This is a genomic window from Streptomyces turgidiscabies Car8 (assembly GCF_000331005.1).
GTDB lineage: Bacteria > Actinomycetota > Actinomycetes > Streptomycetales > Streptomycetaceae > Streptomyces > Streptomyces turgidiscabies.
On the sequence record NZ_AEJB01000313.1, the window covers coordinates 1 to 49,438 of the forward strand.

Sequence of the window (49,438 nt, forward strand, 5' to 3'; positions counted from 1 at the left end):
CCCTGGGCGTTTGTTCCGTCCCCCGTGGGGCCGTCGCGGCCGTCATACTTTTGTGCCTTGTGTGGCTCGTGTGACATGTCTATGGTGATCCCGCGCGCAAAGCGGACCCGACCCGTTCGCCATCGCGCACATCAGACTGCGCACGGGGGGAACCGCCGCCAGGTCTGCCTCTTCGGACGGGCAGGACAGGTGACCCCTGCCTGCATGTGTTCACGAGGGGGATGTTCTCTTTGTTGTTGCGAAGATCGACAACACGCTTCGCGCGTGTGGTTCCGGTTGTTCTCTCCATAGCCGTCCTGGGCGCGGTCGTCGCCAGGCCCGAGCTCGCCGCCCAGTACGCCGACGACGCCGCGCCCGTGGCCGCTGCCACCGACAGCTACGACGGTTTCGACAGCGCCGCCGCGCAGCAACTGCGCCAGGACCAGTGCCTGATGGCCGACGCGCTGCGGCTCGGCGGCCCGGGCATGTTCACCACAGCGCAGGACGCGCTCAACCAGACGCCGGAAAAGCTGCGCACGGCGGCGAACCGGGAGTACTGGAACACCACTCCGCTGTCGACGGCGTTCGAGCAGGACAGGGCCGCCGCGGACAAGGAGGGCACCGCGCTCCACGCCCGCCTCGACGTGTGGCAGAAGCCGGTGTCGGATCTGTCGTACCCGGGCGGGTTCAAGAGCGTCGCGGACTTCCGGGACCCGCCGGGGCTGCCCGGCAGCACGGAGAAGGACTTCTTCCAGCAGACCGGAATCTCCCAGTGGATCTGGGAGCAGTTCTGGAAGTCCGAGGACGATCTGTACGACGATCCGACCCCGCCGGCCGACGCGGCCACGGTGACGGCCGTCAAGGCCCTCGGTACCCCGCTCTACGGCGCGAGCCCGTCCGGCTCGGATCCGAACTGGAACCAGGCCTACGAGGAGCACCAGGCGTGGGACGGCCTGGTCAACTGGAGCATGGAGCCGACGGGTTCGGACAACGCCCGTCTCTTCCTGGCGTCGGGCGGCTTCCCGCGTACGGCGGCCGAACCGGGCACCGTCGAGTACCGGCTGGCCGTCGAGGACCTGAAGACCCGGTTCGCGGCGTGCGGTTGGCGCGGGCCGGTCGACCCGAACAAGGTGCTCGGCAAGCAGGTCGCCGCGGCGTCGGCGGAGTGGCAGCAGGAGATCGCCGCACAGGCCGCGCCGCGCAACCAGATCCTGACCGCCAACCGTGACGCCGTGAAGGCGCTCGCGAGCGGTTCGAAGGCGCTCGGCGAGATGCTGGGCCAGTCCTGGATCGCCGATCACCTGACCCGCTGGCAGAGTTACTGGTCCGCCGGTGGTCCCGGCTGGATCGGTACCAGCCCGATGGTCATCCACGCGAACGGCGCCGCCGACAAGTGCCTCGAAGTCGCGGGCGCGGGCAAGACCAACGGCTCGATCGTGCAGATCTACACCTGCAACGGCGGAGCCGGGCAGAAGTGGCAGATCAGCGGCGACACGCTCGTCAACGTCAACTCCGGCAAGTGCCTGGAGGTGAAGGGTGCCGGTACGGCCAACGGGACCGCCGTCCAGATCGGGACGTGCAGCGACAAGAACGCCGCGCAGAAGTGGGCGTACGACAGCCACGCCACCACGCGGCTGTTCAACCCGGGTACCGGCAACTGCCTCGACCTCGCGTCGTACGCCAACAGCCGTGACGGCCGGATGTGGGACTGCCTGGGCACCGTCCCGCAGAAGTTCGACATCACACCGTCCGGTCACCAGGGCACCGACGACCTGGACTACCCGGAGACGGCCGACTTCACCAAGGTGAAGGCGCGCATCACCGCCGCCCGCGCCGAGTCGACGAAGCAGCTCGCGGTGATCAAGGCGCAGGCTGCCGCCGCGAAGAAGTCGGCCACGGCGACGGACACCGCTCAGCAGTCGGCGTACGTGATCGCCGACCAGGCCGGTGCCCCCAGGGGCCGTGGTCTGCTGGTGGGTCTGCAGAAGGCGCAGGTCACGAAGGCGTCCTCGGCCGCGCTGGACGCGCTGGTGAAGGCCGGTGAGACCGCTGACGCGGCCACCCGGGCCGCCGCCGGGGACAGTGCGACGATCGCCGCGCGTGCGGTGACGCAGACCGCCGCGTCGAAGGCGGCGTTCCGTACGGCTGCCGCGCAGCAGGCCAGGGAGCAGGCGAAGGCAGCGGCCGACGCCGCCGCCGTACAGGCGCAGGCCGCGAAGGCGGCCCGGGATCTGGCCAAGGCGAAGCTCGTCGAGACGCAGGCGGCGGAGGCGGACGCGAAGGCTGCGGCCGCCGAGGCGCACGCGCAGCGGCTGAACGCGGAGAAGGAGGAGCTGACGGCGAAGGCGGAGAAGGAGACCGCCGCGCAGAAGCAGGCCGAGGCCGCGCAGCACCGGCAGAACGCCGAGGGGTACGCGACCGAGGCGAACAACGCGAAGGGCCGTGCCGAGGCCTCCGAGACGACGGCGCGTGAGCGTCGTCAGGACGCGGAGGCGGCGCGGGACAACGCGAAGGGCAAGCGGGACGACGCGTGGGACGCCGAGAGCCGGGCCAACACGGCGCGGGCGAAGGCGGACGCGAAGGAGGCGTACGCCCAGGCGCACGACGCCGACGACCAGGCGACGGCGTCGCGGTCGGCGGCCGACGCGGCTGATGCTGCCGCGACGGACGCGGAGTCGGCGGCGGCGTCGGCTCGTGGCGAGGCGAACGCGGCGACACAGGCGGCGGCTGACGCCGACGCGGCGGCGACGCGCGCCGAGGCCGCTGCCAAGCGGGCCCGTGCGGCCTCGGACGCGGCGAACGCGGCCAAGCTGAAGGCTGACGCGGCGGTCCGTACGGCGACGGCCTCGGCGGCCGACGCCATCAAGGCCTCGCAGGTGGCGGCCCAGGCGGCCAGTGCCGCGGTCAAGCTGGCCGACGAGGCCGAGAAGCACGCGCTGGAGGCGAAGGCGCACGCCGACGTGGCCAGGGCCGAGGCCGTCAAGGCGGTCGCGGGTGCGGCGGAGGCCGTCGGTCACGCGTACGCCACCGCGCAGGCGGCGGAGGACGCCCGTAACTCGGCGCAGCAGGTGGCGGCGCCGGCGAACGACGCGATCCAGCTCGGTTCGCCGTACGTCACGACGGACTCGGCGGCGGGACTGGCGGTCCTGACCGGTCAGTCGACGAAGACGATCGCCGAGCAGCAGGTGGCGGTCGCCGAGGCGCACGCGGCGAACGCGGCGCAGGTCGCGACGCAGGCGCAGAGCACCGCGAACGCGGCGACGGGTGACGCGAAGGCGGCCCTGGTACTGGCCGGCGAGGCCGCCGGGTTCGCGGCGCATGCCCGCAAGTCGGCCAAGGAGGCGCTCGGTTACTCGGCCGAGGCCTCGACGTACGCCGCCGAGGCCCAGAAGTCACTGGCCCGCAGCATCTGGTACGACCAGCAGGCCATGTTGACGCGGCAGCCGCCGACAAGGCGGCGGGTCGGGCCGAGGGCTACGCCAAGGACGCCCGCGCCTCTGCCGACCAGGCGGCCCTGGACGCGGCAGCGGCCCGCCAGGCGGCCTCGGAAGCCGAGCAGGCGGCGACGGACGCCCGCGCGGCGGCCACCCGGGCGGACGCCGAGGCGACCCTCGCGGAGGAGGCGGCGAAGGACGCGCAGAAGTACGCGGACTCGGCGCAGGAGGCGGCCGACCAGTCGGAGCGCAATGACGCGAACAAGACCGTGGCCGAGGGTTCCGGAACCGGTGTGGGCGGTGTCTTCTACGTCGTCGACAAGATGACGGAGTCGGGCCCGTCGAAGCCGCTCAACAAGTGCGACTATGTGCCGTTCCAGGGCTGCACGGTGACATGGGAACTGCATGTCGACATCACGGTCAGTTTCTACCTCTGCGTCAACCCCGAGGTTCCCGCGACGGAGACCGGGTGCCCGAAGGCGGACACGACGTACCTCGACACGAAGGTGCTCAAGGACCAGACCAGGAAGTGGACCCACTACTTCAGCTTCGGGGACATCACCCGGATCGGCTGGCAGAACCTCTTCGGGGAGACAGCCGGAGCGGTTCTGTACGAGATCGTGCTGGGCGACGTCGCTCGCTGCTACCACGGCGACAAGTCGAGCTGCGCCTGGTTCGCGTCCAACTTCATCCCGGGCAAGGTGTTCGGGAAGATCGGTGAGGCGATCTTCGCGCTCGACGCCGCTCTGAAGACCGGAATCGGAGTCGCCGACGCGTTCAAGGCGCTGCGGAAGCTGGACCTCGACCCGGCGGCGCTGGCCAAGATCGAGGCCAGTGTCAACGCGTACGAGGACGTCATCACGACGTGCAAGCTCAACAGCTTCCCCGGGGACACCCTGGTGCTGATGGCCGACGGTACGCGCAGGCCGATCAGTGCGGTGCGTGAGGGCGACCGGGTCCTGGCCGCCGACCCCGGCAACGGGCGACTGCGCGCGGAGCGGGTCACCGACACGTTCCGGCACGACACCGAACGGCTGGTCACCATCGACCTGGCCGGCGGCAGCAGCCTGGACACCACGGCCGGACACAAGATCCGCACGGGTGAAGGCGTCTGGGTTCTCGCGGCCGACCTGCGCCCGGGTGACCGGCTGCTCGGCCCGGACGGCACACCGCGCACGGTGACCGGAGTACACGACCGGTCGGGTCTCGCCCCGCGCGAGGTGTACGACCTCACGGTAGGCGGTCTGCACACGTTCTATGTGCGGACCGAGGGGGCCGGGGCGGCGGATGTTCTGGTGCACAACTGCCTGAACCTGGCGGACGAGGACCTTGCCGATCTCGCCGACTACGCAGACGAGATGCACACGCTGAAGGACCACGTCAACCGGTCGCCGGCGCAGGCACGGGCTCTCGCCACGGAGAAGGGCGAACCCAAGTCGATCTGGACCAGCCAGCAGATCGCCCAGGAGGCCGTGGAAGCGGTGGTGCTCCAGAATTTCAACAAGCTGGACGCGAGCGGCAACCGGGTCTTCGACAAGGCGAAGTGGGAGGCGTTCGTACAGTCGGGTGCGAAGCTCAGGGACGGAGGGCAGTACCGGACGCTCACGGGCACGTTGCACACCTATCCGTCCCTGGGCAAGGTGTACTTCCCGAACAGCACGAGGGTCGACGACGCGGGCAACAACGTCGTGCTGATCTTCATGAAGGTCAAGAAGCACAAGGGCAACGGGCGTTACGGGCTCGTGGTCAAGACCGCCTACCCGAAGTAGGACACGATCCCAGCAGGACACGACCCCGGTAGGACCTGATCCATGCCACAGAAACGTCCCACGTACGTCGAACTGGGTTACTCCGGTGACTTCGGGCTCACCGGTCTGACGGAGCTCCTGCGTCAACTGTGCTCCCCGGACGGTCCCGCCGTCGACCTTCCGGCCGCGCTCGCGGTCGCCGCCGGGTCGGCGGACGGGTCCGACGGTGAGGAGGCCGTGGAACTGGAGGAGGACGCCCGTCGGCTGCTGGACGTCGACGGTGCCGGGGACGGTCCGTTGTCGGAGGAGGTTCTCCGCACGGTGTGGCTGGCCGCTGCCGGCCGGGTTTTCGACCCGGCCGGCAGCGGTACGGACACCCGTGGCTGGTTGCGGGCGGTCGCGGATCTGGCCACGGAACGCCTCCGGCAGAACGACCGCTCCTACGTCCCGCCGCCGGTGTCACCGGTACGGGACGAGGAGCTGTGCGGGGCGGTCCTGGCGGAAATCCGCGTGCTGGCCGGGGAGTTGACCCGCGCGAGTGAGCTTCCGGAGCTGGCACGGAGCCTTGGGCAGGTCGTTGCCCGTGCCGATGCCGATCTCGGCTTCCGGCTTTTCCTGCGGGCCTTGAAGGTGTACGCCGTACAGGTTCCGAAGGAGCAGTACGACAGGTTCCTCGGTCTCGGCGAGCGGCTCGGGTACCCCGCCTGGATCGTCCGGGACGGACTCGACGTCGACTGGCCGCCGATCGACACCGCGCGCCGCGACACGGCGTGGAACTTCGGGCTCTCCCGACTCGCGGGAAACGCCCACCAGGACTGGCACCCCGACACAGCCCGCAGAGAGATCCACAGGGTGGCCGACGCGGACGACCCCGCACAGTCCCCGGGCACGGCGGCGGCCCTCCTGCTGGAGGACGCGCTCCGCCTGTCGCGCTCACCCCTGTCCGACGGGACGGTCACCACACTCTGGGTTGCCGTCTCGGACGCGTCCCTGCGTATGGACGGGCGCGACTGGCTGCGGCTGGTCGCGGACGTCTGCGGGGAGCGGCTGCGGGAGGTCGCCCCCGCGTACACCCCGGTGGTGCCGCCCGCCGGCACGGAGTCGGTGGACACCGTGTTGCGGGAGATCAGGGAGACGGGCCTCGCGGTGACGGACCAGGCGATCAGCCCCCGCTGGCGGCCACTCCCGGCCCCGGATGCCATGGCCGCGCTGGAACAGGTCGTCACTCTGGTCGATCCCGACCTCGGGTTCCGCCTGTTCCTCCAGATGCTGCGGGTGCTGTCCGTGCCGCTCACCCGGGACCAGTACGAACGGTACGTGTCGATCGGGGCGGGGTTCGGGTACGGGGAGTGTCTCGTCGACGAGGTGGAGCATCTCGTCCGAACAGGGGGCGGGCACTGAGCGAGGGCACGCTCGACAGTCGCCTGAGGTCGGTGGTTCGGACAGGGGACGCCGAGGCGGTGCGGGTCCTGTTGGGGGAGGGCGCCGACCCGGACACGGTCGACGCGGATGGGGGCGAGGGTTCGGATACGGATGGGCTGCCCGTCCTGTGCGTGGCTGTCGCGGCGTACGACCACGCAGTCGCCGAGGTGTTGGTGGAGGGCGGGGCGGATCCGGACCGGGTGCTGCCGGACGGGACCACGCCTCTGTGGCGTGCCGTCGACGGAGGCTCCCCGGCGGTCTTCACGGCGGTGCTCGGCAAGGAGCCCCGGCTACGGATGCCGGAGGAGGCCCGGGAACGGCTGCTCGATCTGGCTCGGGGCTGGTACGAGACGGGTGCGGTCGAGGAACTGCGGCGGAGGGCGGGCACGGGGAGCCCCGTAGACGCGGTGGACTCGGTCCGGGTGCAGGACGAAGAGTACGAGTGGGTCGAGCAGATATCGCTCGGCGGCCTCGTCGTACGGGCCGGCCACGGAGCCGTCCTCACCTCGCTGGAGTGGGCCTTCCGCGTCCTGACCCCAGTCGATGAGCTGATCGGCCGCGCTGTCGATCCGCCCGACGAGGACCATGTGAACTGGTCGACGGGCTGCTGGATTCTCGCTCAGCGCCCCAGCTTCGAGACATGGTCGGCCGTGGTCGCCCACCGCCACGACTCCGACCTGGTGCACCGTCGGTTCGTGGTGGGCTACCTGAGGTTGCGGTCGATCGCGTATACCAGTAGCCCCTCCGGAGAGAAGCGCGAAGCTGATTTCTTGGCCGCCTGGGCGGCAGAGGAAACCGACAGCGGGTTGCTCGCCGAGGTACTGGAGGTCTTCGCTTGGTACACGCACCAGGACCAGGAGACCATCGGGCTCCGCTACGCCGACCACCCCGACCTCCGCGTACGCCGCGAAGTGCCCTACACCCTCTCGACGCACGGCGTTCCGTTGACGACTGAGGCCAGGGCCGCGTTGCTCACCCTCACCCGCGACCCGGACACCCGGGTACGTCTCGCAGCGTGCGAGGTGGGCATGCGGGACGACGACCGCCTCCCGGATATCACCCGGACGCTGCTGGTCCTGGCCGAGGATCCGGACCCGGAAACGCGGAGAGCGGCGGCTGCGACCCTCGCCAACTCCCGAATCCGCAGGCCCGCTGTGTCGGATGCGCTGGTGGCACTGCTCGCCCACGACGACCAACTCGTGCGACTGGAGGGCGCCTACGGCCTTGCCGTGCGCGACGACCCGCGCACGGAGGAGGCGATCGACCGGGTGGGCCCCCTCGGCCCCGGGTTCGAGGACGACCACCGGGCCAGTGAGTTCTGGCGGTGGCGGTGGCGGCGGGAGAATCTGACTGAGGCGTGAGCGCGCCTACGACGCCCTGGGGGTGTCTTGGGTGGGCGACTTGAGGACACCGAGGAAGGGGGCGAAGGTGGAGGCTGGGAAGGTGAGAGTGCGGGCCTCTGCCGTCGCACCCTCCGTCTGATCCTGACCATGCACGGGCTGATCGGCCTCGTCGACACCGCCGAACTCCTTGCCACCGAGCTCGTTTCGAACGCCGTACGCCACACCAAGGGTTCCGCCGCCCTGCGTGTTCGCTGGTCGGCTGGTGTTCTGCGGATCGGGGCCTGGGATGCGGATCCTCGACCGCCGGAGCCGCCACGGGAGTTGGGGGAACTCGTCGACTCGGAGGACGGGCGCGGCCTGGGGATGGTGCGGGCGTGTGCCGACCTCTGGGGGTGGCAGCCGCTGAGCCGGTTCGGGAATCGCGGCAAATTCGTGTGGTGCGAGCTGACCTCTGCGGCGTGAACGTTTTTGCGTAACTCGAAAGAGCGAACGCATTCCGAATGCCTCGAAACACCTCCCTCCGCTGAAGCAAGGTTGCACACATGGTCACATCAGCTCACGAGGGCTTGCACCGCATCTTTCAGGAGCGGCCCGAGATCCTGGCTCCCGTGTTCGGGGTGCTGGGGGTCCCGTTTTCCGCGAAGGCGACCGTGGACGCCGTTACCACTGACGTGACGGAATCCCGGCCGCTGGAGCGCCGCGTGGACACCGTGCTGCGCATCGGTCCGTCCGACGGCGAGGACTTCCTGCTCGCCATCGAGTCTCAGTCGGCCAAGGTCGCGGGCAAGGCGCGGAGCTGGGCGTATTACGTCAGCTACCTGCAAGCGAAGTACGAACTGCCTGTGCTGCTACTCGTGGTCTGCCAGGACGCGGCCACCGCCAAGTGGGCCGTCGGCCCCTTCGAGTGCGGCACGAGCGGCTGGACGGCACTGCGGGTGTATCCGCTGGTCGCCGGGCCGGACAATCTGCCGGTGATCACGGATGCCAGGACCGTGGCCAAGAACCTCCCACTGGCCGTACTTTCTGCCCTGGCACACGCCCGCAGCCGCGACGGCGACGTCATACTGGAGGCAATCAGCACCGTTCTGCAGGAGCTGCGGCCAACCGATCCCGACACCGCCGAGTACTTCTTCGACTTCCTGGAAGTCACCCTGGGTAACACGCCAGCCGGAAAGAAATGGAAGGACATCATGTCGTTCGTCAGTTACTTCCCCGGCCGGGGGACGGTTCGGGAGACGGCCTACCTCGAAGGCCAGGCCAAGGGCGAGGCCAAAGGAAAGGCCGAGGGTAAGGCCGAGGGTAAGGCCGAGGCGATTCTGTTCGTACTGGACATGCGTGACATCCCCGTGCCCGACGAGGTGCGCGAACGCATCACGGCCTGCACCGATCTCGACCGGATCCACACCTGGCTGGAGCGATCCCGGACGGTGGCGCGGGCGGAAGACCTGTTCGTCGGGGATCCTGAATCCGTGCCCGGCGATTCGGAACAGGCCTGACGGCCGGACGATGCCGTGACGGCAGCGGTCCGCTGAGTCGTCGGAGCTGTCCGGATGATCGTCTCGCCGTAGGCTGCTCGGCATGAGCATCATCGGAGTCGGGATCGATGTCGCCGAGATCGAGCGGTTTCGGGCCTCGCTTGAGCGGACGCCCGCACTCGCCCAACGGCTGTTCCTGGAGAGCGAGTTGCGGCTGCCGAGCGGTGAGCGGCGTGGGGTCGCCTCGCTCGCGGCCCGGTTCGCGGCGAAGGAGGCGGTCGCCAAGGCGCTGGGTGCTCCGGCCGGGCTGCTCTGGACGGACGCCGAGGTGTGCGTCGAGGACAGTGGGCGGCCCTGGCTGCGGGTGACGGGGACCGTGGCCGCGCGCGCGGCGGAACTCGGGGTGCGGTCATGGCATGTGTCGCTCAGCCATGACGCGGGGGTGGCTTCGGCCGTGGTGATCGCCGAGGCGTAGGGCACCTGACGGGGCAGGGTGCGCCCGTTGCGCGGGCCGGTCGGGCGGGTGTGCGGGAGACTCGGAGTATGCGAACTGCGTACGGCGTGGAGACGGTACGGGCGGCCGAGCGGGAGCTGATGGCGCGGTTGCCCGAGGGTGCGCTCATGCAGCGTGCGGCGGCCGGACTGGCTGTCGCCTGCGGTCAGTTGATGGGGCGGGTCTACGGCAGCCGGGTCGTCCTGCTCGTCGGCAGCGGCGACAACGGGGGCGACGCCCTGTACGCCGGTGCCAGGCTCGCCCGGCGCGGAGCCGGCGTCACGGCGGTGCTGCTCGCCCCGGAGCGCACCCACGCCGGGGGGCTCGCGGCGCTGCGGGCGGCGGGTGGGACGGCGATCACCGGGGCCGGTGACGTAGCAGGGGTGATCCGTCGGGCCCACCTCGTCGTCGACGGCATCGTCGGGATCGGTGGGCGGGGTGGCCTGCGGGGCGATGCCGTGGGGTTGGCGGAGGTGGTCCGGGAGGTGGGGGTCGCCGTTGTCGCCGTCGATCTGCCCAGCGGGGTCGACGCCGACAGCGGTGAGGTGCCCGGGGCGGCGATCCGGGCCGATCTGACCGTGACCTTCGGGACCCACAAGCCGGGGCTGCTCATCGATCCGGCGCGTGAGTACGCCGGGACCGTGCGGCTCGTCGACATCGGGCTCGGGGAGGTCCTTCCCGGGCGGGCCGAACTGGAGGCGTTGCAACACGCCGACGTCGCGCGGCTGTTGCCGGTGCCCGGCGCCGAGAGCGACAAGTACCGGCGGGGCGTCGTCGGTATCGCGGCGGGCTCGGCGCGGTATCCGGGCGCTGCCGTGCTGGCTGTCGCGGGCGCGCTTCGGGGCGGCGCCGGAGCCGTGCGGTACGTCGGGCCGGCCGCCGACGCGGTGATCGCCCGCTTTCCCGAGGCGCTCGTGTCCGACCAGGGGCCGCACAAGGCCGGGCGCGTCCAGGCGTGGGTCGTGGGGCCCGGGGCCGGGGAGGACGCCGCCACGGTCGCCGAGGTGCTGGAGGCAGACGTACCCGTGCTGATCGACGCGGACGGGCTGCGGCTGGCGGACCGGGACGCGGTGCGGGGGCGTACCGCGCCGACGCTGATGACCCCGCACGCCGGGGAGGCAGCCGCGCTGCTCGGCGTGGGGCGCGGGGAGGTGGAGGGGGGCCGGTTGTCGGCCGTACGGGAGCTTGCCGCGCGGTACGGGGCGACCGTGCTCCTCAAGGGCTCCACCACGCTGATCGCCGACCCGGCGGGGGGCGGTGTTGTGCGGGTGAACGCGACCGGTACCGGGTGGCTCGCCACCGCCGGCAGCGGAGACGTGCTGTCGGGGCTGGGCGGGTCGTTGCTGGCGGCGGGGCTCTCTGCGCTGGACGCGGGGAGTGTGGGGGCGTATCTGCACGGGCTGGCGGGGCGGTTGGCGGCGGAGGGGGCGCCGGTGGGGGCGCAGGATGTGGCGGAGGGGGTGCGCAGGGCCTGGCAGGACGTCCGGGACGGTGGGGGCGTTCGGGAGGGTCGGAATCTGCGAGATGTTCGGGGTGCCTGAGGCATCTGAGGCGCACGCTCGGCTCACGCACGGCCGTGTGACGCGTGCTCGGGTCGCGCGCGCTCGGGTGGCGCACGGCCGGGTGGCGCGTGTTCGGGTCGCACGTGCTCGGGTGACGCACGGTCGGGTGACCCCGCCGCGCGGCTGAGCCCGGCGGCGTCAACCCCGCGTTCTCCTGATCGCATGATCAGTCGACCGTTCGTCCTCCGAGGGCTCACCGCGCTGCTCGTCGCAGTGGCCGTGCTGCCCGTCGGTCCCGCCGTCGCGGATCCCGTGCCGTCACCTGCCCCTGCCCCCGGCTCCGGTACCGAGGGCGTCCTCGTCCCCGGCGTGCCCCCCGCTCCCTCCCAGCCCTGGTCCTTCGACACCCCGGACCAACTGCTCGCGCCGCAGGTGTACACGCCGACCCGTGAAGAGGACGCCGTCGAGCCGTCCGAGGCCGCGCGGGGCACGTACGACCTCATCGAGTACGTACCGTTGCGTGAGGCCGCGAACCGAGTGGCCTGTTCCAAGCTGGCCGGGCCCTATCAGCGGCAGGTCGAGTTCTGGCTGAAGCTGAGGGTGGACGGCAAGCAGTCCGCCGCCGACTGCCGGGCCATCCGCGCCTTCCAGCGCAAGTACAAGATCAAGCCGGACAGCGGTTTCGCCGGACCCGTCACCTGGTCCCGTATGCAGCTGCTGTCCGCGCGGAAGAATCCGAACGCGGCGGGCAAATGCCCCGTACGGACCTATCGCGTCGCCTGTGTCGATCTCGGGCGGCAGCTGACCTGGGTGCAGAAGGGGAAGAAGGTCGTCTACGGGCCCGTGCCCGTCCGGACCGGCCGTACCGCCTATCCGACGCGCGGCGGGTGGCACAAGGTGTACTGGAAGCACAAGAACCACCACTCCACCCTCTACGACACCCCCATGCCCTACGCCCAGTTCTTCAGCGGCGGCCAGGCCTTCCACGCCGTCTACGGCAGCATCTACACCACCGTCGGCTCCATGGGCTGCGTCAATATGCGGCTCGCCGACGCCCGTACCCTCTGGGGCGTTCTGAAGACGGGCGACCACGTGTACGTGTGGGGACGACGGGCCGCGGGGTAGCCGCGGGTGTGCTCCGCGGTCCCTCTGAGACACTGGGGGCGCCATGAGTGAGACAGCAGCCCCGCCGGCCGCCGCCCTGCGTGCCCGCGCCGAGATCGACCTGGCCGCCCTGCGGGCCAACGTACGGACCCTGCGTGCCCGCGCGCGCGGGGCGGCCCTGATGGCCGTCGTCAAGTCCGACGCGTACGGCCACGGGGCGCTCCGGTGTGCCCGGGCAGCCGTCGAGGCGGGCGCCGAGTGGCTCGGCACCGCCACCCCCGAGGAGGCCCTCGCCCTGCGGCGGGCGGACTCCGGGATCTCCCGCCACGTCCGGGTCATGTGCTGGCTCTGGACGCCGGGCGGGCCGTGGCAGGAGGCCGTCGAGGCCGACATCGACGTGTCGGTGGGCGGGATGTGGGCCCTTCGGGAGGTCGTCGAGGCCGCTGCCGCCGCCCGGCGCCCCGCCCGTGTCCAGCTGAAGGCCGACACCGGGCTCGGCCGCGGCGGCTGTCAGCCGGGGGACGACTGGTGCGCCCTCGTCGCCGCCGCGCTGCGCGCCGAGCGGGACGGGCTGATCCGGGTCACCGGGCTCTGGTCCCACCTCGCCTGCGCCGACGAACCCGAACACCCCTCCATCGACGCCCAGCTCACCTGCTTCCACGACATGGTCGCGTACGCCGAACGGCACGGACTGCGGCCCGAGGTACGGCATCTCGCCAACTCGCCCGCCGTGCTCAGCCGGCCGGACACGCACTTCGACCTCGTACGGACGGGCGTCGCCGTCTACGGCATCTCGCCGAGCCCGGAGATCGGTACCTCCGCCGACCTCGGTCTCCGCCCGGTGATGACGCTGGCCGCCTCGCTCGCGCTGGTCAAACACGTACCGGGCGGCCACGGTGTCAGTTACGGGCACCACTACGTCACCCCCGGCGCCACCACCCTCGGCCTCGTCCCCGTCGGCTACGCGGACGGCATCCCGCGCCACGCCTCCGGCACCGGCCCCGTCCTGATCGGTGGCAAGTGGCGGACCGTGGCCGGGCGGGTCGCCATGGACCAGTTCGTCGTCGACCTGGGGGGCGACGAGCCCGAAGCGGGCGCGGAGGTCCTGCTCTTCGGACCCGGCGACCGGGGTGAGCCCACCGCCGAGGACTGGGCACAGGCGGCCGGGACGATCGCGTACGAAATCGTCACCCGCATCGGAACCCGGGTGCCCCGTGTCTACGTGAATGAGTAACAAGTGGGGAGTCGGGGGTAGTCGCCCGACAGGCTCTCCGGCCCGGCGGCACGAGTAACCCCGACAACTCCGCCTCCCGTTTTCCCCCGTCAGGGGCCCAGCAACTCAGACCGACACACCAACACACACCAACTTCAGTGGGATCTCCAGCGAGGAGCGGGACGTGAGCGAGAGCAGTGCGGAGGTCGTCGCGAGCGCCGCCACGGCGGCCGTGGCCTCCGCCGCGGAGGTGACGGCCGGCGGCTGGCGCCGGGCGACCGGTATCGCGGGCGTCGCCATAGGGGTGGTCGCCGCCGGTGCCGCCGCGGGTGTCGCCGTCGAGCGGCTCACCGTGGGGCGCGGTATGCGCGAGCGGGCGCGGCTCGTGCTCGACTCGGCGGGCCCCTACGGCGCGCTGCGCGGCACCCCGGGCAAGGCGTACGCGGACGACGGCACCGAGCTGTACTACGAGGTCGACGACGTCGACCCGGAAGCCGCGCCCGCCCTCACCCCGCGCCGGCGGCGGCTTTTCGGGCGCAAGGCCCCCGCCCCCGTCACCGTCGTCTTCAGCCACGGCTACTGCCTCAACCAGGACTCCTGGCACTTCCAGCGGACCGCCCTGCGCGGAGTCGTGCGCAGCGTGTACTGGGACCAGCGCAGCCACGGGCGGTCCGGGCGCGGGGCCGCCCAGCTCAACGACAGGACGCCCGTCTCCATCGACCAGCTCGGGCGGGACCTGAAGGCCGTCCTCGACGCCGCCGTCCCCGAGGGGCCGATCGTGCTCGTCGGGCACTCCATGGGCGGGATGACCGTCATGGCCTTCGCCGACGAGTACCCGGACGTCGTACGGGAGCGGGTCGTCGGGATCGCCTTCGTCGGTACGTCGTCGGGGCGGCTCGGCGAGGTCAACTTCGGGCTGCCCGTCGCGGGCGTGAACGCCGTCCGACGGGTGCTGCCCGGAGTACTGAGGGCGCTGGGGCAGCAGGCCGAGTGGGTGGAGCGGGGGCGGCGGGCCACCGCGGATCTCTTCACCGGCATCATCAAGCGGTACTCGTTCGCGTCGCGGGACGTCGATCCCGCCGTCGCCCGGTTCGCCGAGCGGATGATCGAGGGCACGCCCATCGACGTCGTCGCCGAGTTCTACCCGGCCTTCACCGAACACGACAAGACCGAGGCCCTCGCCCACTTCAGGGACCTGCCCGTGCTGGTGCTGGCCGGGGTCGGGGACCTCGTCACGCCGAGCGAGCACAGCGAGGCCATCGCCGACCTGCTGCCGGACGCCGAGCTGGTCCTCGTGCCGGACGCCGGTCACCTGGTGATGCTGGAGCACCCGGAGGTCGTCACCGACCGGCTCGCCGACCTGCTCACCCGCGCGGGTGCCGTACCGGCAGGGGCTACGGTTTCCGGTTATGGAAGCACCAGCAGCAGCGCACGACGGCCCGGCTGAGTTCGCCACCGGGTCCCCCTCGCGCCCGACGTCCTCCCTTCCCACGTCCTCCGTGTCGTCCGAGCTCACCGTCAACTCACCCGACCAGATGCGGGAGTTGGGCCGGAGGCTCGCCGGGCTGCTCCGGGCCGGCGATCTCGTCATGCTCACCGGTGAGCTGGGCGCGGGGAAGACGACGCTGACGCGCGGGCTCGGCGAGGGGCTCGGGGTCCGGGGCGCGGTCACCTCGCCCACCTTCGTGATCGCCCGCGTCCACCCCTCCCTCGGTGAGGGGCCGCCGCTCGTCCACGTGGACGCGTACCGGCTGGAAGGCGGTCTCGACGACATGGAGGACCTCGACCTCGACGTCTCGCTGCCCGAGTCCGTCATCGTCGTGGAGTGGGGCGAGGGCAAGGTCGAGGAGCTGACCGACGACCGGCTCCATCTCCTCATCCACCGGGCCGTCGGAGACACCACGGACGAGGTGCGGCACGTCACCCTCACGGGGGTGGGGGAGCGGTGGGCGGCGGTTGACCTGAGCGCCGTGGGAACGTTCGCGTGAATGTTCCGACAATCCGTCGGCAAGATGTTGCGTCGGGTGTCTCGCCCGTGGTCACATGGTACCCAGCTCGTGGTTAGGTTTACCTAACTACGTCCGCCCCCGGACCTCAGGAGGCGTCCATGCCGGCTACCGAGAACACGAGCGCGAGCATGAACGCGCCCGAGCCGAAGCCGTACGCGGTCCCCGGGGTCTCCATGCGTGATCTGCTGGCGTCCTGCGCCGCCGCCCGCGCGATCTCGACACCGCCGCGTCCGCCCGAGGCGTCCGTCCGGCGGCGGCCGGAAGCCGCCTAGCCCGTTCAGCGGATCACGACGACCTTCTCGCCGACCGTCGCGAACTCCCACATCGCGGCCCCGTCCGACCGTGTCTCCCGGATGCCGCCCGTGCGTACCTCCGGGTCGGTCTGCACCGCCGTGCCGCCGTCCACCGCCGCACTGAAGCCGACGGCCACGCCCTCCACGCCCGTGAACCGCACGACGTGCTCGATCGGGATGCCGTCGGTCCCCGTGATCGAGATCGAGCGGGACGTGACCAGATACCTGCCCGGCGCCGGATCGACCGTGCCCGGCGTGACGGTGAACGAGCGGCGCGCCCTGCCGTCCGTGCCGACCAGCCACACCCGGTCGTCCTCCAGGGAGTACACGACCCGCCTGCCCGCACCGGAGCCGGCCGGCAGCGCCCCCGGGTGCCGGATGTCCCGGGGCACCTTCGAGGTGGTCACCGGCGTCGAGGAGGACAGGCGCTCGGCGCCCGGGCGCAAGGGGGCGTTCGCCGAGGCCTGGTAGGCGAGGAAGCCGACCCCGGCGAGAGCCGCCGCGGTGAGCCCGGCCACGAATCCTGAGCTGCTCCTGGTCACCAGCGCCCACCTCTTCGTCAGTTACGTCCCGTTTTGCGGCGACGGTAGCAGCAGCCGTACCCCCGACCGGAGCGGCCGTACGCGGGGCGCGGGCGCCGTAGGCTGTTCGCGTGCTCTTGCTCGCTCTGGATACCGCCACCCCGGCCGTCACGGTCGCCCTGCACGACGGGACGGCCGTCGTCGCCGCGTCGAGCCAGGTCGACGCGCGCCGGCACGGGGAACTGCTGCTGCCCGCCGTCGACCGGATCCTCGCCGAGGCGGGCACGGGCCTCGACGCCGTCACCGGCATCGTCGTCGGCATCGGCCCCGGCCCCTACACCGGGCTGCGCGTCGGCCTGATGACCGCCGACACCTTCGGACTGGCGCTCGGCGTCCCCGTCCACGGAGTCTGCACGCTGGACGGCCTCGCGTACGCCGCCGACGTCCCCGACGGCCCCTTCGTCGTGGCGACCGACGCCCGCCGCAAGGAGGTCTACTGGGCGCGTTACAGCGACTCCCGTACGAGGGTGACCGAGCCGTCCGTCGACCGGCCGGCGGACATCGCCGACCAGGTCGCGGGCCTGCCGGCCGTCGGCGCGGGTGCCCTGCTCTACCCGGACACCTTCCCGGCCGCGCACGCGCCCGAGCACGTCTCCGCGGCGGCCCTCGCCTCGCTGGCCGCCGAACGGCTGGCGGCGGGCGTCGAACTGCCCGAACCCCGGCCCCTCTACCTGCGCCGCCCCGACGCCCAGGTCCCCAAGAACTACAAGGTGGTCACCCCCAAGTGACGACTGCCGTGCTGCGCGAGATGCGCTGGTGGGACATCGAGCCCGTGCTGGAGCTGGAGAAGGACCTCTTCCCCGAGGACGCCTGGTCGCGGGGCATGTTCTGGTCGGACCTGGCCCACGCGCGGGGACCGGACGCGACCCGGCGGTACTTCGTCGCCGAGGAAGCCGAGGACGCCGAGGGTGCCCCGGCGGGCGGCAGGAAGATCATCGGATACGCGGGTCTCGCCACCGCCGGTACAGAATCCGACAGCGGCTCCGCCACGGGGGCCGACGTCCAGACGATCGCCGTCGCCCGCGAGCACTGGGGCACCGGCCTCGGCGCCCTGCTGCTGACCGAACTGCTGCGGGCGGCCACCGCGTTCGAGTGCGCCGAGGTGATGCTGGAGTGCCGGGTGGACAACGTGCGCGCGCAGAAGCTGTACGAGAGGTTCGGCTTCGAGGCGATCGGTTTCCGGCGCGGCTACTACCAGCCGGGGAACGTCGACGCCCTGGTGATGCGGCTGCGTGACCCCTCGGCATCGGTGCCGGTGCGAGAGGCCGACGAGCAGCCGGCCGGCGTACAGGGAACCGGTGTACGGCAGACCGGCGTACAGGAAACCGACGTACAGGAAATCGACGTACAAGGAACCGAGAGCAATGGCTGACTCCAAGGACGTTCCGCTCGTCCTCGGCATCGAGACCTCATGTGACGAGACCGGCGTCGGTGTCGTCCGGGGGACCACGCTCCTCGCGGACGCCATCGCGTCCAGCGTCGACGAGCACGCCCGCTTCGGGGGTGTCGTGCCCGAGGTCGCCTCCCGCGCGCACCTCGAAGCCATGGTGCCCACCATCGAGCGGGCGCTGAAGGAAGCGGGGGTGAGCGCGAAAGACCTCGACGGCATCGCCGTCACCGCCGGTCCCGGGCTCGCGGGCGCGCTTCTGGTCGGGGTCTCGGCGGCGAAGGCGTACGCCTACGCGCTGGGCAAGCCGCTTTACGGCGTGAACCATCTCGCCTCCCACATCTGCGTCGACCAGCTGGAACACGGGCCGCTGCCCGAGCCGACGATGGCCCTGCTGGTCAGCGGCGGCCACTCCTCGCTCCTGCTCTCCGCCGACATCACCTCGGACGTACGGCCGCTGGGCGCGACCATCGACGACGCGGCCGGCGAGGCCTTCGACAAGATCGCCCGGGTGCTGAACCTCGGCTTCCCCGGCGGTCCGGTCATCGACCGGTACGCGCGCGAGGGCGACCCGAAGGCCATCGCGTTCCCGCGCGGGCTGACCGGGCCGCGCGATCCGGCGTACGACTTCTCCTTCTCCGGGCTCAAGACGTCCGTGGCCCGCTGGATCGAGGCGAAGCGGGCGGCGGGGGAGGAGGTGCCGGTGCGTGACGTGTCGGCCTCCTTCCAGGAGGCGGTGGTCGACGTGCTGACCCGGAAGGCGGTGCGGGCCTGCAAGGACGAGGGCGTCGACCACCTGATGATCGGTGGAGGCGTGGCCGCCAACTCCCGGCTGCGGGCGCTCGCCCAGGAACGCTGCGAGGCGGCCGGTATCCGCCTGAGGGTGCCCCGGCCCAAGTTGTGCACGGACAACGGCGCGATGGTGGCCGCGCTGGGCGCCGAGATGGTCGCCCGCAACCGGGCTCCCTCAGACTGGGACCTGTCGGCGGACTCGTCGCTGCCGGTGACCGACCCGCACGTGCCCGGCCATTCCCATGCGGTGAGTGAGGGGAACCTGTACCCGTGACCGTCGCGTTGATGTGGGAGGCGCGGGCCGTCGAGGGTCGCGGGGACGAACTCCTCGCCTGGGCACGGGCGCAGACCCTGCCGACGGAACCCCTGCGCCGCGAGACCCTCCGGGCACCACAGGACCGCGTCCTCGTCATCACGTGGTGGGACGCGGACTACGAGGCCGAACTGCCCGAACTCGCCGAGCCGGACGGGGGGTTGGCGGCCAGGGCGGTGCACCGGTGGCGGTTTGAGGTGGTGGGCCAGTGATGTTCCCGTCTCCCGTCGAGGATTGGGCAACGCCTGTTCCGCCCGCGCGATGGTGACCACCCTGGTGGGGTTCGCCATCGCCGTGGGACTCGTCGGCCAAGGGGTTGTCCAGCTTTTCCGGCGCAGAACCCCGGCAGAGCCGTCCGAGGGCAGGGGCCGGATGGGCGCGTGGTCGGACATTCTGTTCGGCGTCGGGCTCGCGCTCGGTACGGCGGCGCGCGTCCCTCACGGACACCGTCACCTGTGGGACGACGTGCTTCTCGGACCGGCCCTCGGCTGCGTACTCGTCGGGGTCCTGCTGTACGTGGGGCCACGGCGGGTGAGCCGGTGACCGGCCGGCCGTTCCGTGGAGAACCGGGTATCTCCGTGCGTCGCGACCGAGTCGCCGTGGTCGCCACCCTGACCTTCTTCGGCGCGCTCTCGGCCTGGCTGCTGCCCGACGGTTGGAGACTGGCCTCCCTGCCCCTCGCCCTGATCTGCGCGACGATCGCCCAGCGGTCGTGGGCGGGCGCGCTGCGAAGAGGCCTGCCGGAGGCGACGGCGGAGGAAACGGCCACGAGTGACGTGAGTGAATCGTCCTGGAACCGGGCGAGGCGACCGTCCCCGGAGGGCAGCCATGGCCGTTGACCCGAACTCCGTCCGGGGCCGCATCCTCTACGCGTCCCCCGCCAACTCCCGGGCGTTGCTGCTGTTCCGCCTGCTCTTCTGGAGCACCGGTTCGATCCTCGCCGCGCTCACGCCCGTCTACAACAGCGGTGCCCCGGTGTGGATCTGGCCGCCGGCCCTCGTGGCCTGTCTCCTCATGGCCGGCCAGACCCTGGGTGCGATGCGGCGCCGGGCGTCCGGGACGCCGTGATCGCCACCGTCGTGTAGTTCACCGTGAGGTCGCCGCCCAGCGCGTCGAGCGCGGTGCCGGTCGCGGTCAGGAGCTCCGTCAGCCGGGTGGGTGGGAGTCGGGCGGCGCGGCCGTGGGTGGGGAGTAGGTCCAGCCACTCGTCGCGGGTGTACGTGTGCTTCCACTCGTACCACCACTCCTCCGGCTCGCCGAACGCGCCGCCCGTCTGCCGTATCCCGTCGGCCGCCTCGGCGAACAGGGGCGCGTACGTGTCCAGGGCGGGCTTCCTCCAGAGGTTGGGGGTGTCCGGGAGGACCCGGTCATGGACCTCGGCGAAGGCGTCGGTGACTGCGGGGGAGGGCTGGAACACGTTCCAGAACAGGGCGAGTCGACCCCCGCGCCGCAGCACCTGAGCCGCCTTCGCCGCGCCGGCGACCGCGTCCACCCAGTGCCAGGCCTGCGCGGAGACGACCGCGTCGAAGGCCCGCCCGGCGGGGTCCCACTCCTCGAACGCCGCCACCTCCACCTCGACCCCGCTCCGCCGAGCCAACTCGGCCATCCGTGCGTCGACCTCCACCCCGAGCACCCGGCACCCCGCCGCCAGGAACTGCCGGGCGACGATGCCGGTACCGATCCCTACGTCCAGCAGGTCGGGGCCGGGGGACATGCTGAAGATCCGGTGCACCAGGGCGTCGGGGTAGCGGGGGCGGGCCCGGTCGTAGCGGTCGGCTTCGGCGCCGAACGACCTTGCTGGACTTAGTAGTTGACGGAACCCGTCCTCGCTGCCCACGTCTGGTCCCTTCCCCTGGTCATCAAGTGCTCCGACAACTGGCGCAACGACTCGACGAAGGCGGCCGTTCCCGTCAGTTCGGCCCGCAGCCACCTGACGTACCGCGAAAAATTTCCGCGACCCCTTCAACCTTTCCGTCCCGAACACGCTCAAGAACAGGTGAGACAGAGACCTGTGATGTGCGTGATGCGCATGAGGCGTGTGAGGGGCGTGATGCGTATGAGGCATGTATGCCCTTGCGGCAGATGAGCCAGTGGCAGCGAGCCATACGCGGGACGGGAAAAGGGAGGGTGGATGTCGGCGACGGTCCGGCAGCGGGACTTCGAGGAGTACGCGCGGGCCGGCGGACAGCGGCTGTACCGGACGGCGTATCTGCTCTGCGGCGACCGCGAACACGCCCGTGACCTCGTGCAGTCCACGCTGGCCCGGCTCTTCCAGCACTGGCACCGGGCCAGCCGCGCCGAGCACCTCGACGCCTACGCCCGTACCGTCCTGACCCGGCTGTTCCTGCACGAGCGGCGCCGCCGGCTGCGCGACCTGCTCGCCCACGCCCGCCCCGACCCCGTACCCGCCGCACCCAGACCCGATCTGCGCGTCACCCTCATGGCCGCGCTCGGTCAACTCCCGCCCAGGGCAAGGGCGATGGTCGTCCTGCGCTACTGGGAGGACCTGAGCGTGTCGGAGGTGGCCGCACAGCTGCGGTGCAGCGAGTCCACCGTCAAGAGCCAGTGCTCCCGTTCCCTGACCCGGCTGCGCGCGGTGCTGGGGGAGGCCCATGTGTACACCGCCGAGTACTGAATCCCCGTACCCCTGGGCCCCCGGGACGCCTTGCCCCCACATCCCCTGTCACCCGTATCCGCCGTACGTCGCCAGTGCTGAGAGGAGCATCCGTGCACGACATGCCACCCGGCCGCCCGCACGGGCCCGAGCCGGACGCCGGGCCCGACGACGCGGTCGTCGGGGAGCTGAGGGAACTGATGGAGCGGGCCGCCGCCGGTCTCGCCCCGCTGCCCGATCTGTCGCAGGAGGCGGTACGCCTCGGCAGGCGCCGCCGGGTCAGGGCGCGGGCCGCCGTGGCCGGTGCGGTGACCGGGGTCCTCGCGATCGGCGGCGTCGGCTCGGCCGTGCTCGGCGGCCTGGGGGACAACGCGTCCGCGCCCGTCGGTCCGGCGGTCGCACCGCCCGCCGTGCCCTCCGTCACGCCACCCTCACCCTCACCGTCACCGCCGGCATCGACCGCGCCGGTCCCGGCGGCGACGGGCACGGCGGAGTCCGCCCACAGGATGCGGACGGCCAAGGCGCTGACCCGGGCGCTGGGCCAGTTGATCGGGACCGTGACCCTGGACGACAAGGGTCTCTTCGCCGGCCGGGCCGCAGGGCACACCTTCCCCGTGACGTTGCGGGTCGAGCCCGGGTCGGACGCCCTCGTCGTATGCCCGGACCCGCCCGAGACGGCCGTCACCTGCCGTACGGCGTGGCTGGCCGACCGGATCGAGGCGCGGGTCGTCGTGGCGGGCGGCACCCTGTGGGGCGGCAGGTCCGTCAGCGTCAGCTTCCTCTACGCGGACAGCACCGTGGAGCTGACCGTCGGCCCGGACACCGCCGCGAGGGTCTCTCCGCCTGTGAGCGCCGACCAGCTGGTGGCGGCGGCGGGCACCTCGGCCCTGCTGGCCGAGGTGAAGGCCGAGATCGAGGACCAGGCGCTGTACGAGGCGGATGCCCACCGGGCGAGCCCCGCGGTCGGGGCATCCCTCGCCCCGCCCGACAACACCGAGGCTCCTACACCCCAGGCCCCCACACCCCAGCCCTACGCCGCCGAGCCCTCCTCGGCGAGTGACCAGAGCAGTGCCTCCAGTACTAGTGAGACAGGCGGTTCCCCCGATGAGTGAGCAACGACGTGCGCCGAACCGGACGGGCCGCCTGATCGCGTTACGGCGGCGGCGCAGGCGCCGGACCCGTATCGGCGCGATCGGCGCCACGGTCTGCCTCGCCGCGCTCGGTACGGCGGCCGTGCCGATCCTCCTGCCCCGGCTGCTGCCGGACAGCGCGTCGCAGTCCCGCTCCCCGGAGGCGGTTCGGACAACGACCCAGCCCGCCCCGGGTGCCGGGACGGACGGCACGAGTCAGCCCCCGGACGACTCCACCGCCGGCGCGGCCCCCGCCCCGTCCGAGTCGCCCAAGTCCCCCGACAGCAAAGGCACTTCGGGGTCCGGAACGGCCACCCAGCCCACCATCCCCGTCTCGGGCCCCGGCACCTTCGACACGGCTCCGGTCACCGGCACCGGGTCCGCCTCCGGGACCCCCTTCCGCGTCCAGGTCGAGAAGGGCGCGGGCGTCGACCCGGCGGACGCCGCCCGGCAGATCGGAGTGATTCTCAACGACCGGCGCGGCTGGGGCCGGGCCGGTGCCCGCTTCCGCCAAGTCACCGGACCAGAGGCGGAGTTGACGTTCCGTGTCGCCACCGCGAAGACCACGGACAAGCTGTGCGACGTACGGCAGGCGGACCACATAGGCGAGGTCAACTGCCGTACGGGCTCCGACGTCGTGATCAACCTCAAGCGCTGGCAGCTGGGTTCCCCCGAGTTCGACGGGCCGCCGGTCGAGTACCGGGCCCTCATCGTCAACCACGAGGTCGGCCACTGGCTGGGTCGCGGACACGAGACCTGCCCGGGTCCCGGCCGCCCCGCGCCCGCGATGATGCAGCAGATCGACGGGCTCAAGGGCTGTGTGTCCAACGCCTGGCCGTACGACACGCGGGGCCGCTACCTGAGCGGCCCCGCCGTCCCGTGAGCCGACCGGGCGGGATTACCCCACCGGGTCGGTCGACGTCTCGCACCGCAACCGCCGGTCCACCCCCAACTCCCTTACCGCGCCCGCCAGTCGCAGCCGGGCGGTGTGCCGTACATCCGCACTCGACGCCCCCAACCGTAGCTCCAGCACGCCTGGTTCGACGACCCGGCGGCCCGAGCGGTCCGTGAACGCCGACAGGTCCGCGTGGAAGCGGAACGTGACCCGGCTCGCTGCCCCCGGCGCCAACTCCAGCCGCTCGTAACCGATCAGGCGCACATCCGGCCGGGTCACCGACGCCACCGGGTCGTGCAGATACAGCTGGACGACCTCAGCGCCTGCCCGCGCACCGGTGTTGCGGACGGTCACCGACACCTCGTACGAACCGTCCGTGCCGATCTCCGCCGTGCCGGCCGCGCCCGTCTCCTCGAAGTCCTCCCAGGCGAAAGAGGTGTACGACAGGCCGTGCCCGAAGGGATACAGCGGCGTCGGGTCCAGGCTGCTCACCCCGTCCGCCAGTCCCAGCGGCGGCTGGAGGTACGTCCACGGCTGGCCCCCGCGTTCCCGCGGCACACTCACCGGCAGTCGGCCCGACGGGGTGACACGGCCCGACAGCACTCCCGCGACCGCCGGGCCGCCCTCCTCCCCGGGGAAGAACGCCTGGACCACCGAAGCCAGCCGGCCGTGCCAGCGGCCCAGTGCGTACGGCCGGCCGGTGAGCAGGACAAGCACCACCGGCACGCCCGTCGACACCAGAGCGTCCAGCAACTCGGCCTGTACGCCGGGTAGTTGCAGCTCCGCCACATCGCAGCCCTCACCCGACGTGCCCGCGCCGAACAGACCGGCCCGGTCACCGAGTACCGCCACGCACACATCCGCCTCGACAGTCCGGGCCACCGCCTCCGCGAAGCCCGTGGCGCCCGGCTCCGAGGTGTCGCAGCCCTGCGCGAACGTCACCTTGGCGTCCGGGAGTTCGGCGCGCAGGGAGTCCAGCAGCGTGGCGATGTCGATGCCCACCGGGGACTCCGGGTGGCTGGGCAGGACATGCGAGGGGAACGAGTAGCAGCCCAGCATCGCCAGCGCGTCCGCGGCCCGGGGCCCGACGACGGCGATCCGCGTGTCCGGGGCCAGCGGGAGCAGCCCGTCCGGGTTGTCCAGCAGTACCACCGACTCCTGTGCCAACCGGCGGGCCAGCGCCCGGTTTCCGGCCGAGTCCAGGTCGATCGGCCCGTCGTCCGGCTCCGGTCGCCAGTCCTCGTCCAGGAGACCCAGCTCGCACTTCTGCGTCAGGACGCGGTGCGCCGCCCGGTCCACCAGCGACTCCGGTACGTCTCCCGCCCGTACCGCCGTCACCAGCGCCTCGCCGTAACTCCCGATCGACGGCAGCTCGACATCGATGCCGGCCGCCAGGGCCAGATGGGCCGACTCGGCCGGTGTTCCCGCGACCCGGTGCAGGGTCTCCAGGAAGGCGATGCCGAAGTAGTCCGAGACAACGGTCCCCGTGAACCCCCATTCCTCGCGCAGGAGTCGGGTGAGGAGGTGCGGGTCGGCGGAGGCCGGGACGCCGTCCGTCTCGTTGTAGGCGGCCATCACCGAACGGGCCCCGCCCTCACGCAGCGCCATCTCGAACGGCGGCAGGGTCACGTCCGCGAACTCCCGCACCCCCGCCCGGACGGGAGCGAGATTGCGGGCGCCGGCCGAGGACGCGTACCCGGCGAAGTGCTTCAGCGTGGCGATGATTCCCGCCGACTCCAGACCCCGCACATACGCCGACCCGATGGTCCCCACCAGATACGGGTCCTCGCCGATCGTCTCCTCCACCCGGCCCCAGCGCGCATCCCGTACGACGTCCAGGACCGGGGCGAGGCCCTGGTGCACGCCGACCGAGGCGAGGTCGCGGCCGATGCGGGCGGCCATCTCCTCGACCAGCTCGGGGTGGAAGGTGGCACCCCAGGCCAGCGGGACCGGGTAGGCGGTCGCACGCCAGGCCGTGAAGCCCGCCAGGCACTCCTCGTGGGCCAGCGCCGGGATGCCGAAGCGGCCCGCCTCGATGATCCGGCGCTGGGCGCGGGCCAGTGCCTGCGCACCCAGCGCCGGGTCCACGGGGGCCGTACCGAAGGGGCGCGTGAGCTGGCCGAGGCCCAGGGGGATGAGGTCGTCCAACTGGAAGTCGGGGGTCAGGTCGTGCTGGTGCGGGGCGACCCCGTGGCCGTCCGTCGAGGCGCCCACCCACAGGCCGTACAGCTGGGCGGTCTTCTCCTCCAGGGTCATCCGGGAGAGCAGGTCGTCGACGCGGGCGTCGGCGGACAGGGCGCGGTCACGCCAGGGGGCGGTCGTCATGGAACTCCTGTCAGAGTCTGCGAGTTCGGTGTCTTCGTGGTCGCCGGTGCTCACTTGCCGCCCACACCCATCAGGCCGCCGATCAGTGCCCGCCGGGCCACCAGGTAGACGGCGAAGATCGGGATGCCGGAGAGGACGACCGACGCGAGCAGGGCGGGGATGTTCACGCCGAACTGGCTCACGAAGTTGAAGAGGCCGAGGGTGAGTACGCGGGGTTCGTCGGACTGGGTGAAGATCAGCGGGAAGAGGAAGCCGTTCCAGGCCTGCAGGGCCGCGTAGATCACGACGGTGCTGATGCCGCCCTTGGCCAGGGGGACGGTCAGCTGGAACAGCATGCGGACGGGGGAGGCGCCGTCGAGGGCCATCGCCTCGTACAGGTCCTCCGAGATGTCCCGCAGGGTGCCGGTGAGGACCAGCACCGAGACCGGCATCGCGAAGGCCGCCGTCGGCAGGATCACCGCCAACAGGCTGTCGTACAGGTCGAGTTTGGCGATCAGGAGATAGAGCGGGACCACCACGGCCTGGGCCGGGATCGCCACCCCGAGCAGGAACAGCCGGAAGGCCGCCCCCGACCAGCGGGTGCGGGTGCGCACGGCCACGTACGCCAGCGGGACGCAGAGCCCGAGGACGATGACCACGACCGTGACCGCGACGATCACCGTGTTGCTCAGCAGATGCCAGAAGCCCGAGTGGAGAACGGTGTTGTAGTTGTCGAGGGTCGGATCGGTGGGCGGCTTCAGGGGGTTGCCGGTGAGCGCCTTGTCGGGTCCGGTGAGCGAGGCCGACAGCATGGCGTAGATCGGGACGAGGACGATCACCAGCCAGATGACCGAACCCAGACCCGCCAGCGGGTTGGCCCGCCTCGACCAGTGCCCGCGCCGACGGCCGGCGTCGGTCCGCGGCCGGTCCGGGCGTTTGTCGGTCGTCGTGGGACGAGGAAGCGTGTCGTGTGACACTCCGTCACATCCCTTCACGCGTACTGCGCATGCCGCCGAAGCCGGTCAGCCGGATGAGGACCAGGGACAGGCCGGTCGCGGCCAGCACGAGCGCGGACGCGATGGCGCTCGCGTAGCCGAAGTCGTACGTCTTGAAGCCCGCCTCGTACATCAGGTACGGCAGGATCGCCGTGTCCGTGCCCGGGCCGCCCTTCGTCAGGATCAGGACGGTCTCGAAGTACGTGAGCGAGCCGACGACGATCAGCACGGTCGACGTGGTGATCGTGTGCCGTAGCTGCGGCAGCGTGATCGAGAAGAACTGGCGGTAGCGGCCCGCGCCGTCGATCGCCGCCGCCTGGTAGAGAACCTCGGGGATCTGGCGGGCCCCGCCCTGGTAGATCAGCGTGTGGAACGGGATGAACTGCCAGCCGCCGACGAACACGATCGCGAGGAACGCGCCGCTCGTCGAGCCCAGGGTGTCCTTCTGGATGATGCCGAAGTTCGGGTCGAGCAGGGCGTAGAAGAGGACCGAGATGGCGGTCGAGGAGAGCAGGAACGGGACGAAGAAGATCGCCGAGAGCACCGCCCGGTTGCGCTGCCGCCCCGCCGCCCACACCCCGAGCAGCAGCGCCACGACCGTCTGGAACGCCCAACTCGCCGCCGTCAGCAGGATGGTGAGCCACAGCGACTGGGTCAGCCGGGGATCGTCCAGCAGCTTCTGCCAGTTGGCGAGACCCACCGGCTTCGGGTCGCCCAGGCCGTCCCACTTGGTGAAGGAGAGATAGAAGGCGAGGCCCATCGGGACGACCGCGAAGAAGGTGAAGAAGAGGACAGCGGGAAGCGCCCAGACGGCGTTCGGCCGTCCGGCCCGCGCCTTCACCGCTCTGCCGCCGCCCCCGGAAGTGACCGTGGAGCTCACTTCAACTCCTTGCAGGCCGACACGAACTCACTGGGCGTCGACTTGCCCGTGAAGAGCTTCCCGATCTCCGTGTGCATCTTCGTGCCCAGCTCGTCGCCGAGCGCCTGGTCCCAGGAGAGCGTGAACGCGGGCGCCTGCTGAACCATCTCGTACTGGAACTTCGCGTACTCCGGGTTGGGCGCGGAGGACAGCAGCGCCGCCGCGTTCGAGGTGGTCGGTACGTCGCCGAGGGCGACCAGGTCCTTCGCGTACGCCTCGGACGCGCAGTCCCTGAGGAAGGCGATCGCCGCGTCCTTGTTCTGCGTACGGGGGTTGATCGACCAGTAGTTGGTGGGGTTGCCGACGACGTTGCGGACGTCGCCGACCCCGTCCTCGATCTTCGGGAAGGCCGCCCAGCCCAGGTTCGACTTGGCGAAGTCCGGGAACTTGCCGAGCTGCGTCGAGTACTCCCACGAGCCCATCAGATGCATCGCCGCCTTGCCCTTGGCGAACACCGCCGGAGCGCCGCCGTTGACGTACGACACGGAGGTGAACTTGTCACCGAAGGCACCGTCGTCGATGAGTTCCTTCACCATCTCGGCGGCCTTCAGCACCGCCGGGTCGCCCCAGCCCTCCGCGTCGCCGTCCTGGATGCGCTTGAAGACCTCGGGGCCGCCGATACGGTCCACCAGGTACTCCAGCCACATCAGTTCGGGCCAGATGTCGGAGCCGCCGAGGGCGAACGGGGTGATCTTCGCCTTCTTCAGCTTGCTGTTGACGGCGAGCAACTCGTCCCAGGTGGTGGGAGGTTGGAGCTTCTGCTCGGCGAACACGGCCTTGTTGTAGAAGAGGATCACCGGCTGCATCCCGCGCATCGGTATCCCGTAGTGACGGCCCTTGAGATCACCGGCGGCGAGCACGGACGGCAGGAAGCCGTTCTTCAGTACCGGGTCGTTCTCGATGACGTCGGTCAGATCGACGATCTTGCCGGCCGCCTGGTACGCCTTGATGGAGCCGCCGCCCCAGTTGAAGAAGACGTCCGGGGCGCTCGGCGAGCCCATCGCCGTGCGCAGCTTCGCCGAGTAGTCCGAGCCCGGGATCTTCTCCAGCTTGACCTTGCCCTCGGCCGTCTTCGCCGCCGCCGACTTGTTGAACCGCGCGACAGCCGCGGCCTGGACCTTCACGGCGTCGTCCCCGTACACGAACGCGGTGACCGTGTCCCCGCCACCGCCCGAACCCTCACCCGAGCCGCAGGCGCTGAGGCCGGTGGTGAGCAGGGCGGACGCGCCGGCGCCGAGCACCCAGCGCCTGCTGAACGCCGTACCGGCGGGCCGGGCGGACCGCCCTCTGTTCGACTCCATGACAGCACCTCTCGCGAATGTTCTGAACGAAACCTGAACGAGTCTCTGTACGAATCTTTCGGGTGGTACTTCGAATGTTCCGGGAACTTATGGTGGGACAGGGTCTTCGTCAAGAGGTCGCGCAGGGATACGATCGCCGCCATGAGACCCTCGAAACCCGCTGAAACGCAGACGACACCGCAGTCCACGCAGACCGCGACGCTCGCCGAGATCGCCCGCGAGGCGGGCGTCTCCGCTCCGACTGTTTCGAAGGTGCTCAACGGCCGTGCCGATGTCGCACCGGCGACCCGGACCCGCGTCGAGGACCTGCTGCGGGCCTACGGCTACCGTCGCCGCCGCGCCGAGGCGACCCGCTCCCCGCTGATCGACCTGGTCTTCCACGAGTTCGAGAGCGCGTGGGCTATGGAGGTCATCCGGGGTGTGGAGAACGCGGCGCGCGAGGAGGGGCTGAGCGTCGTCCTCTCCGAGAGCGCGGGCCGCCTCACCCCGGGCCGCACCTGGGCGGACCAGGTCGCGGCGCGCCGCCCGCACGGTGTCATCCTCGTCCTCTCGGGCCTCGACGAGTCCCAGCGGGCGCTGCTGACCAGCCGTTCCATCCCGTTCGTGGTGATGGACCCGGCGGGCGACCCCGGCGACGACGTGCCCTCGGTCGGCGCGACCAACTGGCAGGGCGGCCTGGCGGCCACCCGCCACCTCGTCGAACTGGGCCACACCCGCATCGCGGCGATCAGCGGCCCCTCCCGGATGATGTGCAGCCGCGCCCGCGTCGACGGCTACCGCGCGGCGCTGGAGACGGCCGGCCTGCCGGTCCAGCCCGCCCTCATCAAGGTGGGCGACTTCCACCACGAGACGGGCTACCGCGCCGGCCTCGAACTCCTGCGCTCCCCGGACCGCCCGACCGCCGTCTTCGCCGGCAACGACCTCCAGGCGCTCGGCCTGTACGAGGCCGCCCGCGAACTGGGCCTGCGCATCCCCGAGGACCTCAGCGTCGTCGGCTTCGACGACCTGCCGATCACCCGCTGGGTCGGCCCCCCACTGACGACCGTCCGCCAGCCCCTCATGGAGATGGCCGAAACAGCAGCCAAGCTGGTCCTGAACCTGGGCCGCGAGGACGGCACCTCAGGAGCCACAAGGGTGGAACTGGCGACAAGCCTGGTGGTACGCAACAGCACAGCGCCACCGTCAACCGTGTAGAAGGGGCTCCCCAAGGGGCGCGAGGAACTGCGCGACAAGCCACGACGTACCCGCAGCCGAAACACGGACCTGTCAGCGCTGCATCTGTATTGACGCGTGACGCAACACGCCCCCAAACTGCTCCGAAGTCAATCGGTTGAACAACCGAAACTTTCGGAGGCCCCCGCAATGAGCCCCTCCAGAACAGCACCACACCCCCGTCTACGAGCGCTCCTCACCGCCGCAGCCACCACCGCCACGCTCCTCCTCGGCCTCGCCGGGACGGCAACCGCGGCAGACCCCCCACTGCGCGACCTCGCCACCACCAAGGGCAAAGTCATAGGCACCGCCGTCACCGGCTCCAAGCTCACCGGAACGTACGGCGACCTCGCCGGCGCCCAGTTCAACTCGCTCACCCCCGGCAACGCCATGAAGTGGGAGTCGGTGGAGCCCACCCGGGGCAGCTACAACTGGACCGAGGCCGACCAGATCGTCGCCTTCGCCCAGGCCCACAACCAGCAGGTACGCGGCCACACCCTGGTCTGGCACAGCCAGAACCCCGGCTGGCTGGCGAACGGCACCTGGACGCCGGCCCAGCTCAGCACGATCCTCCAGGACCACATCACCACCGAAGTCACGCGCTACAAGGGCAAGTTGGCCGCCTGGGACGTGGTGAACGAGCCCTTCAACGAGGACGGCACCTACCGCTCGACGCTCTGGTCGAACAACCTCGGCACCGACTACATCGCCCAGGCCCTGACCTGGGCGCGTGCCGCCGATCCGACGGCGAAGCTCTACGTCAACGACTACAACGTCGAGGGTGTCAACGCGAAGAGCACGGCCCTCTACAACCTGGTCAAGTCCCTGAAGGAGCGCGGGATCCCGATCGACGGAGTGGGCCTGCAGGCTCACCTGATCCTCGGTCAGTACCCCGCCACCCTCCAGCAGAACATCCAGCGGTTCGCCGATCTGGGCGTCGACGTGGCGATCACGGAGCTGGACATCCGTATGCAACTGCCTGTCACAGAAGCCAAGTTGACCCAGCAGGCGGCTGACTACAAGACCGTCATGGGCGCCTGCGTGGCCGTGACCAGGTGCGTCGGTGTGACCGTCTGGGGCTTCACCGACTCCGACTCGTGGATTCCGGACGTCTTCGACGGATACGGCGCGGCGACCCCGTACACGGAGAGCTTCGCCCCGAAACCGGCGTACTACGCCATCGCCCAGTCGTTCGGCGGCACCCCGTCGACGGAGGGCTGCACGGCGACGTACAGCGTCCCGAGCCAGTGGAACACCGGGTTCACCGGGCAGGTGACGATCGCCTGTTCCGCCGGCCGCTCGCTGTCGTCGTGGAAGGTGAGCTGGAACTACGGCGCGGGGCAGCAGGTCACGCAGGCCTGGAACGCGACCTGCACCCAGGCGGGGGCGGCGGTGACCTGCGTGAACGCCTCGTACAACGGGACGGTGCCGAGCGGCGGCTCGGTGAGCTTCGGCTTCAACGGGACATGGAGCGGGACCAACGCCGTACCGACGGTCACGCTGGGCTGAGCCCCTGAGCCCCTGAGCCCCTGAAGCCCTGGTCGACGGGTGATGCTGGGCTGAGAAGTGTGAGATTTTCCGAAGAATGCCGGTCATGCGCCCCTGCGCGTAATAATTCGGACGTACGTTCTTCCGTGTGACGGGAGACGAGGGAAAGACGTCGGATGACGACGGGGGCGCGGAAAGACAGGCGGAAGGACAGGTGGCCGGGCAGGCAGGCCGACGGTCGTCGCGCTGGATGAAGGCCGTCGGTTTCACCCTGGCCGGCACCCTGGTGCTCGCCGCCGGGGGCGCGGGTTACGCCTACTGGCATCTGAACGACAACATCAAGAGCGTCGACATCGACAGCGCGCTCGGCGACAACCGCCCGGCGAAGACGCAGTCGCTGCCCTCGGCGGGCGCGTCCGCCTCGGCGTCACCGCTGCCGAGCGAGGCGCTGAACATCCTGGTCCTGGGGTCGGACTCTCGCAGCGGCAAGCGGAACCAGGCACTCGGCGGCGGCAGCAGCGAGGGCGCGCGGTCCGACACCGCGATGGTCGTCCACCTGGACGCGGGCCGCACGAAGGCGACGATCGTGAGCATCCCGCGCGACACCCTGGTCACGCGCCCGTCCTGCCCCCTCTCGAACGGGGGTTCGACGGCGGAGGCGTACGGCGTCATGTTCAACACGGCGTACTCGGTCGGCGGCCCGGTCTGCGCGGTCAAGACGGTGGAGACGATGACGAACGTCCGCATGGACCACTACCTGGAGGTCGACTTCGCCGGCTTCGCGGACCTGGTGGACGCGCTCGGCGGCGTCACGGTGACGACGGACGAGGACATCCACGACGACGACAGCCACCTCGACCTGGCGGCGGGCGAACACCACCTCGACGGCACCCAGGCCCTCGCCCTCGCCCGCACCCGGCACGGCATAGGCGACGGCAGCGACCTGGGCCGAATAGGTCTCCAGCAGAAACTGGTCAAGGCCCTCCTCCAGCAGATCTCCTCGACGAACCTGCTGACCAGCCCGACCAAGCTGTACAAGGTCGCCGACGTGGCCACGGCCGGCCTGACCACGGACACCGGCCTGAACTCGCTCAGCGAGCTGATGAGTCTGGGCCAGAGCATGCAGGGCCTGTCGGCGGACGAACTGACGACGGTGACGATGCCGGTGGTGACAGCGGCGTCCAACGCCAACCGGGTGGTCGCCCAGGAACCGGAGGCGGCGGAGCTGTGGGCGACGTTGCGCTGATCGCGTAGATCGCATAAATCGCGTTCATCGTGCTGCGAGGAAGCCTCTGAGCTGCGGAAACGCCTCCCGGAAAAATTTCCCGAAGAAATTTCCGCAGCCGTGTCGATCCCGGCCCTCCCCGTTCGACGCACAGGTGAGAGCCCGGAAGGAACCGGGCCCCGCCCAAGGAGGAACCCGATGCCCCGCTATCTCTCCCTCGTGAAGATCGACGAAGCCACCGCCCCCGCCGAGGGCCCCAGTCCCGAGCTGATGCGGCGCATGGGCGAGCTGATCGAGGAGATCACCAAAGCCGGCGTGATGCTCGACACCGCCGGCCTCACCCCCACCGCGCAGGGCACCCGCGTGCACTGGCAGGACGGCAAGCTCTCGGTCACCGACGGCCCCTTCACCGAGTCCAAGGAGATCGTCGGCGGTTACGCGATCATGCAGTGCAAGGACATGGCCGAGGCCCTGGAGTGGACCAAGCGCTTCCTGAAGGTCCACGAGGAGCACTGGACGGTCACCTGCGAGGTACGGGAGATCGCGGAGGGCTGAGCGAAGCACCACCACTCACCCTGCTCTCCCGGCTTCCTTGGCCGATCGCCGCCGACGGTGTCTGATGGTGGGCTGTGACCCAGCAGCCCACCTCCGACTCCGTGACCGAGCGATCCGTCGAGACGGTCTTCCGCCTCGAATCCCCCCGCATCATCGCGGCCGTCACCCGCACTGTCCGGGACATAGGCATCGCCGAGGAACTGGCCCAGGACGCCCTGGTCGCCGCCCTCGAACAGTGGCCGCGCGACGGTGTCCCCGACAACCCGGGCGCCTGGCTCATGGCCACCGCCAAGCACCGCGCCGTCGACCTGGTCCGCCGCCGCGAGACGTACGCCCGCAAGCTGGCGGAGATCGGCCGGACCCTGGAGACGACCACCCCGCCCGTCGAACCGACAGCCCCCGACGACATCGACGACGACCTGCTGCGCCTCGTCTTCACCGCCTGCCACCCGGTGCTGTCCGCCGAGGCCCGTATCGCCCTCACCCTCCGCCTCCTCGGCGGCCTCACCACCCCCGAGATCGCCCGCGCCTTCCTGGTCCCCGAGGCGACGGTCGCCCAGCGCATCGTCCGCGCCAAACGAACCCTCGCGACGAAGAACGTCGCCTTCGAGGTCCCGTACGGCCCACAGCGCGAGGCCCGTCTCGGCTCGGTACTGGAGGTCATCTACCTGATCTTCAACGAGGGTTACGCGGCCACGGCGGGCGACGACCTGCTGCGCCCGGCCCTCTGCGAGGACGCCCTGCGCATCGCCCGCGTGCTGTCGGGCCTGATGCCCAAGGAACCCGAAGTGCACGCGCTGACGGCCCTGTTGGAGCTGCAGGCGTCCCGATCGGCGGCCCGCACGGGCCCGGCCGGCGAGCCGGTGCTCCTCAAGGACCAGAACCGTTCCCGCTGGAACCGCATGCTGATCGCCCGCGGCTTCACAGCCCTGGCCCGAGCCGAAGCGGCCGGCGCCACGACCACCACGCCGGGCCCGGGCCCGGGCCCGTACGTCCTCCAGGCCGCCATCGCCGCCTGCCACGCCCACGCCCACTCCTACGACGCGACGGACTGGCCCCGCATCGCCGCCCTGTACGCGGCCCTGGCCGTCCGATCCCCGTCCCCGGTGGTGGAGTTGAACCGCGCGGTGGCGGTCTCGATGGCCGAGGGCCCGGCCCCCGCCCTCCAGATCATCGACGCCCTGACAACCGAACCGGCCCTGCAGGCCTACCACTTGCTCCCCAGCGTCAGAGGCGACCTCCTCCTCCGCCTGGGCCGCACAAAGGAGGCAGCGGCAGAATTCCGCAGAGCAGCCGACCTGACCCAGAACGAACGTGAGCGGGACTTGCTGAGAGCCCGCACAGAGGAGTGCGGTTGACAGGGGCGCGGGGAACGGCGCGCCAAGCCCCCACGGGCCGCACTGTTTGCGACGGCCCCGGGTGGCAAGGTGCGTGCCCTTGACAGGGGCGCGGGGAACGGCGCGAGAACCCCCACGGGCCGGCAGCCGAAGAACCCGCCCAACCAGCGGAGCTCACCGCACGGGATGCCCGACAAGCATCGCCGGCGCCCCCGCCACCCGAGTAAGAAAAACCGTCGCGGAGTTTGCCCCCCGAGGCTTCACCATCTTCCGGAGCTCCTCGGGTTCGACCGCCGACCCCCGCTTCTTCACGGTCAGCACTCCGACCTCCCGCTCCCGCAGCAATGCCTTCAACTTCTTCACCCCGAAAGGCAGTTGATCGGTGATCTCGTAGGCGGAGGCGTACGGCGTGTCCCGCAGCTCATCCGCCGTCACATAGGCGATCGTCTCGTCGACGAGCCCCCCGCCGACCTCCTCGGCCACCTCCGCCACCAGATGCGCCCGGATGACGGCACCGTCCGGCTCGTACAAGTACCGTCCCACCGGACGCACTTGAGGATCCGGCAGTCCCCGACCGACCAGAACACGCGGCCCGGGCAGCAGAGTTGCCCGCACCACCCCGGGCTCGGTCCCGAACCACAGCACCGCTTCCTTCACATCCCCGCCGTCCGAGATCCACTCGGCCCCGGCATCGGCGGGAATCGCCTCGTGCGGCACACCGGGAGCGATCTTCAGCGCGGCCAGCGGAGCCTTCCGTGCCGCTCCCACGGCCCACGAGAGCGGCGGCGAGTACGCCTCGGGATCGAAGATCCTCCCGCGCCCCCCGCGCCGCGCCGGATCGACGAACACCGCGTCGTACGCCGTCGTGTCGACATCGGTGACATCCGCCTCCCGTACCTCCACGAGATCCCCGATGCCCAGCGCGTCGACGTTGGCGCGCGCGACAGCGACGGTGAGCGGATCCCGGTCCACTGCGAGGACACGGATGCCGGCCCGGGCGAGCGCGAGCGCGTCGCCGCCGATCCCGCAGCACAGGTCGGCGACCGAGGTCATGCCCAACTCCGCGAACCGCCCCGCCCGGTACGCGGCCACACTCGCCCGTGTCGACTGCTCGACCCCGTTGGGCGTGAAGAACATCCGCCCGGCGTCCTCGGCCCCGAACTTCGCCACCGCCCGCTGCCGCAGACGCTCCTGTCCGAGCGCCGCCGATACCAGCTCGGCGGGGTGCTCGCGGCGCAGCCGGGTGGCGACGGCCAGCTCACGGGCCGGCTCGGTACCGCGCACCTCGTCGAGGAGGGCGCGGCCCACCGGGGTGAGCAGGGCGGCGAAGGCGGAGAGGGGTGTGGCGAGGTCGTTCACCGGGTCATTGTGGGCCAGCCGGTGGACGGCGTGCTTCCGGCGGCGGTGTCGGCCGGGTTCCCGGCTCCCGCGCTGGGAAGATCCGGCACCATGCGAACAGTAGGACAAAATTACAAAAACAGGTCAATGTTCCGTGCCGGGACCGTCGTGCTCGCCATGGCCGCGCTCGCCTCGGGCTGCACGGAAGGAACCGCCCCGCCGAAGAGCAGCCGCCCCGCCCCGGGCCAGGAACTGCGCCTCCACGCACCCCCGGCACGCGCCCTCGACGCGTACGCCCAGAAGCTGCGACGTTCCCACGCGGCCCGGCTCGCCGCGGCCAGGCGGTGGGGCCTGGGCGCGCCCCCGCTGACCGCACCCGCACCCCCCACGCGCAAACCAAGGCTCACCACGCGCAAGGGCTTCGAGGTGGACGACCACGAGGAACGCGGGCTGCCGCCCGTCTTCACCACGATCCCCACCCGCGACAAGGTCGTCTTCCTCACCATCGACGACGGCGCCGAGAAGGACCCGGCCTTCCTGCGGATGATGAGCGAACTGAAGATCCCGTACACAGCCTTCCTCAGCGACTACCTGATCAGGGAGGACTACGGCTACTTCAAGAAGATGCGCGACCGGGGCGTCGTACTGAACAACCACACTCTCCACCACCGCTACCTGCCCGCCCTCTCCTACGCACGGCAGCGGACCGAGATCTGCGGCATGCAGGACGTGATCAGGAAGCGCTACGGCACCCGCCCCACTCTCTTCCGCCCGCCGTACGGCAACTACGACGAGGACAGCCTGCGCGCGGCGAAGTCGTGCGGCGTGAAGTACGTCCCGCTGTGGAACGAGGAGGTCTTCGCCGACCGCTGGGACTACCGCGAGGGGGACCGGGACCTCCACCCCGGCGACATCGTCCTCAGCCACTTCCGGGGCAAGGAGGACGGGAAGGGCACGATGTCCGACATGGTCCGCCGCTTTATGAAGCTCGTCACCGCGAAGGGCTACGCGGTGGCCCGTCTGGAGGACTACCTGTGACCGCGCGCCCCCTGGCCGCCGCCGCACTCGCCGCCGCGCTCCTGACGGTGACGGTCTCCGGCTGCGCCCAGTCCGTGGACCCCATCGAACGCCTCGGCAGAAGAGCGGCCCACGCGGCCCAACAGAGCCGCACACACTCCTCCCCGGCCACCGACGCGCAGGCGTACCGCCGCTGGGGCCTGTCGTCCCCCGTGCGCCTGGCCCCGCCCCCGTCCCCGCACCCCCGCAGGATCCGCACGGCCGGCCCCGGCCTCCCCCCGGTCGTCGACCGCGTCCCGACCCACGACAAGGTCGTCTTCCTCACCTACGACGACGGCGCCGAACGCGACCCCCGCTTCGTCGCCCTGGTCCGCGAACTGCGCCTCCCGGTCAGCATGTTCCTCACGGCCAGGGTCGTGGGCCCGGGTTACGCCCACTTCGCCCGCCTGCGCGAGGTCGGCGCGAGCGTCCAGAACCACACGCTGGACCACCAGTCCTTGCGGGGCCTGCCGTACGCCGGCCAACGCGCCGAGATCTGTGGCCAGCAGGACAAACTCCGGGAACGGTTCGGCCTCCGACCCCGCCTCTTCCGCCCGCCCTACGGCACCTACGACACGACCACCCTGAGAGCGGCCTCGGACTGCGGCGCCTCGGCGCTGGTGCTGTGGACACCGGGGGAGAAGCCACTCGGCCCGGGCACCATCGCCCTGGTAGGCCCGGACGACGACCTGACCGGCCCGCCCCTGGTCGAACGAACGCTGCAGCTCCTGCGGGAGCTGCAGAGGAGAGGCCTGAGCGTGGGCCGCCTGGAGGACTACCTCTGACCCGAGCACCTGCCTGATACTGCAGCCAGGGCCGACCACTTCAGCCCGTGCCGGCCACCTCCAGCCCGTGCCGGCCACCTCCAGCCCGGGCCAGGCCACCTTGAGTCCGGGCCGGCCACTTCAGCCCGTCCGGCGTTTGAGGACGAGGGCGTACAGCGCGACACGGGGGCCTGGGGGCAGAGCCCCCAGAACCGGCGCCCACACCGACAAACAGCACCTCACCTGAACCCACGATCACACGACCCCCGCCCGCCGAACCGTCGGCGACATTGGCACTCCGCTTGACCGAGTGCTAATCGCAGTCATAGTCTCAGTTCTGGCACTCCCCCCTGGAGAGTGCCAACAGCGACGGGCAGGTCCGGCACCCGCGACGACGGATCGACCTGGTCGCCACCTCAGACAGTTAACCCCGTGAGATCTCCGAAGGGGGAGGTCGGATCGTGACGACCACCAGCTCCAAGGTTGCCATCAAGCCGCTCGAGGACCGCATTGTGGTCCAGCCGCTCGAAGCTGAGCAGACCACGGCCTCTGGCCTGGTCATCCCGGACACCGCCAAGGAGAAGCCCCAGGAGGGCGTCGTCCTGGCAGTGGGCCCGGGCCGCTTCGAGAACGGCGAGCGCCTGCCGCTCGACGTGAAGACCGGCGACATCGTGCTGTACAGCAAGTACGGCGGCACCGAAGTGAAGTACAACGGCGAGGAGTACCTCGTCCTCTCGGCTCGCGACGTGCTCGCGATCGTCGAGAAGTAATTCACCCGGTTTCATCAGCATTACCAGCACTGCAGTGAACTGCGCCCCTGGCCCCCGCGACTCTCAACAAGCCGGGTGCTGGGGGCGCAGTTCGTTTCTCCCAAGTTTCCGAGAGGGCTGAACCGCTCCCATGGCGAAGATCCTGAAGTTCGACGAGGACGCCCGTCGCGCCCTTGAGCGCGGCGTCAACAAGCTTGCCGACACGGTGAAGGTGACGATCGGCCCCAAGGGCCGCAACGTCGTCATCGACAAGAAGTTCGGCGCTCCCACCATCACCAACGACGGCGTCACCATCGCCCGCGAGGTCGAGCTCGACGACCCGTACGAGAACCTCGGCGCCCAGCTGGTGAAGGAGGTGGCGACCAAGACCAACGACATCGCGGGTGACGGTACGACCACCGCCACCGTGCTGGCCCAGGCGCTCGTCCGCGAGGGCCTGAAGAACGTCGCCGCCGGCGCCTCCCCGGCCGCCCTGAAGAAGGGCATCGACGCGGCGGTCAAGGCTGTGTCCGAGGAACTCCTCGCGACCGCCCGCCCGATCGAGGAGAAGTCCGACATCGCCGCCGTGGCCGCGCTCTCCGCGCAGGACACGCAGGTCGGCGAGCTCATCGCCGAGGCGATGGACAAGGTCGGCAAGGACGGTGTCATCACCGTCGAGGAGTCCAACACCTTCGGCCTGGAGCTCGACTTCACCGAGGGCATGGCCTTCGACAAGGGCTACCTGTCCCCGTACATGGTGTCCGACCAGGAGCGTATGGAGGCCGTCCTCGACGACCCGTACATCCTGATCCACCAGGGCAAGATCGCCTCCATCCAGGACCTGCTGCCGCTGCTGGAGAAGGTCATCCAGACCAACTCCTCCAAGCCGCTGCTGATCATCGCCGAGGACGTCGAGGGCGAGGCCCTGTCGACCCTGGTCGTGAACAAGATCCGCGGCACGTTCAACGCGGTCGCGGTCAAGGCCCCCGGCTTCGGTGACCGCCGCAAGGCGATGCTCGGCGACATGGCCGCGCTCACCGGCGCCGAGGTCATCGCCGAGGAGGTCGGCCTCAAGCTCGACCAGGTCGGCCTCGACGTGCTGGGCACCGCCCGCCGCGTCACCATCTCGAAGGACGACACCGTCATCGTCGACGGCGGTGGCGACAAGGGTGCCGTGGCCGGCCGCGTCAACCAGATCAAGGCCGAGATCGAGAACACCGACTCCGACTGGGACCGCGAGAAGCTCCAGGAGCGCCTCGCGAAGCTGGCCGGCGGCGTGTGCGTGATCAAGGTCGGCGCCGCCACCGAGGTGGAGCTGAAGGAGAAGAAGCACCGTCTCGAGGACGCGATCTCCGCGACCCGCGCCGCGGTCGAGGAGGGCATCGTCTCCGGCGGTGGCTCCGCCCTCGTCCACGCCGTGAAGATCCTCGAAGGCAACCTCGGCAAGACCGGCGACGAGGCGACGGGTGTCGCGGTCGTCCGCAAGGCCGCCGTCGAGCCGCTGCGCTGGATCGCTGAGAACGCCGGCCTGGAGGGTTACGTCATCACCGCCAAGGTCGCCGAGCTCGACAAGGGCCAGGGCTTCAACGCCGCCACCGGCGAGTACGGCGACCTGGTCAAGTCCGGTGTCATCGACCCGGTCAAGGTCACCCGCTCCGCCCTGGAGAACGCGGCCTCGATCGCCTCCCTCCTCCTCACGACCGAGACCCTGGTCGTCGAGAAGAAGGAAGAGGAAGAGCCGGCCGCGGCCGGCGGCCACGGCCACTCCCACTGAGCCCACAGCTCACGCAACACGAAGAAACCCCCCGTTCCTGGCTGGAACGGGGGGTTTCTCCCTTCGCGGGCGGTCCGATGCTCTCTACTGCTCCAGGGAGTCCAGCGCTCCGAGCTGCCCCATCAGCCCCAGCCGGTCGTACTCCCACCAGCCCTCGACGATCTTCCCGTCGGCGTCGAACCGGTGAACGGTCGTACCGGTCATCGAGGCCTGCCGGCCACTGCTGGGAATCCCCATGAAGTCGCCACGCTGAGTCCCGTTCCACGTCCAGCGGGTGCAGACCCGGTCGCCCTGGGCGATCTGGTCGTGAACGGTGAACGCGAAGTCGAAGCCCTCACGCCACATCTGCATCTCACGCCGGGCCGCGTCCAGCCCGATGACATCCTGCTCGTTGGACGGATCGTGGTCGTGGTAGCTCTCCACGAACAGGTCGTTGAGCGGGGGGAGTTCGCCCCGGGTGGCGATCATCTCGAAGAACCGCCGCGAGGAGTCCGCGCACAACTGCTCGTCCCGCACCACGTCCAGATCCGTGAACGTCGGCATCTCGTCGCACAGAGCGACCATCTCGCGGAAGATCCGGTCCGTCTCCGGAAGGTTCGAGTTCCGCATCGCCTCCTCGTACGAGGGGAACTCCACGATCTCGACGAAGTGCGACGAGTCCGAGAGATCCTTGCCGATCAGCGTGTGCGTCGCGCTCCGCTTGCCCTGGGTCTGCTCGACCCAGGTGTCCATCAACCGGTTCATCTCGTCGAACCGACTGGTCTTGCAGTCAATCAGCTGTACGAACGTCATGGCGCCGCCTCCGGCCCCCCTGGGTCCGGTACCTCTCTCCATACTCCCACCGGAGTCGCGGCACCACCTCCTTCACGCCGGCCTGTACACCGGCCCGTAAATGTGTCACTGAGGCCCGTACTTCCGCCCCGTCTTCGACGAGATCCCGCCCAGCAGCGCCCGCGGCGTCACCTTCACCACGCCCATCAGCGCCTTGTAGCGCGGGTCCGGGATCGACAGCGACTTGCCCCGGGCCAGGTCGGCGAGCGCCGCCGCGACCAGCTTGTCCGCGTCCAGCCACATCCAGTTCGGGATGTTGTCCGTCCCCATCCCGGCCCGCTCGTGGAACTCCGTGCGCACGAAACCGGGAGCCAGCGCCATCAGCCGTACCCCGCTCCCCGCCAGATCCTTCGCCGCCCCCTGCGTGAACTGCACGACCCAGGCCTTCGACGCCCCGTACGTCCCGCGTGGCACGAACGCGGCGACGGACGCCACATTGACGACACCCCCGCGCCCCCGCTCCCGCATGCCCTCGGTCGCGGCGCTGGTCAGCCGCAGCACCGCCTCGCAGTGCACCTTGAGCATCCGCAGCTCGTCCGCCATCGAGACGTCGAGATAGCGGCCCTTGTTACCGAAGCCGGCGTTGTTGACCAGCAGGTCGACGGGGTTCTTGCGGTCCCCGAGGCGTGCGGCCACCGCCTCGATGCCTGCGTCCGTCGCGAGGTCGGCGCTCAGCACCTCCGCCTCGATGCCGTGCCGGTCGTGCAGTTCGGTCGCCTGCTCGCCGAGCCGCTTGGCGTCGCGCGCCACCAGGACGAGGTTGTGGCCGTCGGCTGCCAGCCGCCGCGCGAACGCGGCGCCGATACCCGCGGTGGATCCCGTAATCAAAGCCGTTGTCATGGCGCAAGATTAGTGACCCCGGCTGTGCCCGTCCGCCCCCTGCACGCTCCCTCCCGATCGTGAAGTCCCCGCCGGACACCTCAGGTAATCCCTTGTCAGCGGCCGTGCCTCACCCGCGGGTCAGCCGTACTTCTTCACATACGCGTCAGCCGCCGTCGCCGCCTCCGAATGCAGCGCCGCACCGGCCGTGAGCAGCCGTGGCAGCAGAGTCCGCTCGGTCGTCAGCGCCCGGAAGTACAGGGCGACCGTCACCTCGTGATCCGGCCGGTGCACGATGTCGACCGGGTCGCCCGCCCGTATCTCGCCAGGCTCGATCACCCGCAGATAGGCGCCCGGCGCACCCCGCTCCGTGAACCGCCGCACCCACTTTTTCTCACCCAGATGGCCCTGGAACGTCGCACAGGGGATACGGCCGCTGGTCACCTCAAGGACCAGCTCGGACCCGATCCGCCAGCGCTCGCCGATCAGGGCACCGGACACGTCCAGGCCTCGCGTGGTGATGTTCTCGCCGAACATCCCGTCGCGCAGCGGGCGGCTCAGCTCGCGTTCCCATGCGTCGAGATCCTCGCGCGCGACCGCGTACACCGCCTGTTCGTCGCCGCCGTGGTGCTGCTTCGAGCACACCGTGTCCCCGGCCAGGCCACTGCCCCCGACCCCTTTGGGCCCGGGCGCCGACACCCGCACCGGCCCGTCGACCGGCCGCTTGTCGATACCGGTGCCCTGCGGATGGTCCGTGTACGGCACGGACTGCGCACGACCCACGTTCACGGACAACACCTTCATCACGACACTCGCCCCCGTACTCGCCAGTTCACCCGTCGCATTCATGACCACGACCACACGCTAAGTCACTCATCCCCAAAGTGTCGACGCATTATTCGCCGCAGAACCAAAGAATCACTTATGATCGAAAAATGATCGAAGCCCGTCATCTCCGTGTCCTGCGCGCCGTGGCCTCCACCGGCTCCTTCTCGGCGGCGGGCCGCGAACTGGGCTGCACCCAGCCCGCCGTGAGTCAGCAGATGAAAGCGCTGGAAGCCTCGGTCGGCACCCCGCTGCTCATCCGCAGCGGGCGTGAGATGCGCCTGACCCAGGCGGGCGAGGCCCTCGTGCGACACGCGGCCGGCATCCTCTCGGGCCTCACGGCGGCGGAGGAGGAGGTCGCGGCGATCGCCGGGCTGCGGGCGGGCCGGGTCCGGCTGGTCTCCTTCCCCAGCGGCAGCTCCACCCTCGTCCCGACAGCCCTCGCCGCACTGCGCGCCGCCCACCCCGGCACCCGGGTCTCCCTGGAGGAGGCCGAACCCCCGCACTCGGTCGAACTGCTGCGCGAGGGCGACTGCGACGTGGCGCTCGCTTTCCGTTACGAAGGAGCGGCCGGCGCCGGTGAGTGGGACGACCTGGTGGTCCGCCCCCTCCTCACCGACCGCCTCGTCGGCCTCGTGCCCGAGGGTCACCGGCTGTCCCGCGCCGAGTCGGTCGCCCTCGGCGAACTCGCCGCCGAGTCCTGGATCGCCGGCTGCCCGCGCTGCCGGGGCCAGTTGGTCGAGGCATGCGAGAGCGCGGGCTTCACCCCGCGCATCGACTTCGCGACCGACGACTACCCCGCGGTGGTCGGCCTGGTGGGCGCGGGGCTGGGCGTGGCGGTTCTGCCCCAGCTCGCCGTCGAGTCCGTACGGCCGCGGGGTGTGCGCACCGTGACGCTGGAACCGGCGGTCCGGCGGGAGATCGTCGCGCTGACCCTGCCCGACCTGGCGCAGGTGCCGGCGGTCGCGGCGACACTGGACCAGCTCGCGCGGGCGGCGGACCGGGTCTGAAGCGCAGGGGCACGCGTGCGCGTGCCCCTGCGGGCCGCGCTGGAGAAACGTTCCTTCAGTTGTTCGAGTCGAGGTCCCCGCCACCGGTCGACGCCGACACCAGCCGGTTACGGGCCCGCCCCATCAGCTCTTCGCGCTCGTCCTCGGTCAATCCACCCCACACGCCGTACGGCTCGCGCACCGCCAGCGCGTGTGCCGCGCACTGCGCGCGGACCGGGCATCGCATGCAGACCTCCTTGGCCGAGTTCTCGCGAGCGCTCCGTGCCGCACCGCGCTCTCCCTCCGGGTGGAAGAAGAGCGAGCTGTCGACCCCACGGCAGGCCGCGAGGAGCTGCCAGTCCCAGAGGTCCGCGTTCGGACCGGGAAGGCGGGAGAAATCTGCCATTGTTTGTCCCCTTGTTGCCGTTCTGGGCTGAGTTGGTGCCCCTGACCGTACAACTACGATCTAAGGAGATGAAAATATGACTCATTGCGAATCTAGCCTCAGACACCAATAAAAGGGAAGAAAAACGGCTGAATGGGGCATAGGTTGTGATGAAACGTTGAGGGTCTGTTGTGCATGTCTGCACCGTGTCCACGCCCTCACGTAGAGTGCCGAAGACGACACACAGCCCCGTAACTCTTTCGAGTGACCGTCGTTGAGAGTGCGGAGGCGGTTGGAGGAACAAGCGCTCGGACGGGCGGCAGTACCCACTGCCGAGAATTCGGTCGAGTGTCAACCGCACAGGTGACAATTCTGTACCAGCCTGGAGGCTCAAGGTGACGCGCATCAGCTGCGGAGGGCGGCCATGACATCCGTCCTCGTCTGCGACGACTCCCCGCTTGCCCGAGAGGCGCTCCGCCGCGCGGTCGCGACCGTGCCCGGCGTCGAGCGCGTGACCACGGCGGCCAACGGCGAGGAAGTCCTCCGCCGCTGGGGTGCCGACCGTTCGGACCTGATTCTGATGGACGTACGCATGCCCGGTCTGGGCGGCGTCGAGACGGTCCGGCGGCTGTTGTCCGCCGACCCCGGAGCGCGCATCATCATGCTCACCGTGGCCGAGGACCTGGACGGCGTGGCGCTCGCCGTTGCCGCCGGTGCCCGCGGCTATCTGCACAAGGACGCCTCGCGCGCCGAACTGCGGGCCACGGTGACGCAGGCGCTGGCCGACCCGACCTGGCGGCTCGCGCCGCGCCGACTGCGCTCGGCCGAGATGGGCGCCGCGCCCACCCTCACCGCGCGGGAGATCCAGGTCCTGGAAGGCATGAGCCACGGCCGGTCGAACGCGGAGATCGGACGCGAACTGTTCCTCTCCGAGGACACGGTGAAGACGCACGCCAGGCGCCTTTTCAAGAAGCTCGGTGCCTCGGACCGCGCGCACGCGGTGGCGCTCGGTTTCCGGTGGGGTCTGGTCCGTTAGGTGGACCTCGCCGGGGGTGAGAAAGGCCCCGCCTACCGCATGGTGGGCGGGGGTCGCAAAACGGCCCGCCGGACAACCGCTGCTCGTTTCGCCGCGGATGCCGCATCCTTGAGGTGTGGAGTTCCTCGGGGACGAGTCGGTCGAGCGGAAGGGGAGGGCGCAGGATATGAGTTCCGGCGCACCTGCTCATAACGCTTCGGTGCACAACAACGGGCGCGGTGCCACGGAGAGAGCGGCGCCAAGGCACCATGGTCCGATGCGTGACGACGAGGCGGCTTATGCCCATGGGGTGATCGGTTCCCTCGTCCATCGCGCCGTCGACGGGGACGAGCAGGCGACGCACGACCTGCTCGCCCATGTCCACCCCCTCGCCCTGCGCTACTGCCGCACCCGGCTGTCCCGACTGCCGGGCGACGCGCGGCACTTCGTGGAGGATCTGGCGCAGGAGGTCTGCGTCGCCGTACTCCTCGCCCTGCCGCGCTACCGCGACACCGGACGCCCGTTCGAGGCGTTCGTCTTCGCGATCGCAGCGCACAAGGTCGCCGACCTCCAGCGTGCCGCGATGCGCCACCCGGGTTCGACCGCGGTCCCCTCGGACGAGATGCCGGAACGCCCCGACGACTCCCTGGGCCCCGAGGAACGGGCCCTTCTCAGCAGCGACGCCGAATGGGCCAAGAAACTTATGGCCAACCTCCCCGAGAACCAGCGTGAACTGCTTCTGCTGCGCATCGCGGTGGGCCTCACGGCGGAGGAGACGGGCCAGATGTTGGGAATGTCACCCGGCGCGGTGCGCGTGGCCCAGCATCGCGCGTTGAGCCGGCTGCGAGCACTGGCGGAGCAGTAGGGGCCGCAGCGCCGGGGCCCCTTTTCCCGGCCCCGTATGAACGACCGGGGCGCCTACTCCGTACGAACAGTCGATTCCGTACGAACATACGAAGCCCCGGGGCACCCCGCACCGTGGAATTCGGGACCCGTGCTTCCCGTTAGCATGGACATCCGCACCGAGCAAGGCCATTTGGGGAAGGTGTCATGACTGCCAACGTCGACGGAGTGCCCGCCAAGTTCGCGACACTCGGGCTCACCTACGACGACGTGCTGCTGCTGCCGGGCGCATCGGAAGTGCTGCCCAACGCGGTCGACACCTCGTCCCGCATCTCCCGCAACGTCCGCGTCAACATCCCGCTGCTGTCCGCGGCGATGGACAAGGTGACCGAGTCCCGCATGGCGATCGCCATGGCCCGGCAGGGTGGCGTCGGCGTGTTGCACCGCAACCTCTCCATCGAGGACCAGGTCAACCAGGTCGACCTCGTGAAGCGCTCCGAGTCCGGCATGGTCACCGACCCGATCACGGTGAACCCGGACGCCACGCTGGGCGAGGCCGACGCGCTGTGTGCCAAGTTCCGCATCAGCGGCGTCCCGGTGACCGACGGCAACGGCAGGCTGCTCGGCATCGTCACCAACCGCGACATGGCCTTCGAGACCGACCGCTCGCGTCAGGTCCGTGAGGTCATGACGCCGATGCCGCTGGTCACGGGCAAGGTCGGCATCTCCGGCACCGAGGCAATGGAGCTGCTGCGCCGCCACAAGATCGAGAAGCTTCCCCTGGTCGACGACTCCGGTCTCCTCAAGGGCCTGATCACGGTCAAGGACTTCGTCAAGGCCGAGAAGTACCCGAGTGCGGCCAAGGACGCCGAGGGCCGGCTGCTCGTCGGCGCGGCCGTCGGTGCCAGTCCCGAGGCCCTGGAGCGCGCCCAGGCGCTCGCCGAGGCGGGCGTGGACTTCCTGGTCGTCGACACCTCGCACGGGCACAACAGCAACGCCCTGAGCTGGATGTCGAAGATCAAGTCGAGCGTCCACGTCGACGTGATCGGCGGCAACGTGGCCACGCGTGACGGCGCCCAGGCCCTGATCGACGCGGGCGTCGACGGCATCAAGGTGGGCGTCGGCCCCGGCTCCATCTGTACCACCCGCGTGGTCGCCGGCATCGGCGTACCCCAGGTGACGGCCATCTACGAGGCGGCCCTCGCGGCCCGCGTCGCGGGTATCCCGGTCATCGGCGACGGCGGCCTGCAGTACTCCGGCGACATCGGCAAGGCGCTCGCCGCAGGCGCCGACTCCGTGATGCTGGGCAGCCTCCTGGCGGGCTGCGAGGAGTCCCCGGGCGAGCTGCAGTTCATCAACGGCAAGCAGTTCAAGTCGTACCGCGGCATGGGCTCGCTGGGCGCCATGCAGTCGCGCGGCCAGGCGAAGTCGTACTCCAAGGACCGCTACTTCCAGGCCGAGGTCGGCTCCGACGACAAGCTCGTCCCCGAGGGCATCGAGGGCCAGGTGCCCTACCGCGGTCCGCTGGCCGCCGTGCTGCACCAGCTCGTCGGCGGCCTGCGTCAGACCATGGGATACGTCGGTGCGGCCACCGTCGGCGAGATGGAGACCAAGGGCCGCTTCGTCCGCATCACGTCGGCGGGCCTCAAGGAGAGCCACCCGCACGACATCCAGATGACGGTCGAGGCGCCCAACTACAGCCGTAAGTAGGCGCGAGCGGTAACCGGACGTGCGAGAGGCGGTCCCGGAGGCACTCCGGGGCCGCCTTTGTCGTACCCGTCGGGGATACTGGGACGCGCACAGCCAAGGATGGAAAGGCCACACACGTGACTGAGATCGAGATCGGGCGCGGCAAGCGCGGCCGTAGGGCGTACGCCTTCGACGACATCGCCGTCGTCCCCAGCCGTCGTACGCGCGACCCGAAGGAGGTCTCGATCGCCTGGCAGATCGACGCCTACCGCTTCGAGCTGCCCTTCCTGGCGGCCCCCATGGACTCGGTCGTCTCCCCGGCCACCGCGATCCGCATCGGCGAGCTGGGCGGCCTCGGCGTCCTCAACCTCGAAGGCCTCTGGACCCGGTACGAGGACCCGCAGCCGCTGCTCGACGAGATCGCCGAGCTGGACGTGGACACCGCGACCCGCCGTCTCCAGGAGATCTACGCGGCTCCCATCAAGGAGGAGCTGATCGGCGCGCGCATCAAGGAGGTGCGCGACTCGGGCGTGGTCACCGCCGCCGCGCTCTCCCCGCAGCGCACGGCCCAGTTCTCCAAGGCCGTCGTCGACGCTGGCGTGGACATCTTCGTCATCCGCGGTACGACGGTCTCCGCGGAGCACGTCTCCGGTGCCGCCGAACCGCTGAACCTGAAGCAGTTCATCTACGAGCTGGACGTCCCGGTGATCGTCGGCGGCTGCGCCACCTACACCGCGGCCCTGCACCTGATGCGCACCGGCGCGGCCGGCGTGCTGGTCGGCTTCGGCGGCGGCGCCGCCCACACCACGCGCAACGTGCTGGGCATCCGCGTCCCGATGGCCACCTCGGTCGCCGATGTGGCCGCCGCCCGCCGCGACTACATGGACGAGTCCGGCGGCCGGTACGTGCACGTGATCGCTGACGGCGGCGTCGGCTGGTCCGGCGACCTCCCGAAGGCGATCGCCTGTGGCGCCGACGCGGTCATGATGGGCTCCCCGCTGGCCCGCGCCACGGACGCGCCCGGCAAGGGCCACCACTGGGGCATGGAGGCCGTCAACGAGGAGCTGCCGCGCGGCAAGAAGGTCGACCTCGGCACGGTCGGAACGATCGAGGAGGTCCTCATGGGCCCCTCGCACACGCCGGACGGCTCGATGAACTTCTTCGGCGCCCTGCGCCGCGCCATGTCCACCACGGGCTACAGCGACCTCAAGGAGTTCCAGCGCGTCGAGGTGACGGTCGCGGACTCGCAGCACATGCGATGAGATGACGCCGCGCTCGGCCTGAGCGAGTCGAAGGGG

The 49,438-nt window shown here is 70.5% G+C and carries 45 protein-coding genes and 2 pseudogenes; 36 read left to right on the forward strand and 11 right to left on the reverse strand.

All coding sequences use genetic code 11. From position 1 onward, the window contains the following. The first annotated feature begins 221 nt into the window (after positions 1-221). The 12 genes and pseudogenes from STRTUCAR8_RS20445 (at position 222) to STRTUCAR8_RS53435 (ending at position 15,994) form a co-directional block, all read left to right on the forward strand. Positions 222-5,182: pseudogene (locus STRTUCAR8_RS20445) on the forward strand (RICIN domain-containing protein). A gap of 42 nt (positions 5,183-5,224) precedes the next feature. Continuing rightward, on the forward strand, positions 5,225-6,562 hold the full coding sequence (locus STRTUCAR8_RS20450; RefSeq protein ID WP_006377801.1) for a hypothetical protein: 1,338 nt from the start codon (positions 5,225-5,227) through the stop codon (positions 6,560-6,562). A 32-nt stretch (positions 6,563-6,594) separates the two neighbouring features. Then, on the forward strand, positions 6,595-7,944 hold the full coding sequence (locus STRTUCAR8_RS20455; protein WP_006377783.1) for a HEAT repeat domain-containing protein: 1,350 nt from the start codon (positions 6,595-6,597) through the stop codon (positions 7,942-7,944). 96 nt (positions 7,945-8,040) lie between these two features. Then, positions 8,041-8,388, forward strand: a pseudogene (locus tag STRTUCAR8_RS20460) (ATP-binding protein); the annotation flags it as partial. A gap of 80 nt (positions 8,389-8,468) precedes the next feature. Then, a complete protein-coding gene (locus STRTUCAR8_RS20465) occupies positions 8,469-9,422 on the forward strand; it encodes an RpnC/YadD family protein (RefSeq protein ID WP_006377802.1) in 954 nt (317 codons plus the stop codon). Positions 9,423-9,504: 82 nt separating this feature from the next. Continuing rightward, positions 9,505-9,876, forward strand: coding sequence for a holo-ACP synthase (locus STRTUCAR8_RS20470; protein WP_006377772.1), 372 nt, complete (start codon positions 9,505-9,507; stop codon positions 9,874-9,876). Positions 9,877-9,944: 68 nt separating this feature from the next. Then, positions 9,945-11,435, forward strand: coding sequence for a bifunctional ADP-dependent NAD(P)H-hydrate dehydratase/NAD(P)H-hydrate epimerase (locus tag STRTUCAR8_RS20475; RefSeq protein WP_006377778.1), 1,491 nt, complete (start codon positions 9,945-9,947; stop codon positions 11,433-11,435). A gap of 183 nt (positions 11,436-11,618) precedes the next feature. Further along, a complete protein-coding gene (locus tag STRTUCAR8_RS20480; RefSeq protein WP_006377775.1) occupies positions 11,619-12,521 on the forward strand; it encodes a L,D-transpeptidase family protein in 903 nt (300 codons plus the stop codon). A 43-nt stretch (positions 12,522-12,564) separates the two neighbouring features. Then, complete coding sequence (alr, locus tag STRTUCAR8_RS20485; RefSeq protein ID WP_006377790.1) at positions 12,565-13,734, forward strand: alanine racemase; 1,170 nt, start codon at positions 12,565-12,567, stop codon at positions 13,732-13,734. A 163-nt stretch (positions 13,735-13,897) separates the two neighbouring features. After that, positions 13,898-15,160, forward strand: a complete 1,263-nt coding sequence (locus STRTUCAR8_RS20490; RefSeq protein WP_006377780.1) for an alpha/beta fold hydrolase — start codon at positions 13,898-13,900, stop codon at positions 15,158-15,160. Then, positions 15,123-15,701, forward strand: a complete 579-nt coding sequence (gene tsaE, locus STRTUCAR8_RS20495) for a tRNA (adenosine(37)-N6)-threonylcarbamoyltransferase complex ATPase subunit type 1 TsaE (RefSeq protein WP_078507250.1) — start codon at positions 15,123-15,125, stop codon at positions 15,699-15,701. Before STRTUCAR8_RS20490 ends, tsaE begins: the two co-directional genes overlap by 38 nt. 119 nt (positions 15,702-15,820) lie before the next feature. Continuing rightward, positions 15,821-15,994: a hypothetical protein gene (locus STRTUCAR8_RS53435; RefSeq protein ID WP_006377799.1), complete on the forward strand. Its 174-nt coding sequence runs from the start codon at positions 15,821-15,823 to the stop codon at positions 15,992-15,994. Positions 15,995-15,999: 5 nt separating this feature from the next. Here STRTUCAR8_RS53435 and STRTUCAR8_RS20500 read toward each other — a convergent pair whose 3' ends face one another. Then, entirely contained in the window at positions 16,000-16,557 is a 558-nt protein-coding gene (locus STRTUCAR8_RS20500) for a hypothetical protein (protein WP_006377794.1), read from the reverse strand. Positions 16,558-16,667: 110 nt separating this feature from the next. On the opposite strand from STRTUCAR8_RS20500, the gene tsaB reads away from it, so the two are divergent. From tsaB to STRTUCAR8_RS20535, 7 genes are read left to right on the forward strand one after another with little or no spacing between them, the layout of a single operon-like run. Next, positions 16,668-17,324 carry a tRNA (adenosine(37)-N6)-threonylcarbamoyltransferase complex dimerization subunit type 1 TsaB gene (tsaB, locus tag STRTUCAR8_RS20505; RefSeq protein ID WP_006377791.1) on the forward strand — a complete coding sequence of 219 codons (657 nt, stop codon included), beginning with the start codon at positions 16,668-16,670 and terminating at the stop codon, positions 17,322-17,324. 20 nt (positions 17,325-17,344) lie between these two features. Continuing rightward, positions 17,345-17,968 carry a GNAT family N-acetyltransferase gene (locus STRTUCAR8_RS20510; RefSeq protein ID WP_234372713.1) on the forward strand — a complete coding sequence of 208 codons (624 nt, stop codon included), beginning with the start codon at positions 17,345-17,347 and terminating at the stop codon, positions 17,966-17,968. Further along, the gene (gene tsaD / locus STRTUCAR8_RS20515) at positions 17,961-19,049 is read left to right on the forward strand and encodes a tRNA (adenosine(37)-N6)-threonylcarbamoyltransferase complex transferase subunit TsaD (protein WP_006377782.1); all 1,089 of its coding nucleotides are present in this window, start codon (positions 17,961-17,963) and stop codon (positions 19,047-19,049) included. The genes STRTUCAR8_RS20510 and tsaD overlap by 8 nt, the downstream gene beginning before the upstream one ends. Further along, complete coding sequence (locus STRTUCAR8_RS20520; protein WP_006377779.1) at positions 19,046-19,300, forward strand: hypothetical protein; 255 nt, start codon at positions 19,046-19,048, stop codon at positions 19,298-19,300. The genes tsaD and STRTUCAR8_RS20520 overlap by 4 nt, the downstream gene beginning before the upstream one ends. A gap of 49 nt (positions 19,301-19,349) precedes the next feature. Next, the gene (locus STRTUCAR8_RS20525) at positions 19,350-19,631 is read left to right on the forward strand and encodes a hypothetical protein (RefSeq protein ID WP_044472550.1); all 282 of its coding nucleotides are present in this window, start codon (positions 19,350-19,352) and stop codon (positions 19,629-19,631) included. 35 nt (positions 19,632-19,666) lie between these two features. Then, positions 19,667-19,927 carry a hypothetical protein gene (locus STRTUCAR8_RS20530; protein ID WP_143666644.1) on the forward strand — a complete coding sequence of 87 codons (261 nt, stop codon included), beginning with the start codon at positions 19,667-19,669 and terminating at the stop codon, positions 19,925-19,927. After that, a complete protein-coding gene (locus STRTUCAR8_RS20535) occupies positions 19,917-20,156 on the forward strand; it encodes a hypothetical protein (protein ID WP_044472551.1) in 240 nt (79 codons plus the stop codon). Before STRTUCAR8_RS20530 ends, STRTUCAR8_RS20535 begins: the two co-directional genes overlap by 11 nt. On the opposite strand, the gene STRTUCAR8_RS20540 is transcribed toward STRTUCAR8_RS20535, so the two are convergent. Next, on the reverse strand, positions 20,101-20,925 hold the full coding sequence (locus STRTUCAR8_RS20540) for a class I SAM-dependent methyltransferase (RefSeq protein WP_006377808.1): 825 nt from the start codon (positions 20,923-20,925) through the stop codon (positions 20,101-20,103). The two genes, STRTUCAR8_RS20535 and STRTUCAR8_RS20540, sit on opposite strands and share 56 nt — an antisense overlap. Positions 20,926-21,219: 294 nt before the next feature. On the opposite strand from STRTUCAR8_RS20540, the gene STRTUCAR8_RS20545 reads away from it, so the two are divergent. The 3 genes from STRTUCAR8_RS20545 to STRTUCAR8_RS48770 all read left to right on the forward strand — a co-directional run bounded on the left by STRTUCAR8_RS20545 (position 21,220) and on the right by STRTUCAR8_RS48770 (position 23,715). Beyond that, positions 21,220-21,723 (forward strand): SigE family RNA polymerase sigma factor, encoded by a 504-nt coding sequence (locus STRTUCAR8_RS20545; protein ID WP_006377818.1) that lies wholly within the window; start codon positions 21,220-21,222, stop codon positions 21,721-21,723. A gap of 92 nt (positions 21,724-21,815) precedes the next feature. Next, positions 21,816-22,814 (forward strand): hypothetical protein, encoded by a 999-nt coding sequence (locus tag STRTUCAR8_RS20550; protein ID WP_006377803.1) that lies wholly within the window; start codon positions 21,816-21,818, stop codon positions 22,812-22,814. Beyond that, the gene (locus STRTUCAR8_RS48770; RefSeq protein WP_006377815.1) at positions 22,807-23,715 is read left to right on the forward strand and encodes a DUF3152 domain-containing protein; all 909 of its coding nucleotides are present in this window, start codon (positions 22,807-22,809) and stop codon (positions 23,713-23,715) included. The genes STRTUCAR8_RS20550 and STRTUCAR8_RS48770 overlap by 8 nt, the downstream gene beginning before the upstream one ends. 15 nt (positions 23,716-23,730) lie before the next feature. On the opposite strand, the gene STRTUCAR8_RS20560 is transcribed toward STRTUCAR8_RS48770, so the two are convergent. From STRTUCAR8_RS20560 to STRTUCAR8_RS20575, 4 genes are read right to left on the reverse strand one after another with little or no spacing between them, the layout of a single operon-like run. Then, positions 23,731-26,052 carry a beta-xylosidase/alpha-l-arabinosidase gene (locus STRTUCAR8_RS20560; RefSeq protein WP_044472553.1) on the reverse strand — a complete coding sequence of 774 codons (2,322 nt, stop codon included), beginning with the start codon at positions 26,050-26,052 and terminating at the stop codon, positions 23,731-23,733. A 50-nt stretch (positions 26,053-26,102) separates the two neighbouring features. Beyond that, positions 26,103-27,008, reverse strand: coding sequence for a carbohydrate ABC transporter permease (locus tag STRTUCAR8_RS20565; RefSeq protein WP_006377811.1), 906 nt, complete (start codon positions 27,006-27,008; stop codon positions 26,103-26,105). A 4-nt stretch (positions 27,009-27,012) separates the two neighbouring features. Further along, on the reverse strand, positions 27,013-27,906 hold the full coding sequence (locus STRTUCAR8_RS20570; RefSeq protein ID WP_006377776.1) for a carbohydrate ABC transporter permease: 894 nt from the start codon (positions 27,904-27,906) through the stop codon (positions 27,013-27,015). Next, entirely contained in the window at positions 27,903-29,246 is a 1,344-nt protein-coding gene (locus STRTUCAR8_RS20575; protein WP_006377795.1) for an ABC transporter substrate-binding protein, read from the reverse strand. Before STRTUCAR8_RS20575 ends, STRTUCAR8_RS20570 begins: the two co-directional genes overlap by 4 nt. A gap of 141 nt (positions 29,247-29,387) precedes the next feature. On the opposite strand from STRTUCAR8_RS20575, the gene STRTUCAR8_RS20580 reads away from it, so the two are divergent. The 5 genes from STRTUCAR8_RS20580 to STRTUCAR8_RS20600 all read left to right on the forward strand — a co-directional run bounded on the left by STRTUCAR8_RS20580 (position 29,388) and on the right by STRTUCAR8_RS20600 (position 35,084). After that, a complete protein-coding gene (locus tag STRTUCAR8_RS20580) occupies positions 29,388-30,440 on the forward strand; it encodes a LacI family DNA-binding transcriptional regulator (protein WP_006377774.1) in 1,053 nt (350 codons plus the stop codon). Positions 30,441-30,608: 168 nt separating this feature from the next. Next, positions 30,609-31,967, forward strand: a complete 1,359-nt coding sequence (locus STRTUCAR8_RS20585; RefSeq protein WP_006377813.1) for a glycoside hydrolase family 10 protein — start codon at positions 30,609-30,611, stop codon at positions 31,965-31,967. 127 nt (positions 31,968-32,094) lie between these two features. Then, a complete protein-coding gene (locus tag STRTUCAR8_RS20590; protein WP_006377812.1) occupies positions 32,095-33,192 on the forward strand; it encodes an LCP family protein in 1,098 nt (365 codons plus the stop codon). A 177-nt stretch (positions 33,193-33,369) separates the two neighbouring features. Beyond that, positions 33,370-33,726 carry a YciI family protein gene (locus tag STRTUCAR8_RS20595; RefSeq protein ID WP_006377814.1) on the forward strand — a complete coding sequence of 119 codons (357 nt, stop codon included), beginning with the start codon at positions 33,370-33,372 and terminating at the stop codon, positions 33,724-33,726. Positions 33,727-33,800: 74 nt separating this feature from the next. Next, positions 33,801-35,084 (forward strand): RNA polymerase sigma factor, encoded by a 1,284-nt coding sequence (locus STRTUCAR8_RS20600; protein WP_006377784.1) that lies wholly within the window; start codon positions 33,801-33,803, stop codon positions 35,082-35,084. 153 nt (positions 35,085-35,237) lie between these two features. Here STRTUCAR8_RS20600 and STRTUCAR8_RS20605 read toward each other — a convergent pair whose 3' ends face one another. After that, positions 35,238-36,422 carry a class I SAM-dependent methyltransferase gene (locus STRTUCAR8_RS20605; RefSeq protein ID WP_006377817.1) on the reverse strand — a complete coding sequence of 395 codons (1,185 nt, stop codon included), beginning with the start codon at positions 36,420-36,422 and terminating at the stop codon, positions 35,238-35,240. A 126-nt stretch (positions 36,423-36,548) separates the two neighbouring features. On the opposite strand from STRTUCAR8_RS20605, the gene STRTUCAR8_RS20610 reads away from it, so the two are divergent. The 4 genes from STRTUCAR8_RS20610 (at position 36,549) to groL (ending at position 40,744) form a co-directional block, all read left to right on the forward strand. After that, positions 36,549-37,439, forward strand: coding sequence for a polysaccharide deacetylase family protein (locus STRTUCAR8_RS20610; RefSeq protein WP_006377806.1), 891 nt, complete (start codon positions 36,549-36,551; stop codon positions 37,437-37,439). Next, positions 37,436-38,242 (forward strand): polysaccharide deacetylase family protein, encoded by an 807-nt coding sequence (locus STRTUCAR8_RS20615; RefSeq protein ID WP_006377804.1) that lies wholly within the window; start codon positions 37,436-37,438, stop codon positions 38,240-38,242. The genes STRTUCAR8_RS20610 and STRTUCAR8_RS20615 overlap by 4 nt, the downstream gene beginning before the upstream one ends. A gap of 440 nt (positions 38,243-38,682) precedes the next feature. Continuing rightward, positions 38,683-38,991 carry a co-chaperone GroES gene (groES, locus tag STRTUCAR8_RS20620; protein WP_006377800.1) on the forward strand — a complete coding sequence of 103 codons (309 nt, stop codon included), beginning with the start codon at positions 38,683-38,685 and terminating at the stop codon, positions 38,989-38,991. A gap of 130 nt (positions 38,992-39,121) precedes the next feature. Beyond that, positions 39,122-40,744 (forward strand): chaperonin GroEL, encoded by a 1,623-nt coding sequence (groL, locus tag STRTUCAR8_RS20625; RefSeq protein ID WP_006377787.1) that lies wholly within the window; start codon positions 39,122-39,124, stop codon positions 40,742-40,744. 84 nt (positions 40,745-40,828) lie between these two features. Here groL and STRTUCAR8_RS20630 read toward each other — a convergent pair whose 3' ends face one another. The 3 genes from STRTUCAR8_RS20630 to STRTUCAR8_RS20640 form a co-directional block, all read right to left on the reverse strand. Beyond that, entirely contained in the window at positions 40,829-41,536 is a 708-nt protein-coding gene (locus STRTUCAR8_RS20630) for an ester cyclase (RefSeq protein WP_006377781.1), read from the reverse strand. A gap of 105 nt (positions 41,537-41,641) precedes the next feature. After that, positions 41,642-42,415: an SDR family NAD(P)-dependent oxidoreductase gene (locus STRTUCAR8_RS20635; RefSeq protein ID WP_006377789.1), complete on the reverse strand. Its 774-nt coding sequence runs from the start codon at positions 42,413-42,415 to the stop codon at positions 41,642-41,644. Between the two features lie 120 nt (positions 42,416-42,535). After that, entirely contained in the window at positions 42,536-43,198 is a 663-nt protein-coding gene (locus tag STRTUCAR8_RS20640) for an MOSC domain-containing protein (protein WP_044472557.1), read from the reverse strand. Between the two features lie 131 nt (positions 43,199-43,329). Between STRTUCAR8_RS20640 and STRTUCAR8_RS20645 the strand changes: the two genes are divergently transcribed. Beyond that, complete coding sequence (locus STRTUCAR8_RS20645) at positions 43,330-44,229, forward strand: LysR family transcriptional regulator (RefSeq protein WP_006377809.1); 900 nt, start codon at positions 43,330-43,332, stop codon at positions 44,227-44,229. Between the two features lie 55 nt (positions 44,230-44,284). Here the strand turns inward: STRTUCAR8_RS20645 and STRTUCAR8_RS20650 are convergent, their stop codons facing one another. Further along, positions 44,285-44,614 (reverse strand): WhiB family transcriptional regulator, encoded by a 330-nt coding sequence (locus STRTUCAR8_RS20650; protein WP_006377788.1) that lies wholly within the window; start codon positions 44,612-44,614, stop codon positions 44,285-44,287. Positions 44,615-45,017: 403 nt separating this feature from the next. Between STRTUCAR8_RS20650 and STRTUCAR8_RS20655 the strand changes: the two genes are divergently transcribed. The 4 genes from STRTUCAR8_RS20655 (at position 45,018) to STRTUCAR8_RS20670 (ending at position 49,402) form a co-directional block, all read left to right on the forward strand. After that, positions 45,018-45,629: a response regulator transcription factor gene (locus tag STRTUCAR8_RS20655; RefSeq protein ID WP_003948568.1), complete on the forward strand. Its 612-nt coding sequence runs from the start codon at positions 45,018-45,020 to the stop codon at positions 45,627-45,629. Positions 45,630-45,885: 256 nt separating this feature from the next. After that, complete coding sequence (locus tag STRTUCAR8_RS20660) at positions 45,886-46,473, forward strand: sigma-70 family RNA polymerase sigma factor (RefSeq protein ID WP_006377792.1); 588 nt, start codon at positions 45,886-45,888, stop codon at positions 46,471-46,473. A 185-nt stretch (positions 46,474-46,658) separates the two neighbouring features. Continuing rightward, on the forward strand, positions 46,659-48,161 hold the full coding sequence (gene guaB / locus STRTUCAR8_RS20665; protein ID WP_006377816.1) for an IMP dehydrogenase: 1,503 nt from the start codon (positions 46,659-46,661) through the stop codon (positions 48,159-48,161). A gap of 116 nt (positions 48,162-48,277) precedes the next feature. Continuing rightward, the gene (locus STRTUCAR8_RS20670; protein ID WP_006377796.1) at positions 48,278-49,402 is read left to right on the forward strand and encodes a GuaB3 family IMP dehydrogenase-related protein; all 1,125 of its coding nucleotides are present in this window, start codon (positions 48,278-48,280) and stop codon (positions 49,400-49,402) included. The last annotated feature ends 36 nt before the right edge of the window (positions 49,403-49,438 follow it).

Bases quoted from the DNA above. Each gene is read 5' to 3' on its own strand.
- STRTUCAR8_RS20480 (WP_006377775.1), top strand. From the start codon at position 11,619: ATGATCAGTCGACCGTTCGTCCTCCGAGGGCTCACCGCGCTGCTCGTC.
- STRTUCAR8_RS53435 (WP_006377799.1), top strand. From the start codon at position 15,821: ATGCCGGCTACCGAGAACACGAGCGCGAGCATGAACGCGCCCGAGCCG.
- STRTUCAR8_RS20575 (WP_006377795.1), bottom strand. From the start codon at position 29,246: ATGGAGTCGAACAGAGGGCGGTCCGCCCGGCCCGCCGGTACGGCGTTC.
- groL (WP_006377787.1), top strand. From the start codon at position 39,122: ATGGCGAAGATCCTGAAGTTCGACGAGGACGCCCGTCGCGCCCTTGAG.
- STRTUCAR8_RS20635 (WP_006377789.1), bottom strand. From the start codon at position 42,415: ATGACAACGGCTTTGATTACGGGATCCACCGCGGGTATCGGCGCCGCG.
- STRTUCAR8_RS20640 (WP_044472557.1), bottom strand. From the start codon at position 43,198: ATGAAGGTGTTGTCCGTGAACGTGGGTCGTGCGCAGTCCGTGCCGTAC.
- STRTUCAR8_RS20465 (WP_006377802.1), top strand. From the start codon at position 8,469: ATGGTCACATCAGCTCACGAGGGCTTGCACCGCATCTTTCAGGAGCGG.
- guaB (WP_006377816.1), top strand. From the start codon at position 46,659: ATGACTGCCAACGTCGACGGAGTGCCCGCCAAGTTCGCGACACTCGGG.
- STRTUCAR8_RS20650 (WP_006377788.1), bottom strand. From the start codon at position 44,614: ATGGCAGATTTCTCCCGCCTTCCCGGTCCGAACGCGGACCTCTGGGAC.
- STRTUCAR8_RS20535 (WP_044472551.1), top strand. From the start codon at position 19,917: ATGGCCGTTGACCCGAACTCCGTCCGGGGCCGCATCCTCTACGCGTCC.
- tsaD (WP_006377782.1), top strand. From the start codon at position 17,961: ATGGCTGACTCCAAGGACGTTCCGCTCGTCCTCGGCATCGAGACCTCA.
- STRTUCAR8_RS48770 (WP_006377815.1), top strand. From the start codon at position 22,807: ATGAGTGAGCAACGACGTGCGCCGAACCGGACGGGCCGCCTGATCGCG.
- STRTUCAR8_RS20610 (WP_006377806.1), top strand. From the start codon at position 36,549: ATGTTCCGTGCCGGGACCGTCGTGCTCGCCATGGCCGCGCTCGCCTCG.
- STRTUCAR8_RS20450 (WP_006377801.1), top strand. From the start codon at position 5,225: ATGCCACAGAAACGTCCCACGTACGTCGAACTGGGTTACTCCGGTGAC.
- STRTUCAR8_RS20655 (WP_003948568.1), top strand. From the start codon at position 45,018: ATGACATCCGTCCTCGTCTGCGACGACTCCCCGCTTGCCCGAGAGGCG.
- STRTUCAR8_RS20475 (WP_006377778.1), top strand. From the start codon at position 9,945: ATGCGAACTGCGTACGGCGTGGAGACGGTACGGGCGGCCGAGCGGGAG.
- STRTUCAR8_RS20525 (WP_044472550.1), top strand. From the start codon at position 19,350: ATGGTGACCACCCTGGTGGGGTTCGCCATCGCCGTGGGACTCGTCGGC.
- tsaE (WP_078507250.1), top strand. From the start codon at position 15,123: ATGGAAGCACCAGCAGCAGCGCACGACGGCCCGGCTGAGTTCGCCACC.
- STRTUCAR8_RS20630 (WP_006377781.1), bottom strand. From the start codon at position 41,536: ATGACGTTCGTACAGCTGATTGACTGCAAGACCAGTCGGTTCGACGAG.
- STRTUCAR8_RS20645 (WP_006377809.1), top strand. From the start codon at position 43,330: ATGATCGAAGCCCGTCATCTCCGTGTCCTGCGCGCCGTGGCCTCCACC.
- STRTUCAR8_RS20660 (WP_006377792.1), top strand. From the start codon at position 45,886: ATGCGTGACGACGAGGCGGCTTATGCCCATGGGGTGATCGGTTCCCTC.
- STRTUCAR8_RS20470 (WP_006377772.1), top strand. From the start codon at position 9,505: ATGAGCATCATCGGAGTCGGGATCGATGTCGCCGAGATCGAGCGGTTT.
- STRTUCAR8_RS20580 (WP_006377774.1), top strand. From the start codon at position 29,388: ATGAGACCCTCGAAACCCGCTGAAACGCAGACGACACCGCAGTCCACG.
- STRTUCAR8_RS20560 (WP_044472553.1), bottom strand. From the start codon at position 26,052: ATGACGACCGCCCCCTGGCGTGACCGCGCCCTGTCCGCCGACGCCCGC.
- STRTUCAR8_RS20585 (WP_006377813.1), top strand. From the start codon at position 30,609: ATGAGCCCCTCCAGAACAGCACCACACCCCCGTCTACGAGCGCTCCTC.
- STRTUCAR8_RS20595 (WP_006377814.1), top strand. From the start codon at position 33,370: ATGCCCCGCTATCTCTCCCTCGTGAAGATCGACGAAGCCACCGCCCCC.
- STRTUCAR8_RS20545 (WP_006377818.1), top strand. From the start codon at position 21,220: ATGTCGGCGACGGTCCGGCAGCGGGACTTCGAGGAGTACGCGCGGGCC.
- alr (WP_006377790.1), top strand. From the start codon at position 12,565: ATGAGTGAGACAGCAGCCCCGCCGGCCGCCGCCCTGCGTGCCCGCGCC.
- STRTUCAR8_RS20510 (WP_234372713.1), top strand. From the start codon at position 17,345: ATGCGCTGGTGGGACATCGAGCCCGTGCTGGAGCTGGAGAAGGACCTC.